Source organism: Streptomyces sp. JK94 (genome assembly GCF_053613315.1).
Genome location: NZ_JBSICH010000017.1, coordinates 57,672 through 113,242, shown reverse-complemented (window position 1 = coordinate 113,242; position 55,571 = coordinate 57,672). Strand labels below are relative to the sequence as shown.

Below are 55,571 nucleotides of genomic sequence, written 5' to 3'. Positions count from 1 at the left end.
GCAGGATCGACGCAGCGACGGGGACACCCGCCGACCACGGGCCGCGAACCTGAGGAGATGGCCATGCCCTTCAAGACCGACGCCGCGCAGACGAGTTCTGTCGCCGAGACCACCCGCGCCGTCGTCCAGGAGTTCCTCACCGCCCGGATCGCCGGGGACACCGCCCGGCTCGTCGACCTGTTCGCCGACGAAGTCGACTGGCTGCTGGCCGAGAACCCGGTCGTCCCGTGGATCCGCCCGCGGACCACCGCCGCCGAATGTGCCGCCCAGTTCACGGACCTGACGGCCCACACCGTGCCCGAGGACGCGCGCGCCCGCGTCGACCGCGTCCTCGTCGACGGCACCGACGCCGTACTGACGGGCCACGTGTCGGGGACCGTCCGCGCGACGGGCAAGTCCTTCGAGGGCCCGTTCGCGCTGTGCCTGACCGTGGAGGACGGCAGGATCACCCGGCACCACCTCTACGAGAACAGCCTGTCCATCGCGCAGGCCTGCACTCCGTGAACGCGCGGCGGCCGGCCGGCGCACTCCACGCACGGGGAGCGGGCACTCGGCCGGCCCCGGCACCCGTGGCCCGGCCGGCGCCGGGGCGCGGTCACCCGGGCGCGGACGTCCGGCCGAGGCGGCACGACGCGCTCCGACGGCGCCGGCCGTCCGGAGCGAGGCTGAGCGACGGCCGGGGGACCGGCCCCCCGCTGCGCCCATCCGACCGGTCACGGCGATCGGCGGCCGATCGGACACGGCGCGCGAGCAGCTGCCCCGGCCCTGACCGGGCCCCGAGGCTTAGCGGCGTGTGTCCCTGGAAACGACTACTCCCGAACGGTTGTCGCAACGGCAGTCGGACGACTCGGGGAGGGGTCTTGCGTGGACGTGCCCTTGTATCTGAGGCCGCGGGTGGATCCACCGCTCGCCTCACTGCTGGGCGCCGCACCGTTCCTGCACTCGCTCGTCGACGCGCTCGGGTCTCCGCTCAACGTACTGCTCCCCGAGACCATCGCGCGGAACGCGGAACGTTTCCGGTCGGTCTACCGGCGCCACCACCTTGCCGGGCGCGTCTACTTCGCGCACAAGGCCAACCGCTCCAGCGCCCTGGTGCGTCGACTGGCCGCCGAGGAACCGGCCGGCGTCGGTGTCGACGTCGCCTCGCTGGAGGAACTGCGGCACGCCCTCGGCTGCGGCTTCACCGGGGACCGCGTCATGGCCACCGGACCCAAGGACCCGGAGTTCCTGTGGCTGGCGGCCCGCGTGGGAGCGACGGTGAACCTGGACTCGATCCGTGAACTCGAACAACTGGCCGACCTGGTGCGCAGGTACGGACTCGGCCGGGTCGACGTCCTGGCCCGCCTGTCCGGATTCGAGTCGGCCGCCGACTCCGGGGGCGCGGGCACCCGGATGCTGTCCCGCCGCAGCCGCTTCGGCACCCCGGTGCGGGACGTGGAGGCCCTTCTGGCGGCGCTGGAACGGCACGCGGACGCCGTAACCCTCACCGGCCTCGCCTATCACCTGGACACCACCGGCCTGGCGGAGAAGGGCCGGGCCCTGGAGCGGTGCGTGCTGCTCATGGACGCGTGCCGGGCCCGCGGCCTGACACCGCGTGCCGTCGACATCGGTGGCGGATTCGGTGTCGGCTACGTCGCCGACGCCGAGGAGTGGGAGCGCTGGACGACCGCGCTCAGCGAGGCGGTCCTCGGCGGCCGTCCGCCGCTCACCTGGCGCGGGCACGGCTACGGCCTGCGCAACGAGGGCGGCACGGTGCGCGGCTCGGTCGCGCTGTACCCCGGCCACCGCCCCGACGCCGGCCCCGGCTACCTCGACGAGCTCCTCTCGCTCCCCACGCCGGTGCTGGGCCGAGCGCCGGGCACCCTGCTCCTGGAGCACCTGCACGACCTCCACATCGAACCCGGCCGTGCCCTGGCCGACCAGTGCGGACTGTCGCTGGCGCGGGTGCTGGACGTGCGGCGCACGGGGGAGGGGCCGGACCGGTACCTGGTGCGCCTGGGCATGAACGCGGGGGACGTGAGCCTGGAGGAGCACGGCGTCCTCGTGGACCCGGTTCTGCTGTCTCGCGGCGGGCCGGAGGGCGACGACGAGGGGCCGGTCGGAGTGCACCTCGTCGGCAACCTGTGCCTGGAGGCCGACCTGATCACACGTCGCCTGGTCTTCCTCCCCGGACTGCCACGCGTCGGCGACCTCCTCGCCTTCGTCAACACCGCCGGGTACGCGATGGACTTCCACGCCCACCAGGCGCAGCGGCAGCCCCTCGCACGGACGGTGGCGGTGGAGGAGGAGGGCGATTCCTGGCGCTGGTGCCTGGACGAGGACTACTGGCCGATCACACACCCGGGGGGAAAGCCCGTATGAGGTACGACAGCATCACGGAGGCCATCGGCAACACACCGCTGGTGCGCATCGACCCCGCCGTGCACGGGCTGCGCAACATCGACCTGTACGCGAAGCTGGAGATGCTCAACCCGTTCGGGTCCGTCAAGGACCGGCCCGCCTGGCACATGGCACGACCTCATCTGGAGGGTGCGGCCGAGGGGGGCGGGACGGTCGTGGAACTCTCCAGCGGCAACACCGCCAAGGCCCTCGCCCTGCTGGCCGGCATGCACGGGCTGCGGTTCAAGAGCGTCACCAACCGGATGCGCGTGCCGGAGATCAAGGAACTGCTCCTGCTCCTCGGCGCCGAGATCGAGGAACTGCCGGGGCGCAGCGAGTGCCTGGACCCGACCGACACGGACGATCCGCTGACCCACTTCCACCAGGCCCTCTCGGAGCCGGGCAGCGGCTACCTGCACACCGACCAGTACTTCAACCCGCGCAACGTGGAGGCACACGCGGAGGGCACCGGTCCCGAGATCGTCAAGGACCTGGACGGACGGGCGCCCGACTGGTTCGTCGCCTGTGTGGGCACGGCCGGTTCGTCGACCGGTGTCGCCAGGGTGCTGCGCGAGCACGACCCGGACGTGCGGGTACTCGGCCTGGTCGCCCACAAGTCCGACTTCATCCCCGGCATCCGCACCATCGACGAGGTGCATCAGGTGGGCCTGTTCGACCCGGCGACGTACGACACCATCGAGTCCGTCACCTCGGAGGAGGCGCTCGACGGGATGCTCACCCTCGTCCGCCGCTGCGGACTGCTGTCGGGACCGACCGGGGGAGCCGCCTACCAGGGCGCCGTACGGCACCTGCGGGACGCCGACGCGGCGCTGGAGGGGTCCGGGCGCCGGGAGAGCGCGGTGTTCATCGTGTGCGACCGGGCGGAGAGCTACCTGAGCTACGTGCGCGGGCGCCGCCCCGAACTGCTGGGCAGGACGGGCCGCGGGCACACCCTCGCGTCGCTCACCGAGGACGACGTGCGGACACCGGACCTGTCGACCGGCGTGGACGACGCCCGCCGCCGGATCGCGGAGGCGGACCCCCGCCCGCTCGTCGTCGACCTGCGCAGCCCGCACGCGTACGCCGCCCTGCACATCGAGGGCTCGGTCAACATCGTCGACGAGCTCTTCGAGGAACTCGTCCGCGGCGGCCTCCCCTTCAGCAAGCGGACACCGGTGCTGCTGGCCTGTCCCGTCGGCGAGAAGTCGCTCCGCTACGCCGCCCTGCTGACGCGCATGGGACACCCCGAGGTGCGGAGCCTGGCCGGCGGAATCGTCGCCTGGCGGGACGCGGGCGCACCGCTGGTGCGCGAATGAACGACCGGGCCCGCCCGCCCGCCGGGAAGCAGCGCGACCAGGCGGACCGGGAGGCCGCCTGGCAGCGGGAGCTGCGCGAACAGTTCCCCATCGTCACCGCCCACCCGGAGTCGGCGTACCTCGACAGCGCGGCGACGTCCCAGAAACCGCGAGCCGTACTGGACGCCGTCCAGACCTACCTCACGACGTCGAACGCCAACGCGGGCCGCGGCACCTACCCCTGGGCCAACCGGACCACCGACCTGGTGGAGGGGACCCGGGAGCGGGTCAAGGAGTTCCTCCGCGATCCGGAACCGGAGCGCTCCACCGTCCACTTCACCAGCGGCACCACCGAGGGCCTGCGCACGGTCGCCCGTGACTGGCTCGTGCCGTACCTCTCCGACGGCGACGAGATCCTCGTGCCGTTCGCCGACCACCGGGCCAATCTGGACCCCTGGCTCGAGGCCCGGCGGCTGCTGGCCGAACGCGGCATCGACGTGCGGGTACGCGCCCTGCCCCGCCAGGAGGTCTCCGGCGACTACGACCACCGCGCCCTCGCGGACCTCGTTGGCCCCCGGACCCGCTTCGTGGCCGCCACACACGTGCACCACGTCTACGGCGGTGACATGAACGTGCACCGCGTCCGCGCGGCGGTCGGCCCGGACGTGCCCATCTGTCTGGACGCCGCCCAGAGCGTCGGCCACCTGCCGGTGGAGCCGGCCGATCCCGCGCTCGACGTCGACTTCGTGGTCTTCTCGGGACACAAGTCGATGGCCCTGCCGGGCTCGGGAGCGGTCTGGGCCCGCAACGCCCGGGGCCCCGTGTTCCGGCCGGCCGGCTGGCAGGGCACTCCGAACACGGCGGGCATCGCGTCGCTGCGGGCCGCCCTCGACTGGCTCGACGCGGCCGGCCCCGGCCGGATCGCCCGCTGGACGGCCGGCCTCACGACCCGGCTCACCGACCGGCTGAGCCGTCTCGGCCCGTACGAGATCCTCGGCTGCCCGGTCAGTCTGGCCGCCGACTCCGTGCTCCCCGCCGACCAGCGCCGCCACGGCATCGTCACCTTCCGGCACCACGACATCCCGTCCGACGACCTCGGGTTCATCCTCTACAGCCACGGTTTCATGGTGCGGGCGGACAGCCTCTGCCAGGCCGGCACGGCCGCCGAGGAGGGGTCGGTCCGCGTCAGCCTGCACGTCTACAACACGGTGGAGGAGATCGACCGCCTGCTCGCCGTTCTCACCTCATTGACGTGAAGGACGCCCCGTAGGGCAAGTGATAACCGTTTCCACCTGTAGATTCGGTCCCATCCAGGACGGGTGAGACACGGAAGAGGTGGCGCGACCAGATGGGCATCAGCATGGCGGTGGCCAGGACGTGGGTGGAGCGCTGGGAGCGCCAGCAGCAGCGTTACGCCGTGGACCGCGAGGAGCGGTTCACGGTGATCACGGACGTCGTCGAGTACGTCACGGCCGGCCGCCCCCGGCCGCTCCTGCTCGACCTCGGCTGCGGGCCCGGCTCCCTGGCCGCCAGGCTCGCCGAACGCCTGCCGGACGCGGAGATCGTCGCCGCCGACATGGACCCCCTGCTCCTCGAACTGGGGCGGACCCACCACGCGAACGCCGCCCGGTACGTCGACACCGTGATCGGCGCCGACGGCTGGACCGACGCCCTCGGGCTGGGACGCCCGCTGGACGCCGCCGTCTCCACCACGGCCCTGCACTACCTTCCCGAGCCGGTACTGCTGGACACCTACCGCCGTCTCGCCGCGCTGCTGCGCCCCGGCGGCGTACTCGTCAACGGGGACCACTTCCCGCCCGCCGAGCCGTCGAGCGCGGGCATCACCGCGTACGTGGGCCGCCGCCGGGCCCAGCGGACGGGCGGCCACGACCACGAGGACTGGCAGGAGTGGTGGGCCGCGGCGGCCCGCGACCCCGAACTGGCCGACCTCGCCGCCGAGCGTGCGCAGCGCCACACCGCCCACGCGGGTGGCGGGGCAGGCGAGGACCTCGCGGCGAACCGCCACGCGGAGCTGCTGCGCCGGGCGGGCTTCTGCCGCGTCGTACCCGTCTGGCAGTTCGGCGACAGCGCCGTGCTGGTGGCCGTCAAGGACGGCTGAAGCGGCTGCCGGCCGGTGGTGGGCCCGCCGGGAAGGGCCGCCCGCCACCGGAGGCGCGGGTCAGAGGGCGAGACTCATCAGGATCTCGTCACGGTCGTCACCGGGGGCCACACGCAGTGCGCCCGGCCACCGGCCGACCTCGGTCCAGCCGACGCCGCGGTAGAAGTCCTCCAGACCCAGACCGGCCCGCGCGGCGAGCCGCAGCCGTTCCAGGCCCATCTCGTCGCGGGCGATTCCCGGGAGGCGGCGCATCAGGGCGGCCCCCACGCCCGTGCCCCGGTAACGGACGTGTGTCTGCAGGTGGTTCACCGTGCCGTAGTGCGCCTCGAGAGGGTGCTGTTCGCGACTCAGCAGCACCCAGCCGGCGAGCACGCCCTCGACGGTGGCCAGGAGGAGCCGGCTGCGCTGGGGAGCCAGGCGCTGGACGATCGCGTCCAGCGCCGGCCCGACCGCCGGCGAGGACACCGGAGGCGGGGGGCAGCCCAGGGGGACGACCGCGCCCCCGGCGTTGATCACCGCCGTCCAGCAGTCCGCGAGGTCCCGCCGTAGGGCCGGGGCAACGTCCTGGGGCCGGGTGATCTGTGCGAACGCGGGCGCGTGCACCGTCTCGTGGGCTGTCACGCCCGTCAGTCTGCCAGGCGCCACGGGTCCGGCCCCGCGACGGCGACACCGCCACCGGCCACCGTCACCGCCGGCGCGAGGACGTCGCCCTCATGGCCGGCCTCGGCCTCGGCGTCCGCCGCCTTTCCGTCGCCCGCCCCCGGCCCCGGGCCGGCGGAGTCCGGGGGCGGGCCCGTGCCCGGAGGACGCCGGTCAGCCGAACGGGTCGAGCGTGAGCCGGGCCTGTGCCGGGTTGCCGTCGTGCACCAGCGACTCGTGGTGGCCGACGTCGTCGAACGCGAAGGCGTACGCCTTGCCGTCGGCCATCCGGTCGTGGATGATCCGGGCGTAGTGGTTGGTCGTGGCGTCCCGGTAGAAGTTCGCCGCCGAGGTGTCGGGCTGGTTCGGGTTGCTCAGCAGCGTCGAGCGGTTGAAGCCGGCGCACAGCGTGCGGGAGATCGGTCCGCGTACCTGGTCGTTGGGGGCGTCCAGGAGCCTGTGACAGCCGAAGACGCTGGAGGCGTCGGGCTTCTGGAAGCGCGTGACCACCGCCCCCGCGCTGTCGGTGAAGTTCATGACGCCGCCGGACACCCGCCCGAAGTACCGGGTGCCCGGCCGGTCGGCGAAGGGGGTGACGGTCAGTGTGGCCGACGTGTACTTCTGCCAGACGCGGTTGACGTAGTCGTCCATGACCGACGCGGGCAGCGCACCGGTCTCCAGCCCGTACAGCGGGGACAGCGCCCTCAGTACGGTGCCGTCGGACCGGGTCTGGATCAGCCCGCCCCAGCCGGGCTGCGCCCGCAGGGCACCGAGGACCGCGCCGTAGCCGCCGGCCTTGAGCCGCCCGGCGCTGCTCACGGTGCCGTCGGCCCGCTGGACGCCGACGGTGTACGGCGCCGAGAACATGTCGACCTGGGTGCTGTTCAGCCACAGCCCGGAGTCGTTGAGGGTGTACTCGGACCAGTTGAACAGGATGTTGCGGTTGGGGTCGCTCGGGTTCTGCACGGCCGGTTGGACGAGGCCGCCGGTGGTCAGCCGGAAGTCGAGCTTCTGGCCGTACGAGAAGTAGATGCGCCCCGACAGTTTGGGGATCCGGATCGTCTTGGTCTGCCCGGCGGCCGGCCCGGGGATGGACGCGTCCGGTGCGGGGGTGGGGGGACTGCCGCCGGCGGGCCAGGCGTGGAAGGTGCCGTTCGCGTCGGCCCAGCCCTGCCGGCCCGTCGTCAGTGAGGTGCCCAGCGTGTAGAGATGGACCGGCTCGCCGCGGCTGGAGTTGTTGGTGATCGTCAGTGGAATGGTGGCGGGTACCGTCGCGTCGGCGCGCGGTGAGGCGCCGAACGTGAGCAGGGCGCCGGTCAGGCCTGTGGCCGTGGCCACGGCGAGCAGACGGTGCTTGAGGCGTGAAAACACTCTCCACCTCCGTGCGGTGGGGGGGAGGACATGGGTCCGTACCGATGCTGAGAGCGCTCTCAGAGTCCCGCTGCGACGCGTCCATGTCAATCCTGGGCCCGGGGGAATCGCGGTCGGCGGCGGTGCGGGTCCTCCACGGGGCGCCCGCTTGGCGGTGCGACGGGACGGTCCGCCCACCCGGGAGCCGTGCCGGATCGAGGACGGCGAGGCCCGCACCGGTGAGCCTGGGCGAGGCGGGACGGGCGCGTTCGGGCCGCTCGGCGGCGCCGGAGGCAGGGGACTTCACCCGGCCTTCCCACACCACTGCCGCGGACCGCGTCCGGTGGCCCCGACGGCCCGCACCCCCCCGGGCAGGTCCCGCCGAGCGGCCCCGACGGCGGGGCGGCCCCGGGCCGGAACCGCCCCACGGTCCCGATCGAGGACCGCGCGGTCGTCCGGCCGGGGCCGCCCCGGTGCGAGGTGGCGTGGTCCAAGGGCCCTGGACCACGCCACCTCAGAGCAGGTCCCGGGGCACCGCCTCGTTCCAGGTACGGGAGAACACCCGGCGACCACTCTCGTAACCGTCCAGCGTGGCGTCGACGAAGAAGCTGCTCTCGTCACAGGTGAGGCGGGTGTGCGTGACCACCCGCACGTCCCAGTCGTCGCGCCGGAAGCTCATGGTCCACGTGGACTCGCCGCTGACGGAGGTGAAGTCGTCGGCCACGGAGGCATAGCGTTCGTAGGCGCGGCGGCCGACGTCCAGACCGATGTCCTCGAAGCGCACCGTGCCCCGGTCCTTCACCGTCTCCAGCTCGGCGTTGTAGCCGACCAGGTCGCGCTTGACGTCCCAGCGCTCCTCCGGGGGTGTCAGTGTGGTGGTGGCGATGGGGGAGGTGCCCTCCGGCTCGGCGAACGGCGCGGCCTGCGTGTCGTCGGCCTTCTCCGGGGGGCGCACCGGCAGGGTGAGCGTGCTCGAACCGTCGCGGATGCCGACCGTCGCCGGCTTCGGCGGCGGCCAGGCCAGCGGCCAGTATGACGTGGACAGGGAGAGCCGGATGCGGTGGCCGGGCGGGAAACTCTGCGCCACCCCGTTGAGGTGCACGGTGGCGTGGTAGCGACGGCCCGGTTCCAGCGGTTCGGGCTGCTCCGCACTGTCCCGCCGGGTGAGGTTCAGCAGACCGTAGGTGACCCGGGTCGCCGCTCCGTCGGGACTGACGTCGGACAGGCGCGCGGCCACCATGGCGACCGGCTCGTCGGCCGACAGATCGAGGTCGACGGTCGGCGAACCGAGGATCTCCACCCGCTCGGTGAGGGGCTCGGTCTCGAAGACGAGTGAACCGCCGTCCTCTTCCCGCTGGTCGTAGGGCAGGTCGGGCGGCGCGTTGTACGAGGCCCACTTGCCCGCGAACTGCCCCACGGACAAGGGCGACCGCAGCGTCGACACCTGGCCCTCACCGTCCCGCGCGGCCCGGCCTCCCGCCGCGTCGGGCGGACCGATCCGGTGCCGGGTGAGCGGATGCGTGACCGGGTGGACGTGCGGAGAGGGCCAGCTCGGCTCCGCCACCCAGCGACCCGGCCGCTCCTCGTACGACGTCGACGGCGGGACACTGTCCTGCATCCACGTCTGCAGCATCGGGCCGTCCATGACGCCGTTGTCGACGCCCTTCAGCCAGTGGTCCCACCAGCGGACCACCTCCTGGAGGTAGCCGATGGCGGGGCCGGGCTCGCCGAGGTGGGGGAACTTGTGAGACCAGGGACCGATGAGGCCCTTGCGGGGCACGTCCAGGTGGGCGAGCAGCCGGGTGACGGCGTTGGAGTAGCCGTCCGCCCAGCCGCTGGACGCCAGCACCGGGCAGCGTACGTCCTGGTAGTTCTCGGCGACCGAGGCGTGCCGCCAGTAGTCGTCGAGGCGCTGGTGGCGCAGCCACTCCAGGACCCAGGGCCGGGAGTTCTCCAGACGTTCGTGCCACATGTCCCGCCAGCGGTCGCCGACCACGGCCGGGTCGGGCGGACAGGTGGCGTAGGCGAACATGGTGCCCGCCTCGGCCAGGTTGTCCGAGAGCATGGCTCCGCCCATGTAGTGCATGTCGTCGGCGTGCCGGTCGTCGGTGAAGGAGGCGATGGCGATGGCCTTGAGGCTCGGTGGCCGCCTGGCCGCCACCTGGAGGGCGGCGAACGCGCCCCAGGACAGGCCCATCATCCCGGTACTGCCGTCGCACCAGGGCTGCTCGGCGATCCAGGCCAGCACCTCCTCGGCGTCGCTCTGTTCCAGTTCGAGGTACTCGTCCCGCAGCACCCCCTCCGACTCGCCGGTGCCGCGCACGTCGACGCGGACACAGGCGTAGCCGTGCCCGGCGATGTACGGGTGGTGGACGGAGTCACGCACGGCGGTGAGGTCCCGCTTGCGGTAGGGGATGTACTCCAGCACCGCGGGCACCGGTTCCTGGTCCGACGACGTGGGACGCCAGATGCGCGCCGACAGGCGCACACCGTCGGACATGGGGATGACGACGTGTTCCTCTACCTTCGTCGCGAAGGGCAGGTTGGTCACATGGCGCATGGTCGGCCGCTCCTTGTCCTCAGGCTGCCCCGGGGGCCTCGTCGAAGGTGAGGCCCAGGGCGGCGACGCACTGGTCGTACTTCCTGCGCAGGTCCTCTTCGTCGTCGCCGCCGGTGAAGATGTGCGCCAGCTCGTAGCTGTAACTGTCCTGCTGGGAAAGTCCGGAGAGCCGCTGCCCCTGCTCGGGCAGGACCTCGATCCGCACGCCCGGTATCTCGTGCTCGATCCGGGCTATGTCCTCGGGGGACGGCACATGCCGCACGACACCGTCCGTGAACCACCGGTAGTACCACTTCGCCGCCATCGCGTACGGGCCCTGCCGGTGCGGCATCCGCGGGTCCTCACCGAGGGCGAGGGCGAGCATGCAGTGGTGGTTGGGCACGCCGTCCACGTACTGGAACAGTTCGGCGTGCGACTGCGAGTGGCGTGGGTTGATCTCCAGCAGGCTGATGTCCTGGCTTCCCGGGTCGTAGAAGTACTCCACGCTGAACGTCGCCGAGTCGAAGCCGATCTGGCGCATCACGCGCTCGGTGGTGTCGTGGAGCCGGGCGATGACCTGCGGGGGCAGCATGGAGGGGTACTGGTGGCGCAGGAAGCAGGGCGAGTTGGGGTAGTCGATGGAGTCCAGCGTGCCGTAGACGGTCACTTCGCCCTGGTGGACGTAACCCTCCACGGCGACCTGGACGCCCGACAGGGACTCCTCGGCGAGACACACCTGGCCGCCGACACCGTCCATCTCGGCCGGCAGCTCGACCTGGTCGAGGATGTGCTCGAAGGGGCGGCCGATGCGGGAGACGCCCTTGCGTATCTCGTCGACGGCCGTGTCGAACTCCTCCTGGCCGTCGACGCCGAAGGCCAGCTCCGAGGAGTAGGACAAGGCGGGCTTGAGCCACATCGGGAACCGCATGCCGTCCGGAAGACCCGGTGTGTCGGCCTCCAGGTCGACCCGGCCGAAGCGCGGGTGCCGGTCGGTGACCTTCTGCTGTTCGAGCCTGCTCCAGTACTTGTGCTCGCACTTGACCACCGACTCGAGGCTGGTGGTGCGGGTGCCGTAGCGGGCGCCGAGGATCGGCACCAGGGTGCTGACCGGGAAGTCCCAGTAGCCGACGATCGCGTCGATGCTGCCGTCGAAGTCGTCCAGTACCTTCTGCGCCTTCTCGATGACCGCCGGCAGCGACACCTCCCCGCCCTGGAGCTCCTCGACCGTCAGAAGACCGTGGAAGCGCAGCGAATCGGCGCCCGGCACGGACTCCAAGCTCGGGAGGTTGGCCTCGTCGAGACCGACCACGAAGACGTTCCTCACCTGTTCGTCGGACACGGCTCTCCTCTCTCTGAAGATCTCTGAAGATCGACGGGGTACCCGCGCGCACCTCCAGCAACCTTTGTGACCACACCGCGTTCGCGACGCGGGAGCGGAGAGCAGAGGGGAGACGGCGGGTGTGGAAGGTGTGGGCGTCGTCGGTGTGGAAGGACCGGACGGCGAGTTGATTGCGGGCCCCACCTGTCTCACTGCGGCGGGAAACCGTCGTCGGTGGCCGGTGGCCGGTGGCCGGTGGCGTCCCGTCACATGGCGCCCGGGTCTCCGTAGGGTCAGGAAGGAGCGGACGCGGGGACGGCCTCGAGAACCGCGGTGGCCGGCGCCACGGGGTCGCCGGACGCCCTGACGGGGTAACTGCCGCGCTGGTGGTTCCAGTCGTTCTCCAGCGCGAACCAGTCGACGGCGACCGGCGGACGGCCGGTGACCAGTGCGGTGTCCAGCGAGTCGAGGTACGTCGTCCAGCGCGGCGCGTAGAAGTCGCGGACCAGTCCGGACCATTCCCGGTTGGCGTAGTCCCGCAGACCGCCCGCGTCGCTGCCGGAGCGGTGTCCCCAGGTGGTGAGGATCGAGCGCGCGTCGAACTCGGCGGCGGCCCTCTCCGCCTCCGTACGGCCCCAGGACTTCGCGTCCTCCAGCCACGGGCCGAGGAGGAAGCGGGTGTCGGTGGCCAGCAGCCGGTCCAGCAGGGCCAGATCCCGCTTCCACTCGGCGGCCCGCTCACGGAAGCGGGGCAGGTCCTCGGCGTCGTAGGCGGCCTTGATCTCGGGAAGCAGGGTCCGGCTGCGGTTGGCCAGGACCTGACGGGCGACGTCGACCAGGTCGAAGCGGTAGGCGTCGGTGGCGCGCAGGGCCGGTGCGACCTGCAGCAGCTCGGCCAGTGCCCGGCGCACCGTGCTCGGGTCGTACCGCATGGCGTCGGGGCTCCAGCTCGCCGCGTTGGTGGCCGTCAGCCGTGGGCGGGCGGTGAACAGGCTGTCCTGGGACTCGCTCCAGCTCCCCGACGGTGTGCTGTAGGGACCACTGCGCAGCAGTTCCCACGCCCGCGCGGCATGCGGATCGGCGCCGCCGTAACGGCGTTTCGCGTACGCGGTGAACCACTCCCGCTGGTCCACCGGACGCGTGCGCCAGGCCAGCTCGGTGAACAGCTCGTAGGCGACCGGATTGCCGCCGGTGCCCTCCGGCAGATAGGCGATGCCCGCGAGTGAGCTGCCGGGGCCGGTGCGCCACCGGTCGAAACGCTCGGTCCAGACGGCGGTGTTGGCGCCCATCGTGGTGTGACCGCCGAAGTTCGGGATCGTGCCGAAGGCGTAGGGCGCGCCGTGCCAGGTGGTCTCGCGGTCGAGGCCGTCGTAGCGGTCGGACAGGCCGTCGACGATGAGCAGTCTGCGCTTGTCGACGGCGTCGACGATCTGCGGCGAGGGGTTGCTCTGCCAGCCGATCAGGGTCCAGACGGCACCGGGGCGGGCGGTCTGCAGCGCGTTCATCACGGCTTGTGCGGCGTCCCGGACGGGAACGTTCCCCGGCCGCCCGCCCTCGTGCAGCAGATCCATCTTGTACATCGTGGAATCACCGAACAGCGCCCGCTGGTGGCGGTAGAACGACGCGGCGACCCTGGGGAACACCTCGCTGCGGGGGTCGAGCCAGTCGGGCCGCTCGAACCCGACCCAGTCGCCTTGCGGGACGACGGGGCCGGCGGGGTTCCGCCGGGTGAAACCCGGTGGCACGGTGCCGTAGTAGCCGGGCAGTACGGGGGTCATGCCGAGCCGGCGGAGCCGGTCCGCGATCCGGCGGCCGAGTTCCGCACGGTCCTCGAGGAGGCGCTCGGAGACGGGGCCGCCGAAGCCGGACATGTTCTGCATCAGCCACCAGGGCTGGTGGGCGGGGCCGGGGATCCAGGACCGGAGTTCCTGCTCCGTGTAGCCGAACTCCTGGAGCGTCTCGTAGTAGACGGCGTCGGCCCCCATCGGGACGAAGACCTCGTTCACGCCGTGCAGGGCGAGGAGGTCGATCTGCTTCTCGTAGGACGCCCAGTCGCGGTAGGCACCGGAGTAGCCGTCGTCGGTGTCGTTGAGTGCGAAGCGGTGCGGGACCGAAGCGTGTTTGCGGACCGTGCCGGCGGGCGCGGGCAGGGTGCGGGGCAGCCGTGCCGTGCTCCGGCCCGGCCATCCGACGTCCACCTCGGCCGTGTACTTGAGGTACCAGTTGACGCCGCTGAGGATCACGGCGGGGCTGGTGCCCTGAACGCGTACACGGCCGGCGCGGCCGGAGACGCTGAAGTGGTCGCCGGACTCCGGACGGCTCACCGGGACGAGGGCGAACTGGGAGACGTGGTGCGGCAGCAGTCGGGCGAGTGCCGCCCTGGCGGGCTGGGGGTCGAAGGCGGGCCTGCCCGGTGCGGCGGCCGGCGTGGGGGAGGAGACGGGCAGCAGGGCCGCGGTGACAAGGGCGAGAGCGAGGGCCGTGCACAGGACGGTCCAGGGCCTGAGGCTTCTCACTGGTCACCTCTGTGCGGGTTGTTGACGGGGCGTTCGTGAATATGGAGGGTGCCGGGGCACCAGTCAAGGCCGCACAATCGGCCCCCTTGGTGCGGGCGGCCCGTCACCCGACCGCCGCCGATCGCGTGCCACACCCCGGGTCTCGCCCGGGCCTCAGCCGGGCCGCGGCCGGACCGCGGCGGTCTTCGAGTAGCGCCGAGGGCCGTCGTCGTCGGGCTTCGGCCGGTGGTTCCCGCTCTCCGCGCGGCCTCACCGGTCGTCCTCCGGTCTCGGCGAGTCGTTGATCACGAATTGACTTCGCGTTCGTCCGGCTGTTGTCTGCCTCTTGCACAGTCCGTGTGACCTGGGGGTCGTTCCGTATGCGCCACATCCGTCGCATCGTTGTGTCCGGTCTCGTCGCGGGCGGTCTCGTCCTCGGCCTCGGTGCCTGCTCCGACGTCGCCGAGGAGGCGGCCGAGCGGGTGGAGAACGAGGTGGTCGAGGAAGTAGACCGGCAGATCGACGAAGAGTACGAGGTCACCTACGAGGTGACCGGGGACAAGGCCGACTCCATCGACTTCAACGCGGGCGGCGGCGACGCCACCGACCCGAAGCTCGAGACGGTGACCGGTCCGGAGTTGCCGTGGAGCAGGACGGTGAAGCTGCGTGGCATCGAGGCGCCCACGGTCATGCCGATGAGCGTGGACGTGGACGGAGGCTCCGGCGAGCTCTCCTGCAAGATCGTGTACAAGGGCAAGACCCTGGTCGAGAAGTCCGGCTCGGGCGCGGTCTCGATGGCCGGCTGCGTCGCCATCTCGCCGATCATCGGCTGATCCGGTCACGTACGGGAGCGGCGGCACCTGCGACGGGACCTCCCGTCGCAGGCGGCGCCGCAGGCCGGCACGTCCTAGCGGCCGAGGTGGTCACCGGACGCCACGCCGAACAGCCGGATGAAGCACGGGTGGGCGTCGGCCCGGCTCTCGACCTGCGCGGTTTTCCGCCGGTCGCACTCCGGGCCGCCGTTGACGACCCGGGTGGCCTTTCCCGGGTCGGGGGTCGGGAACCGGCCCCCGACCCGCTCCGCCGTTTCCGTCAGCCGCCGACGTTGACGTCGATGCACGCGTAGAACGCGTTGTCGGTGTCGGCCACGTTCCACACGGCGAGGACCTTCTGCCGGCCGTCGAGGCCGCCGAAGTCCACCTGGTGGTTCACCACTGCGCCGGGTTTGGCGCCGCCGTCGTCGAACAGGGCGATCCGCCGGCCGTCGGCGTAGTACTCCCAAGTGCCGGTGGAGTGCTGGGCGGTGAGCTTCCACGAGAACGTCGTGTTCCTCGCCACCGGTGTGACGGCCCAGCCCTTGCCGTCGTCGTCCAGTTCCGCGAAGCGGCTGTTGCCGCCGCTGCAACTGGTCAGGCCCTTGGGGCCTTCGACGCTCTGGGGTTCGTAGGTGATGTCCCCGCAGGACACCGTGCCCGCCGCGCACTGGGCCTGACGGCTGGGCGGGTCCGAGAGGTAACCGTGGGCGCTCGCCGAAGCGGCGGGGAGGCCGACGGCGATGACGGGGGCGACGGCCGCGCCGATCAGTACGGCCGTCTTCCTGCTCGCATGCATGTGCAGCTCCTTCAGCTCAGGCCGGTCCCGGGGCGCGCGCGGTCGTGTGTGGGGGTGCCGCGCACGTCGGTACGGCCTCTCTTCAGTGGGGGTCGAGAGACGCGAAGGTGGGGCTCATTCGCCGTTCCGCAGGGGAGCGCGGTCCCTGGGCGGGACCAACTCTCCAAGCGGAACGGCGAGTTCTGTTGGACTAGACCATACAAGTGATCGACGTGACCGTGTCAAGGGCGTGACGGGGCGGGGTCGGTGGGGCGTGTCGGCGCCGGCGGGTTGGCCCTGTGTCGCCCCCGGGTGGGGGAGGGGGGGCAGTGCCCCGGGTTGGTTCGGGTGGGTTTGGCTGAGTGCGGGGAGGTTCGGGTGGGCCCGGGTGGCTCCGAGGGGGGAGTATCCCGACTTGATAGGCAAGTGAGAACTTGCCTATTCTGGAGGTGTGGCCGACGACCTGTTCAAAGCCCTGGCCGACCCGACGCGCCGGATCATCATCGACGAGCTCGTGGAGAGATCCGGACAGACGCTGTTCGAGATCTGCTCACGACTGAGCATGAAGCACCACCTGGGCATCTCGCGGCAGGCGGTCTCCCAGCACCTTGCGGTGCTGGAGGCCGCCGGGCTCGTGGAGACCAGGCGCGAGGGCCGCTACAAGTTCCACGACCTGAACACAGCCCCGCTGCGGCAGATCACCGAGCGGTGGCCCACGCCCGACGGACCGGAGGAGAGCACCCCATGAGAATCCACCTGACCAGCGTTTTCGTCGACGACCAGGCCGAGGCCCTGCGGTTCTACACGGAGGTTCTCGGCTTCGTGAAGAAGCACGACGTCCCGTTGGGCGAGACGGACCGGTGGCTGACCGTCGTCTCGCCCGAGGAGCCCGACGGCACCGAACTCCTCCTCGAGCCCGCGGGCCACCCGGCGGCCCGGACCTACCGCGACGCGCTGGTCAGGGACGGCATCCCACTGGCCCAGTTCGCCGTCGGTGACGTCAAGGCGGAGTACGAGCGTCTGCGCGGCCACGGAGTCCGCTTCACCCAGGAGCCGCTGGAGATGGGTCCCGTCACCACCGCCGTCTTCGACGACACCTGCGGCAACCTGATCCAGATCGCGGCACAGCCGCGGTAGACGGCTCGTACGCTCCGTCCGGCCCCGTGGCGGTGCCGCCCTCCTGGCCGCAGGGCGGCCTGCCACCCACAGCCGGTGGTCGCTCCGAGGGGGCCGGCCCTGAGCGACGAGGGTGTGACGAGAGGCCGTACTCCATCGGAGGCTGCTGCCTCCCGCCGCCGCAGCGACCCGCCTCGGCGTGCCCCTTCCGGCGGCGAATGAGAGACTTGCACTGTTCGAGGTGCGTGAGCGGTGCCCTCGGGGAGGGGAAACCGGACGCGCTCGGGCCTCCGTGACGAGAGTGTGCCGGAGGGCTGGTCACCGGGCCGCTGCGACCACACGGTGACGCCCGTACGGAGACGGTCCGGCCCGGGAGTGGTGGATGTTCCGCAAGCGTCCCGCACCTGACGGCGAAGAGCTCCTGGACAGGCTGGCCTCGCTGACCACCCGGACGCGGGAGCTGGCCGAGCTGCGACGCTCCCAGGTCGAGCTGGCGATCGCACTGCAGCGCGACATGCTCCCCGCGGACCTGCCCGAGATTCCCGGCATCCACCTGGCAGCCCGCTACGCGCCCGCGTACGCCGGACTCAACGTGGGCGGCGACTGGTACGACGCCTTCGTGCTTCCCGACGGCCGCATCGGCCTCTCCGTGGGAGACGTCCAGGGCCACGCCATCGACGCCGCGGCCTACATGGGTCAGGTCCGCGTCGGCCTGCGGGCGCTCGCCTCCGTCACCAGTGAGCCGGGCGACCTGCTGGCCCGGACGAACGACCTCCTCCTCTCCCTGGACAAGGACCTCTTCGCCACCTGCACGTTCATGCGCTTCGACCCGGCCACCGGTGTCGTGGAGAGCGCGCGTGCCGGGCACGTTCCCTGTGTCTGGGCCACGGCGGACGGAAAGGCCGAGGTCTCCGAGGACGAAGGGGGTCCGCCGCTGGGCGTCCTGAAGGGAACCGAATACCCCGTCACCCGGTATCAGCTCGCCACGGGCGGGGTCTTCGTTCTGCTCACGGACGGCGTGGTGGAGGGCCCGTCCCTGAGCGTCGACGAAGGGCTCGCGAGGGTGGTGCGACTGGCGGGCATCGCCGCCGTCGCGGGGACGGACGCGCACGCGCTCGCGGCGGCCGTACTCAAGAACGCCGAACTGGTGGGTCACGAGGACGACGCCGCCGTGCTCGTCGTCGGCCACGACGGGCCCGCTGCCGCGCCGTAGGGCGGGACCGGCACGTCCCGGATCGCCGACCCGGCCGCTTCGGTGTCTGATGGCTGCTGTGGTGGGTATCCGTGCTTGGCCGCGACCGGTCGTCCTCGCCTGCGAGACACTGCTCGTCGCCGTCTGCTACTACGTGGCGGGGCGAGCGGGGCTCTCGCAGCAGTTGGTCGCGGACGGAGCGGTCGTCACCCCCATCTGGCCACCCACCGGTGTCGCGGTCGGCTGTCTGCTGCTCTTCGGTTTCCGGTGCGTGCCGGGCATCGCCCTCGGCGCCCTGCTGGTCGTCGCCTCCCTCACGGCTCCCCGGCTGTCGGCCGCCGGGGTCGTGCTCGGCAACACCGTGGCGCCGGTGTGTGCGTGCCTGATGTTGCGCGCGGTCGGGTTCCGCGTGAGTCTGAGCCGCCTGCGTGACGGACTGGCGCTCGTGTTCCTGGGCGCGATGACCGCCATGCTGATCAGCTCGGGCGCGGGCGCCGGTGTGCTCGTCCTCACGGACAAACTCGCTCCCGACGACTTCTGGCTCATCTGGCTCGCATGGTGGGTGGGCGACGCCATGGGTGTCCTTCTCATCACCCCCCTGCTGCTCCTGCTGCACCGGGCCCGCCGGTCATCCCCGTCCGGCCGGTGGGTCGAGGCGGCGGGCCTCTCCCTCGCCGTGTGCGTCCTGGTACCCCTGGTCACGTACAGCTCGATCAGTCTCCTGTTCCTCATATACCCGATCCTCATCTGGGCCGCGCTGCGCTTTCAGCTGGCGGGGGGCATGCCGTGCGCGCTCTTCGCCTCCGTGACGGTCACCGTCGCGGCCAGGCAGGGGGCCGGCTCCTTCGGCGGGCTCACCGAGGTCGAGACGATGATGGAACTCCACGCGTTCAACGGAACCCTGGGACTGACCGCGCTCCTGCTCTCCGCCGTGATCAGCGAACAGCTCAACACCAGGCGATCGGTGGAACGGGCCTGTCACGAGCTGGTCGAGGCGTTGCAGCATCTGAACACCGGGGGTCCCGGGAACACGGGGCCGCCCGGCCGGGAGACCCGGTGAGCGAGGCGGGGCGGTCGTCCGGGTGCGGGGCCGGGGCCGCGCCGGACGACGCGGCCACGCCCGGCGTGGCGTCGCGTGGCGAGTGGCGGACGCCTCGGTGTTTCCCGGCGCGCGCTCGGAGCCGCGTCACGGCGGAGTGGGTCGACGGCCGTCCGGGCAGGGCGCAGCGGTCCGGCGGCCCCCACCGGGCGGCCGTACGTCCCGTGACCCTGGACGCCCTCCTGGCCCAGGACCCGTCGGGCGGCCTCTCCCTCAGCCGCCGGCGGTGACGACGCGTCGAGGACGGCCGATCGAATCCACGGCGGGCGCTCGACACGGCCTCCGGCCGCTCTCATGGGCGCGATCGTCTGCCGGGTGGCACCTGCGGGGCGTACTGCCGAGGCCGGCGGGGGAGAGGCGTGGAGCAGAATGACGGCATGACCTCGACTCCCGGGACCCGCCCCGACGCCGACGCCGACGGCGCTGCGATCCGCGTGCGTGGGGCGGCCGCGGTCGCCGCCTTGGTGATCGTCGGTGCCGGGCTGGGGCTCAGGGCCGTGGCGACGGGAGAGGTGGCCAAATACGGAGGGGACGCCCTGTACACCCTGCTGGTGTTCGCCCTCGTCGTCCTGGCCGCTCCCGGGACCTCCCCGTTGAAGGCCGGCGGTGTCGCCCTGGCCGTGAGCTGGTGTGTCGAGTTCCTGCAGCTCAGTGACCTCCCGGCGGAGCTGTCCCGGCAGAGCACGGCGGCCCGCCTGGTCCTCGGTTCCACCTTCAACGCACCGGATCTGTTCTGGTACGCGGTCGGCGCGGCGACCGGCTGGCTCGCCGCACGTCTGCTGCGCCGTGGTGCCGGTGGACACGGGCCGGGGTAGCGCCGTCGCCTCCGGGGAGGCGCCCGGCTGGCGGCTGGCGGCTGGCGGCTGGCGGCTGGCGGGAGGTGGGAGGTGGGGCGGGGGAGACGGCAGGCGGCTGGCGGGAGGTGGGAGGTGGGGCGGGGGAGACGGCAGGCGGCTGTCCGCACCGGTTCGCCGGCCATGCCGTCGGTGGGGTCAGCGGGCGTCGCTGGGCACGGACGGCGGGCGGAAACAGGCGATGACCGTCTTGCCGTCGGGGCAGGGGTGGGCCTCCCAGCTGTCGGCCAGCGCGTCGACGAGGAACATGCCTCGCCCGCCGAGGCGTTCGTCACTCGGGGGCCGCGCCCTCGGCAGGGCGCTGGAGGCGTCGTGAACGGCGACGTGCAGGCAGCGGCCGTCCCAGGTCATCACCAGCTGAGCGCCGGACTTCGCGTGCACGTGCGCGTTCGTGACCAGCTCGGACACGGTGAGCAGCACGGCGTCCACCGTCTCGGGAGAGTCCGCCGTCCAGTCGAGGGTCTCGAGGTGCCTCTGCGCCCAGTCGCGTGCCGTCTTGGGAGTGGTCTGCATCGGCAGCGACCGCGCCCACCCCACTGCTCGTAGCGACGAATCATCCACTGCGGCCCCCATCCCGGATCGATTCCACTGCGTCGCGATTACCCCCGGTGTGCCGATTGAAGCGGTGCTTTCCACGGCCCGGTGCGGTGACCTCCCCGGGCAACCACCCTCCCGGAGGGCGCGGACTCGGCGTTCCCGCTGGCAGGAAGCGCCTTGCCACCCCGTGTGGCCGCCCTTGACGCAGCGGATACGGAGGCCCCCACCGTTTCGGCTCCTCACCCACGTGACCGACGGCGGCCGGCCGGAGTGGGCCCCGCTCCCGGCGTCGAGCAGCCCAAGGCGTGGCCCTCCGGATGCCCGCGCCGCGGGCATCGCGCACGACGGGGCCACGCTGCGGGAATGCACCGCCGCCGCGAGCGAGAGCCGGCCTTCGGCCGTCAGCTCCTCTTCAGCTCCTGGGCGAGCATCACCAGGATGCCGCTGGGACCGCGGAGGTACGTGAGCTTGTAGACGTCCCCGTAGGTCGCGACACCGCGAAGCGGACGGCATCCGTGCTTCGCGGCTGCCTCCAGGGCCGCGTCGATGTCGTCGACGGAGAAGGCGACGCGATGCATGCCGATCTCGTGGGGGCGCGTGGGCTCCGACTCGACCGCCTCGGGGTGGATGTACTCGAAGAGTTCGATGCGGCCCTCGCCGTCCGGCGTCTGGAGCATCGCGATACGGGCGTGGTTGCCGTCGAGGCCGACGGCGGTGTCGGTCCACTCACCACTGACCGTGTCACGGCCGACGACCGTGAGACCGAGGTCGGTGAAGAAGGAGATCGATGCTTCGAGGTCACGAACGGTGATGCCGACGTTCTCAAGTCTGATGGCCATGCGCCGGATGCTACCGAGCCGTGATCGGGGAACTGCGCGGGTCGCGCGGACCGGTGCGGAGTGTGCTCAGGCGGACCGGTCCGTGCGCTCGGCGAGTGCCCCGAGGAGCCGGGCAGCCGGTGCGGGGTCGACCAGCCACCTCAGGTGGCTGCCTTCGAGGGTGCGGACGTCGTACGGATTGTCCGGCGTCAGCTCGTCGCCCTCGCGGATCAGCCGGTCCTGCAGGGCGGTCGGCATGCTCGCGTCGTCCGCCAGACGGACGTAGGTCTTCGGGACCCGGCCCCAGGTCGCCGCCTGTGCCCGGTCGGCGGAGCTGCCGACGTCGAGGTTCTCGTCGGGCTGGAAGGTGTTCAGGAAGGTCAGGAACTCCGCCTCGGTGCCGTCGGCGAGGAAGGCGGCCTTGAGCGCCGCGAGGGCGGCACGGTCCGCGGTGCGGAAGTTGATGCGCAGCAGGCCCAGTTCTGCCGGGTTCCCGGCCATCGCCAGCCCGACCGAAGCGGCGTCGACCGAGGCCATCTCCGGCTCGGCGTAGTAGTCGCCCACATCCAGGCGGACCGGGCACCAGGCGGCGACGTAGACGATGCGGTCGATGAGGTCCGGGCGGGCGTTGGCCGCGGCGGTGGCCGTGATGCCGCCACGGCTGTGCGAGACCAGGATGACCGGTCCGTTCTCCTTGGCCCGCTCCAGGACGCCGATCAGGTGCGCGACGTTGTCGGCGAGCGTGACGCCCTTGACGGAGCCCGGCGCGGTGGCGAGACCCTCGGCATCCTGAGGTGCCTGATAAGCGTGCAGGTAGGTCGCCGCGAAGCCGTGTCCGGGCAGGTCGACCGCCACGGAGCGGTGTCCGAGCAGACCCAGCTCGGCCTGAAGGGGCGCGAAGGAGAAGGAGTTCGCGAAGGCTCCGTGTACGAGGACGAACGTCGGCTGCACGGCTCTACCCACTCTCCGGCCGGGGCGGCGAACAGCTGCCCGATGGATCTCTGGACCCTACGCAGCCGAAGATCACCGGTGCAACCGGTTCGCAACCCTCCGTTTGTGCAACTTGTCCCGGCCACGCGCGGCGCGTGCGGCGCGGCCGACGGGCAGACTCCGGCCCCGGTGCTCAGCCTGCGGGAACCCCGGAGTTCGCCTGCCCCTGAGGCGCAATGCCGCCGACGTCCCGCGCCCCGTCCGGGCAGCGTGCTCATGGTGGCTGTTGAACGCCCCATGCCGGGGCGCTGCAAGAGGAGGTGGCAACCGTCAGAGCGGGTACGGCAACCCAGATTCTGGGGAGCAGGGGCGGCCCTGATTCTGATCAGCCGGAACTTGCGCTTCCCCTCGCTCCTGGCTGTCGGTGTCGGCCTCATCGCGATCGGGCATGCAGTGAAGTCCCCGCGATGACGCGGGCCGACCCCCACGACGAGTAACCGGACGGTCAAGTCAGAACACCACGCTGGGCGGCCGTCGGGCCGCTCGACGAGGGCGCCGAGGGGAAGGTCTTCGGTGGTGCGGCACCGGTCGCCGCCACCCAGGAGGTGTCAGCCGTGGTCGTCGCCTACGCGGCCGGTGCCGTCGTCGGCAACGTAGTCACACCCGTACACGAGTGACCGGCTACCGACGGGTGACGGTCGCGAGAGCCTCCGTATGCCACCCCGGCCACGGCCCGTGGACTGTCCGAGAACGACCCCGGGTTCACCGCCGCGGGGGCCGCCCCGGGTCGCCGCCACGCCGGTGGTCGCGGTGGCGGCCTGCGGCGCCGGCGTCGCGCTCGGCGTGGCCGTCACCCAGGCGGCTTGCCGCACCGGCCGCGTCGTACGTCACCGGAGAGGTACTCCCCGTCGACGGCGGAGCGGTCGTGGCGTGTACGCGAGGTCGCCAGCGCCTCGACGGCTACGGCCTGCCGGCGCGTGGTCGCCGGCACGGCAGGGGGCGGGCTCGCTGCACTCCTGCGACGAGTCGTCCCGGCGGCCCGGCGAGCCGCACCGCCGGGGTCCGGGGAGTGGCAGGCCCGTACTCGGGTAAGCGTATGACGGAACAGTCGAAAGTGGAAAAAATCGGTAAGGGCGACGGGGGCTTGTGTGCGGCCCGTTCCGTCGGGGTCAGCGGGAGGCAGTCGGGATGAGCGTCGGCGACATCGCGCCGTTGTACTACGGCGAAGCTTGGGGGCAGGGCACGGCCTGTGCCGCGAACGCCCGACGGGCTCTGCGGGCCTTTCTCGGCCATGCCCCGGGAACGGGTGGCGCGGCGGTGCCGGCCGCGGTGGCGATGGACGCCGAACTCGCCGCCAGTGAGCTGGTCACCAACGCCGTCCGGCACGCCCCGGGACCCTGCGGCATGACCCTGCACCTGTCCGGTGAGGCGTTGTCGATCACCGTGTGGGACAGTTCCTCCGAGACGTCGGCTCCGCGCAAGGCCGACCCGGCCCGCATCGGCGGACACGGACTGCACCTCGTGCACACCGTCAGCTCCAGGGTCGCCGTCGCCCTCCGCTCCACGGGGAAACTCATCACCGCTCAGCTGTCCCTTGCGCCGAACCGGAGCACCGGCGGGACGACCGTTCCCGCCGCTTCGTCCTAGCAGGCGTCCGCGAAGGAGGCCGACGGCACTGCCTCACGGTCGTCGGCGCCGCCCGCCGGGCCCTCGGCCCGACCCTGGAGCGCACCCGGCGCCGCACCGTCACCGGCGGCCTCCCCCGCCTCACCCGTGCCGCTACCGCGCGCGGCCGGTGCCGGCCAGACGGGACGGCCGGCTGCGTGGATGCTGCACGCGGTCGGTTTCGTCCTGGACGAGCAGGGAGAGGAGCGAGGCCACCGTCAGGCCCGCTTCCGCCGGATGACGGAGCACCTTGTCCGGCTGGATGCGGTAGGTGTTGGTGCGGCCGTCGCGGGTGTGGGAGAGGTAGCCGTCCTGCTCGAGGTCGGAGATGATCCGCTGGACCGCGCGCTCGGTGAGCCGACAGTGGGCGGCGATGTCGCGGATCCGGACGTTCGGGTTGTCGGCGATGACCGCCAGTACGCGTGCGTGGTTGGTGACGAACGTCCATCCGCTGTGAGATCCAGGCACTTCAACCATGCACAGCATTCTACGGACCGTCTTTGCCTGACACTGGATACATGACATACTTTTCGCGCAATAGAAGACGTGAACCATTGGGGGAGACCCAGGAGGACCCGAGAGTGTCTTTGGACGAAGCGGTCACCGGACGCTCGGGCGGCACCGCCGACGCGGGCCGGCAGCAGGTTCTGGACCGGTCCGCGGTGGAGCAGTACGAATGTCGCGGCGCCTGGGTCGTCGGCGCGCGGGGTTCCTTCGACATGTCCTCGATCACGTCTCTGGCGGACGCGCTGGACACGGCCGGCAAGGACACGCGAAGGTGGTCCTGGATGCCTCCGGCATCACCTTCGCGGACTCGGTGCTGCTGAACCTGCTGATCCTCACGCATCAGGCGGCCGATCTTCGGGTGGCCGCGCCCACCCGGCAGTTGCGGCGGCTTCTGCGACTCACCGCGGTCGACTCGGTACTGAAGGTACGGGCGACGGTGGAGGAGGCCGTGACCTGCTAGGGCGTGTACGGAGTCGTGGTCGCGGTGCTGGGAGGAGATCAGGACCGCCCGACGCGACCGGCACAACCCCACCGCCGGCTGGAGCGGCGCACACGCCATCACCGAGAGCATCGTCCACGCCTTGGACTGAACAACCTCTCGTTGACATGCAACCCAGTTGTCCCAGATCAGCAACCTGAACACGACTGACTTCGCTGTCGAAGGACACGGACTCGTCCGCCGTCACTCAACCCAGGCTTTCGATGGTGAACCGAGCCGTGCACGTCGAGCAGGCCAGGACAGCTCGGAGCAAGAGCTGCGGCCTCCGAACGGCGTTGGTCTTGCCGCTGGCATCCTCCTTCCCCGCGGAGTCGAAGAGAGTGAAGGGCGCCCCGGAGAGGACGTCGCCGCCGGGGTCCCTTTTCGGGATGGCCACGCTGCCGGACTCCATCCCGGCCGCGCTCTTCGGAGTCGAGGACGCGGAAGTGGACGGCGTGGGGTCGGGGCTCTGGGCCGAGGCGGTCGGCGCCCAGGACAGGCTCATCACCCCGCCGACAGACACCCTGCGCAGCGCTCCGCTCGCCGAATGGGTGGCCGTCCCGCAGTGGACCGTCACATACACCTCACCCGACACTGGCGGCTACGACCCGGCCAACTCGCAGATCGTCGCCGGCCGGATCACCCTGGCCATGACTATCACCCGTCGATGATTCCGTGGGCTCGGGCGGCGGTCAGATCGTGGGTGGCTCCGGGCAGCGCGGGCGAGGCCCACAACAGCCGCCCGAAAGGGTCGGTCAGGACCTGCACGTTCATGCCGTGCCGCTTGTGCTTACCGGAGTAGTACGGGGTGTCGGCTGCGATCCGGTCGATCGTCAGCAGGGTGCCGTCCAGGATGACGAATGCCTTCGCCCGGATCACCTTCATGGCCTCGTCCAGGGTCGGCGCGAGGGCGGCCAACGCCTCGACAGCCTCGTGTATGTAGCGGAACACGGTTGCGACTCCATGCCGAACCCCGCGGCGAGCTGGGCATACGTATCGCCGCACCGCAGGTGGGCCAGGACCAGCAGAGCTTGGCGGCCGGCCGACAGCCGGCGCCACCGTGTCCCGATCTCTCGCCGACGAGCGGCGAGTTGCCTGCTCAGGTATCTCAGGGTGCGGCTGGACAGATCGATCGAGGACGGGCGGACAAGCGCGCGAAGCTCCTGGCGGACACGGGTGACCTTGGTCGAGAACCCGTCTACCAGGAGCTTCGTCGTTCCGTACAGCCCTCACCCGTCAACACCCGCACGCAGACGACAGGTGGAAAGGCTCACTGTCAGAGCAGGATGGTGAGGACCTCACTGGCGTTCTGCTCGTCGATGCTTGAGGTGAGGCAGCCCAGAACGTCGAGGTCGATGGTCACCTTTTCGCGTACCACGACCGAGCCCTGCGCGTAGCCGGCGGTGACAGTGCCCGTCGCAGTCACGATGGTCTGGTTGGCGACGTGGGCGACGGTGGTGAGGGTGTAGGTGATAGTGCTGTTCTGGCCGTTGCTCCAGTGATACGTGATCACGTCAGCCGGAGGAATCGTGTCTGCGAGCGGTGGGATCAGGCAGCTGGCCTGCTGACTGAAGGTTGCGGCGGCGACGCCGGTGAGAAACGGGCCACCCAGACACGTCAGTTCTTCGGTGATGTCCACGTTGGTGGTCCGCGGCAGCGGGCCGAGCGGGGGCGAATAGCGTGTGGAATCCCCACCGGTGCAGACCACCGTGGCGGCGGCCTTCGCCGGTGCGGCATGGGCCGAACCGGCGGGAACGGCGGCCGCTGCGGTGAGAGCGGCCAGGGAGAAGGAGAGGGTGAGAAGTCTTCGGAGACGTAACATGCTCTGGCCTTTCATCACGGTGTCCTCCTGGGGCGAGTGACCGACTGCTGTGAAAAGCGCGCCGCTTGAGGGCGGGACCTCGCAGGGATGATCAGAGCGTGGCCGGTCCGGTGTGCGCGGAGTCGGCTCTTGTGAAGCCATGCGGCACTTCTCACGTTGCCACACGGCAGCAGACGCGTATATGGCCCCCATGGGGGGTGTGCACCCCGCTTGGGGGGGCGTGCACACCCCCCCCCGAGCGGGCACGCACTCTCGGCTTGTGCAGGTCCCAACCCTCTGTTCACCTTCGGAAGCTCCGCAAGGCGGGCCGCTCAGGCGGCACCGGGGAGGCCGTGGCCGGCTCCCGCCCTTGCGCGGAAGGCTCGCGCGTCCCGTGGAGCTCGGCTTCCGAGTTGGGCAAGGCTCAGTAAGTTCGAATATGATCGTGCGGTTGATGTAGTTCTTGGAGACGCGCTTTGCCCGGTGGGCGAACAGGAACTGCACGCGCTCACCGGTCTTGCCGTCGAGCATCACCGGCTGCTCGGGGCGGATTGCCTGCCAGACCTCGACGGCCTGTCCGAGTAGCGGGTCGACCGGCTTGGTGAAACTCGTGCCGGTCTTGTGGGTCGGGACGTCCGGCAGGCAGACGGCGTCGCGGGCGAAGATGTCGGCGGCGTCCGGGTTGACGGTGGTGCCCTCGTGCTGCCAGCGGACGCAGCCGGTGCGCAGGCGGCGGATCTCGTCGCTGCGTTGGCCGCTGAACAACCAGGTCAGCGCCAAGGCCCGGGAAAATTGCAGGGGATAGCGCGGGCCGCTGCTGGTCGTGGGTAGGTCCTCGGAGGTGAGGTTGATGCCGGTCCACAGCAGCTTGGCCCATACCTCGTCGGCGATGACGCGGGGACTGCGACGGCAGGACCCCGGTCGCCGCCGAGTACGGCACGACCCGCTCCCGGCGGCTCCCGGTGGTCTCCGCCCGCACTCGCACATTCCTCCACCGCCCAGCGGCTGCCGGCGACGCGGGCCAGCTCCTCCAAAGTGGTGCCGGCGGGGCAGTAGGCGATGTAGTAGGAGATCTCGTCGGGCCGGCTGACGCTGCGGCGGGCCGGCACCCAGAGCCGACGGCCCTCGCGGTGCCAGGGCCGCACCTCGACGCGGGCCCAGTCGTGGATCCGCCGGCCGAGGGCTCCCTCGCCGCAGGAACGGCGTCTCCACTTCTGCCGTGGTAGGCCGGGGAACAGGTCGTGCACGGGGTGGTCGATCGCCCAGCGGGTGACGACGGTGCCGTGGCGGGTGGTGGCCATGACGTGGAAGGCATCGGCCCGCTCCGCCGCCAGCGTCCAGCCGTTCTTTCGCTCCGGCGGAGCAACCAGCCCCCGCATGTAGGCAAGCGCTGACTGACGCGGCTCCTCCCGGTTGAACCGGTGCACGAACCGCTCATGCACCGCATCGAGTTCGTTTGCCCACGACCTGACCTCAGCAAAGCCCCCACCCAGAACCTCACCAACGACCGAACTGGCCACCCGTCACGGCAAGCACCGTTGCAGTAGCAGGTCTCGCGCGCCCCGGGTGTCGCTGCGCCGTGGCGTAGATCTTCCCGTACGGGGCATTCGGGGTTCTGATCGCGCTGCCCGGTCCCGGACCGCGGCAGTCGGATGCCATGGACACAGTCACTTCCGTGCGGTGCGGCCCACCGTGCTGCGGAGGGCTTGCGAGGGGAGAGGTATCACCATGATCCTTCCGGCGGAGAAGGAATTGCGTGCGGCACTGGCCCGGTTCGCTCAGGCGCGCATCGCACACGATGTGTGTCCTACCGGTCACACCAGCAGGGTGCTCGAGGACACCACGTACACGCTGTGCGTGATGACCGGCGCCCGCACCGCCGAGCAGGCTCTGCACACGGCGGACACCCTGCTCGAGCAGTACGCCGCCCGCACGAACGTCTCCCGCGAGGACGAGACGCTGGCCGCGTAGGCCGGCGCCGGGCCCGCACGAGTGCGCCACGGAGAAGGGTGCAAGGACGGGATGCTGCGTCTGCCTCCGATCACGCCGGCCGGCCGGAGCGACGAGATGGTCCACTTCATCGACCGGCCGGCGCCACGCAGCCGGTCCTTCCGCCGGGCGCCGCCCGCACCCCCGGGGACGACGGCGTCCGGTGCGACCCGGCCCGCGATGACGTGCGGGACCGTGCCGGTCCCCTGACTGCCGAGGTGCGGTCCCGCGATTCGCCTTCCTTCCGTCGCGGCGGGAGGATGGGGCCATGACCGAGATCCGCACCCCTCGTCTCGTCCTGCGCCGATGGCTGGACGACGACCTCGTTCCCCTGTCCGAGATCCACGCCGATCCGGCGGTGATGCAGGGCATCGGCGACGGCAGGCCGCGTTCCCCGGAGCAGACGGCCGAGGACATCGAGGCGTGGGAGGAGGAGTGGGACGAGGAGGGGTTCGGCATGTTCGCGGTCGAGTTCCTGGGCTCCGGTGAGGTGGCGGGCGCCGTTGGCCTGTCCGTCGCCGACGCTCCTGCCCAGGTGGCCGGCCAGGTGGCGATCAGCTGGCGGCTCGGGCGGGTGTTCTGGGGGCAGGGGTACGCCTCCGAAGCGGCGCACGCCACACTGGAGTTCGCCCTGCAGGATCGCGGCCTCGAACGTGTGGTCGCCGTATGCCGGGCGGGCGACGGCGCCTCCGTGAACGTCCTCGAAAAGCTCGGCATGCAGGCCGAAGGCACCGCGGAGCACCCGGTTCACGGCCACGACCTCGCGGTGTTCGGCATCGACCTGACGCAGTACCAGGCCTGAGGCCCGTACGACCGGCGGGTGTCGAGGGTGGGGTACGCGACCGCCACGGAGACCTCCGCTGGAAGTCCGGTCACGGCACGGCCCTGGACCTGACACGTCCAGGGACCGCGCCCGCATACGGCGCGAAGGTGGTATCGGTGCTGCTCATCCTGTGCTCTCCTCTGCCGGCCGGAGTCCTTCCCGCTTCGTCCTCACCGTCCTGGCCCGTGGGTCGACCATCCGCGTAGGGTCCCCGGCCCGCCGGGCTGAGCGAGCCGGGCGCCCGGGCCGCGACCCGGTCGTGCTCACGCTGATGGTGCTCAGGCGGTTTCGCCGTGCGGATAGGCTCTTCGCCATGAACCGATGGGAGCAGCTGACCGGCGGTGTGTCGGGCGAGCAGTACGCCGCCCGTTTCGCGGAACTCGCCGAACGCGGCCAGGATGTGCACGGCGAGGCACGCTTGTGCGCCACGCTGGCGCGCCCGGGGGCACGCGTGCTGGACGCCGGCTGCGGCACCGGGCGGGTCCTGATCCAGCTCGCCGCACTGGGGTACGACGGTGTGGGCGTGGACCAGGACGCCTCCATGCTGGCCGTGGCGCGTCGGCAGGCCCCAGGGCTGACGTGGGTGCAGGCCGACCTGTCGGACTTCGACCCGGCCGCTGCCGGGGTCGCGTCCGCTTTCGACCTCGTCGTCGCCGCAGGCAACGTCTTCCCCCTCCTCGCGCCGGGCACCGAGGCGGCCGTCGCCGCCGCGCTGGCCCGGGCCCTGCGCCCGGGCGGCCTGCTCGTCGCCGGTTTCGGCCTGGACCGGGAGCACCTTCCCGTACCGCCCGGCCTCACCCTGCCGGAGTACGACGCCTGCTGCACGACGGCCGGTCTCACCCTCACCGACCGCTTCGCCACCTGGGACGCCGATCCGTACGAGGGCGGCGGCTACGCGGTCAGCGTCCATCGCCGCTGACTCCCCGCGCGGTGCTGTGAGGGGACCCACTCCTTCTCGGTGAGAGCGTGCGAACGGCGGGAGGCGCCGAGTGAGCAGCGTCTCATCGGGACGCGCCGACTTGTCTGTGCAACAAGTTGCATAGAAAGATCGGACACATGGCGCTCGAACACGCGATCCTCGTCTCGCTGCTGGAGAGGCCGGGCTCGGGCTACGAACTCGCGCGCCGGTCCGAACGGTCCATCGGACACCTCTTGACCGCCACCCACCAGCAGATCTACCGCGTACTGCGACGCATGGCGGACGACGGCCGGCTGGACGCGCGGGACGTGGCGCAGCGGGGGAGACCGGACAAGAAGGAGTACTCCGTCGCGCGGGCGGGCCGCGCGGCACTCGCCGTGTGGCTGCGTGAGCCGGTCGAAGCGGAGAGCATCCGGCACGAACTGGCCGTCGGGATCAGGGGCGCGGCCTTCGACGACCCGGCCGCACTGATCCCCGAGGTCGAACGCCACCGCGAGGCACACGACGACCGGCTCCGGCGCCACCTCACCGGCGCACAGCACGACTTCACCGGTCCCGGAGCCCCCGGCCGCTCGACGCCGGCCAGGAACTCCGGCACGTCGTGCTGCGCGGAGGCATCGCCTTCGAGCGGATGACCATCGCCTGGCTCGACGACGTCCTCGACACCCTCCACAGGCTCCGCGCCGCGCGGCCCGCCGGCCGAGGCCGACTCCTCGCCCCGTCCGTCCGCACCCGTTCACACCCGTCCGACCCCATCCCTGGAAGGCACCCCTCATGGCCGATCCGCTTCTGTTCCATCCGCGCACGTACGACCCGGCGCACTTCGACCCGGAAACCCGCAGACTGCTGCGCGCCACGGTCGACTGGTTCGAGGCACGCGGCAAGCGGCGGCTCATCGAGGACTACCGCTCGCGCGTGTGGCCGGAGGCCTTCCTCGCCTTCGCCGCCGAGGAAGGCCTCTTCGCCACCTTCCTGACCCCGGCGGCGGACGGCGACCGGCCGGACCAGCGGTGGGACACCGCCCGTATCGCCGCCCTCAACGAGATCCTCGGGTTCTACGGCCTCGACTACTGGTATGCCTGGCAGGTCACCATCCTCGGGCTCGGCCCCGTCTGGCAGAGCGACAACGCGGCCGCACGTGCCCGGGCGACCGAACTGCTCGACCGGGGCGAGGTGTTCGCGTTCGGCCTGTCCGAGAAGAGCCACGGCGCCGACATCTACTCCACCGACATGCTGCTGGAGCCCGACGGGCAGGGCGGTTTCCGGGCGACCGGTTCCAAGTACTACATCGGCAACGGCAACGCGGCCGGGCTCGTCTCGGTGTTCGGCCGCCGCACCGACGTGGAGGGGCCGGAGGGTTACGTCTTCTTCGCCGCCGACAGCCGTCACCCCGCCTACCACCTGGTCAAGAACGTCGTCGACTCCTCCAAGTACGTCAGCGAGTTCCGGCTCGACGACTACCCGGTCGGCCCGCAGGACGTCCTGCACACCGGGCGCGCCGCTTTCGACGCCGCTCTGAACACCGTCAACGTCGGCAAGTTCAACCTGTGCACCGCCTCGATCGGCATCTGCGAGCACGCCCTGTACGAGGCCGTCACCCACGCGCACAACCGCATCCTGTACGGCCGGCCCGTGACCGCCTTCCCGCACGTCCGACGCGAGCTGATCGACGCCTACGTGCGCCTGGTCGGCATGAGGCTGTTCAGCGACCGCGCCGTCGACTACTTCCGTTCCGCGAGCCCGGACGACCGCCGCTACCTGCTCTTCAACCCGATGACCAAGATGAAGGTCACCACCGAGGGCGAGAAGGTCATCGACCTGATGTGGGACGTCATCGCCGCCAAGGGGTTCGAGAAGGACAACTACTTCGCCCAGGCCGCGGTCGAGATACGCAGCCTGCCGAAGCTCGAGGGCACGGTGCACGTCAACCTGGCGCTGATCCTGAAGTTCCTGCGCAACCATCTGCTGGACCCGGTCGACCGCCCTCGGGTGCCGGCCCGTCTCGACGCGGCCGACGACACCTTCCTCTTCCGGCAGGGTCCGGCCCGCGGGCTCGGCTCCATCCGGTTCCACGACTGGCGCGCCGCCTTCGACGCCTACGCGGGCGTGCCGAACGTGGCCCGGTTCCGGGAACAGGCCGACGCCCTGTGCACGTTCGTGACCACCGCGGCGCCCGACGAGCGGCAGAGCCGCGACCTGGACCTGCTGCTCGCCGTCGGGCAGCTGTTCGCCCTCGTCGTACACGGTCAACTGATCCTCGAACAGGCCGAGTCGACCGGTCTGGACGAGGACGTGCTCGACGAGCTGTTCTCCGTCCTCGTGCGCGACTTCTCGCAGCACGCCGTCGACCTCCACGGCAAGGACTCCGCCACGGAACTCCAGCAGTGCTGGGCCCTCGACGCCGTTCGTCGTCCCGTCGTCGACGAGGCCCGCTCGGCGCGCGTCTGGGAGCGTGTCGAGGCGCTCTCCGGTGCCTACGAGATGGCCCCGTAGCAGGAGCGGTCGCAGGCGCCACCCCGGTGCCGGTGAGGGCCCGTTGGCGTGTTCGTCGGCGTGTCCGTCGGCGGGCGGACGGGGCCACGGGGCTCAGCGGAACCGCCCGAGCACGGCCCGTACGCGCTGTGCGTCGCGCAGACGCTGCTCGTAGGTGGCGCCCAGCGCGAGCAGCACCAGACCGGCCAGTGCGGGAGGGGCCCACCGGGGGAGCACGCCGACGACCTGGGCGACGTACGGCGCGAGTTCGTGCAGGGCCACCAGCACGAGCACGACGCCGCCGAGGGCCAGCGGTGCCTGGAGCCGGCCGCGGGCTCCCACCAGGGTGACTGCCAGTGCCGCCGTACCCAGCAGCAGGGGCCGCAGCCAGTGCGGGTCGCCCCACGCCGCGAGCAGGCTCGGCGCCAGTGTGACGGCCAGGCCGGCACCGTACGCCGCCCAGGAGGAGAGGGCCGGGTCGCGGCGGCGCCCGATCCAGCCGACGACCAGGGCGGGCACGGTCACCGGGAGGGTGTAGGCCTCCGGTGTGGTGACGTCCCAGGCCGCCCACCGCACCCAGGTGGCCAGCACGAAGAGCACGGCGGCCGCATGGGCGGCCGGCCGCCGCTTCGGGCGGAGCGCGGTCGCGGCCAGCAGGACCCCGCAGAGGGAGAGCACCAGAGCGAGCATCGGCGGATCGGTCGCGGCCAGCGCGAGGGCGAGCAACCCCGCGACCGCGCCCGCCCCTTCGACGGGCACCGTCACGGGTGAGCCGCCCGGTCGCGCCGCCACGAAGGCCGCGACGGCGGGCACGACCAGGACCAGCAGCGCGGTGTGCTGCGGCGGCCAGCCCCCGGAGGCGCCGATCGCACCGGCCAGAGCCGTGGCGTGCACGAGGGCGGCGGGCGCCGTGAACGGGCCGATCCCCGGACGCGGGCCGGCCGCGCCGAACAGCAGGGTCAACGCCACGAGCACGCCGATCGTCACCGGCTCGGACGCCAGCGAGACCAGGACGAGGCAGACGGAGGTGACGACGGCCAGCACGACAGCCGTCAGGACCAGCGGTGACGTTCCGCCCGCCGTACGGCGGGCCCGCTCCGCGCAGCCCAGGGCGGCCACGACCACGGCGCCCTGCACGATCAGACCGGCGCCGTAGGGCAGTTCGAGCACGAGCGGCGAGACGAGTGCCGCCGCCCAGCCCAGGACGAGTGCTCCCACGGCGGCGGTCGGCCGCCGGTCCTCGCCGCGCCGGGCCACCACCGCCAGCACGCCGGCGACGACGGCGAGCACGAGCGGCACGGTGGTCGCGTACGGAGGCCAGGGCACGTCCGTGAACACGGCGGCCCGGAAGTCCCGCGGCACCCCGGACCAGGGCCGCTCCAGTGCGGCCACCGGGCCGAGCAGGGCCCCGGCGACCAGCGGTACCGACCACAGCACCGCGAGGCCCTGCACGGTCAGGGAAGCGAGCACCAGCCCCCGGCGCGACGTCCGGGGGAGTGGCGTCCCGGCCGCCGCCAGCAGGGCGACACCGCAGGCCAGGCACCCCGGGACGGTCCACGCTCCGGGCACCGACGCCCTGACCACCGCGCCCGCCCCGGCGACCGCGCACAGGCCCGACGCCAGCGCCGCGCCCACCGCGACGTCCGGCTTCGGGACGAACCGGGCCACCACCAGGGCGATCGCCGCGGCGAGACCCAGAAGCGCCGCCGACCGCACGGCGGTGCCCGCATCGGGAGCGCCCCAGCCGAGCCGGACGGCCCAGACGACCCCGGCGGTACCCGTGCCGAGCGAGCCGACGACGGCGACGACCCGTACCGGCACCGCCGGTGCGCGCAGGGCGACGGTGGCGCCGGCCGCCGCCGTCACCAGCAGTACGGCCGTGAGCGTGTGCGGACCCGCACCGACGGCGAGAGTCCACAGAAGCAGGGGGAGGTGCGCGGTCGCCGTGGCCACGGGGAGCGGAAGCCGGAGCACGGGCCGCGCCGCCCTCCGGTCCGCGCCCTCGGTGCTCGGAGCGCCCGGCCCGGCCATCGCGCCCACGGCCAGGCCGTAGACGGCCCACGCTCCCGCCAACAGGGCCGACGCGGCGGCCGTGTACGCGAGCGCACCCGTGGCGGCGAACCCCACCTCGTGCAGCGCGTACGCGTCGAGCACGGTCAACGCGAGTCCCAGACCGGCGACAGCCTCGGCCGTGGACGCCAGCCCGCGCCGGACCAGCGCCACCGGCGCACCCAGCGTCCCCACCGTCACCGCGCCGAGCACCAGCGATCGTCCGACGATTCCCATCTGGCCCCAGCCGACCAGGGTGAACGCGACAGCGGCGACCGTCAGCAGGATCCCGCCGAGGACGAGAAGCACGTTCTGCACACCGGGGGCGGTGGCCTCCGGGCGGTGGGCGGCACAGGCGTCCCGGTCCGGCGGCACCGACGGCACGGTCCCGGCGTCCCGGCCGCCCCGGGACGCGGGTGCCGCGCGCAACGTGTGGAGGAGCCAGGCGCGGCGCCGCAGCAGTTCGGCCCGACGGGCGTCCAGGTGCCACAACTCGGCGTCGAGGAGCCGCAGCTCCTCGGCCGGGGGCGGTAGGTTCGTCATGTCTCGGAGTGTGCTGCGCGTCATCCCACCGGGCATGAGCGCGCGTACTCATCTCCTACTCGGGTACGGCCCCGTCCCGGAACACGGCCGCACCGGCGTCACCTCGCGACCCCACCTGTGGCGGAGGTGATCCGTCCCCTAACCTCGTACGTGGAGACGGCGGATGCTCCGCGTCGACACCGGGGAGGCGATGGTGCCCGCAAGAGGCACACGGTGGTTCGTGGGTGCCCTGGCCGTGCTCTGCGTGGCCCTCATCGGCTCCAGCGCCCCCGGCGGCCGTCACTCCGGCAGGACAGCGCCCGTGGAGCCCGCCCGCGACGTGGTGCCGAACCGTGTCATGACCTGGAACCTCTGCAACCCCTGCAAGGAGAGCAACGTCCACCGGGCCGCCGAGATCGCCGCCCTCGCTCCCCAGGTCGTCGGCGTACAGGAAGCGTGCGTACGCGACGTCGAGGCGATCAGGGAGCACTTGGAGAACCTCCACGGGCTCGTCTACCGCGTCGAGTACGGGATGGTCCTGCACAAGCGGAGCCGCTGCGGGGGAGTGCCGTGGAACCCGGGGGAGTTCGGCCAGGCCATCCTCTCGGCGGCGCCCATGACCGACCACGTCAGTGTGGAGTACCCCGAGGGCGGCTCCGAGGACCGCGGCTACATGGCGGTCACCACCGAGGTGGGCGGCCGGGACGTCCGGGTCTTCAACACCCACCTCGCCCAGCGCCGGCAGGAATCCGTCCGGGCGAAGCAGGCCGGCGTACTCGCCACCGAGGTCACCCGGCACGACCGCGCCGTCGTCCTCGGCGACTTCAACGCCGTACCGGACGCTCCCGAACTCTCGCCCGTCTGGGCACTGGCCGTCGACGCCGACCCCCAGTGCCGTCCCGCGCGCGGCACCGCCGGCACCTGCCGGGCGACCACCGACTGGCAGAGCAAGTTCGACTACGTCTTCCTGCGCGGCGTCACCCCCGCCGAGCACCGCGTGCGGCCCTCCCGGTACTCCGACCACCACCTGCTCTGTGCCGACCTGGACCCCGTCTGATCGGAGGGGCCGTGCTCCTCGCCCCGGCCCCTCCACAGGGCCGGAACTCCCTCGGCCTCCCCGTGCCGGCCGACGCGGCCGTCGGCCGGCACGGGGAGGCCGAGCCGACGACGGGCAGGCGCGCCTCGGCCTGAACGGCGACGACCGACCCGCCTCCGTGTCCGTGGCCGGGCGGCGACGGTGCGGAGACGGGCCGGTCGTGACGGGGGACGCGGTCCTCCCGCGCCAGGCCCTACGCCGCCCTCTGCTTGGAGCGGCGTCCGCGGCGAGGGCGCCGCTGTCCCGTGGCGCGCTCCAGCCGGCGCGGTGCCTCTTCGGGGGCGTCCTGCTCGTGCCCCTCCCACGGCGGCGCCAGGAACAGGTTCTGCCACTGCGGGGCGGGCGCGTCGGACACCGGCCGCTCCCGTGTCTCGACTTGCTCCCACAGGCGCGGATTTCGCATAGCACTCACCATTTTCCTCATGCGCTTCGCGGTCGGTCGCTGTCACGGCACGTCGAGCGCATCCGACGCGACGTCCAGGTGGCTCCCTCCTCGACCGGGGGGGGGAGCAGAGGGGGCGGAGCAGCTCGACACTTCCGGGAGCCGCACCCGCAGCACGCCCTGCACCCCTCCTGCCCCGGACGGCGGTGTGCATGCCACGATCCGCGCGGGTGCGTGCCGGGGCGTGGGTCAGGCGTGTGAGGTGGGGGCCGAGCGGGGACGGCCCCTCCCGGCTCCGTGCCGTCGACCGTGGAGCCGGCCGGTCCGATGCCAGAGGGATGACCCTACTCTGCCTGGTTCTTCGCTTCCTTGTTCTTCTTCTGCTGGGCCTTCCCGGGCAGCTCTTCCTTCTTCGCCAGGCCGGGCGGGAGGTCCGAGGCGCCGGCCGTCGCGCCGCCCCGCGGCGCAGTGGCCGACTGCTGGGTGGCGCCGGGAGAGGCGGACGTCGCCTGCACCGCGGATTCCTGCACGGTGGCGCCGGTGCCTTGGGTGCTGCCGGGTCCTTGGGAGGCGGGGCGGGCGCCCGGCCCGGGAGCGTGGTCGGACACCGTGCCGACGGCGGACGCGCGGTCGGACGGTGTGCCGACGGAGGAGCTGTGCTCGGCGGACGGCGTCGCGGGCGCGGTGGACGTGCCCTTCCGGGCTTCCCCGCCCGGAGGGTCCGACGTCGCGCCCTCCCGGGCCTCCCCGCCCGGCGGATCCGGTGCCGCGTCGGGGGCCGAGGACGCACTGCTCGCGCTGCGGTCGCTGTCGTGCGACGCGGAGTCGTCGGTGGTGACGAGGGCGGTCGACAGGGCCGCGGCGAGGGCGACGGCCGCACCCGCGACGAGGGCATGGCGCCGGCCGGACGTCCTGCGGGGTGCGCTCTCGTCGTCGGGCGGCGGCTGCGGCGCCACGTCGTCCGCTGGGACGCCCTCTCTCTGGTGGGTGCGGTCGGCCGCGGGTGACACCGCGTGGCCGGCGACCGGGCCGGTGGGGTCCGCCGAAAGGACGATGCACGCGGTGTCCGGCAGGGACGTGTCGGCCAGCGCCGTCAGTCTGTCGGCGCAGACCCGGGCCGGCGGGCGGTCCTGTTCGTCGAGGGCGGTCATGTCCCGCAGCAGGTCGGCCAGTCGGCGGGGCAGGGAGTCGGGCAGGAAGGGTGGGCGGTGCAGTCGCGCGATGGCGGCCTCGAGGGGGCCGCCCTCGTATTCGACCCTTCCGGTGAGGCATTCGAGGAGGACCAGGCCGAGGGCGTAGACGTCGGCGGGCCGGCCGACGGGCCGTCCGAGGACCTGCTCGGGGGAGAGGTAGGCGGCCGTGCCGACGAGTGTGCCGGTGGCGGTGCAGGTGGTGGCGTCCAGCTGCCGGGAGATGCCGAAGTCGGTCAGGTACGGATGGTGGGCGGCGTCCAGAAGGATGTTGGACGGTTTGACGTCTCGGTGGATGATTCCCGCCGCGTGCGCGTGACTCAGCGCCCCGGCGAGGCCGGCACCGATTGCGGCGGTCGCGCGAGGGGCCAGCGGGCCCTCGACGATGAGGCTTTTGAGGGTGGGCCCTTCGACGAGTTGCATGACCAGGAACGCACGCCCGTCGTGCTCTCCGGCGTCGTAGGCGGTGACGAGTCCGGGATGCTGCAGTCGGGCCAGGATCACTGCTTCGCCGTGCAGGTCCTCCGTCATGTCGAAGCCGGTGCCGGGGCGGAAGACCTTGAGTGCCACCGGCCGCTTCAACCGCAGGTCGAAACCCCGGTGGACGTCCGCGGCACCGCCCGAGCCGAGGCGGTCGTCCAGACGGTACCGGCCACTCAGCACCTCGGTGGAGCACCGGGCCATCATGGCCTGAGCCGACTCGCGAAGCCTCATTTCCTCTCCCACTGCATCGGGGGCGCCGGGCCCTCGGCGAGCTGCGTCCGACACGCCGCCGGACCCGCGGGTCGCAGGTACCCGCTCGAACGCCCGGTACCCCTGCCGCGTCCTCGGGGCGACGGGTACGGCGGGGGTGTGACCGGTGTCCCCGGGCCTCCCGCGACCCACCGGGAAGCGCGCGGAACCCGCAAGACCCGGTGGGGCCCCACGCCCGGTGGCGTCGGCACGGCTGCCGGTGATCTTCTGCGCGAATGGCTGCAAACAGCCCCTCTGCGGCGTACAACCACCGAACGGGCACAAAGGTCTTCATGAGTGGCTTCAGCAACACCAGGGGGAGGCCGCTCACTTCAGGGATCGAGGTGTCATGAAGCGTTCCACGCACGCCGTGGGGGCGTCGTTCATCGCCGTCGCGGCCGTCGGGGCGGGGCTGCTGGCGACGGCTCCCGCCGCCGGCGCGGCGACCAACGGTGCGACCGCGACGTACAACGGGGTATGCGGCTCCGGCTACCAGGTGGTCAACTCCATGCCGATCGGCGGGGCCGGCACGGTGTACCTCACCTACAACTCGTCAACGGGCAGGAACTGCACGGTGACCATCCGCAACAGCGCGGGTGTGCCGACGTACATGGTGGCCTACGTGCGCAACGTCGACAGCAGCGAGGATCAGTACGACGCGGGTGAGTACCGCTCGTACGCGGGGCCGGTGTACGCGTTCGCGCGCGGTGCCTGTGTGGAGTGGGGCGGCGTCATCGACAACCTGCAGGCCTGGAACCACGGTTCCAACTGCGGTGCGCTCGCGGCCAAGACGCCGCAGAGGGACTGGTTCGCCGGCGACCGGTGAGAATGCGCCGACGGACGGCAAGGGGGCCCCGCCGTCAGGCGGAGCCCCCGTACGACGGTTGGCTCAGTCCTCTGGGTCACGCGTGCCGGTGAGAGCGTCGGTTGCCGACGACGAGCCGGTAGAGGGCGAGCAGGATGAGAGAGCCGACGATCGCGGCGATCCAGGTGGAGAGGTGGAAGAAGCCGTCGATGGAGTCGACGCCGAAGACGACCTTCCCGAGCCAGCCACCGAGCAGACCACCGGCGATGCCGATGAGCATCGTGATGATGATGCCGCCGGGGTCCTTGCCGGGCATCAGTGCCTTGGCGATGGCGCCGGCGAGCAGGCCGATGATGATCCACGCGATGATGCCCATGATGCATCTCCGTTCCGTCGTGTGAAAGTCGTGTCAGCTCATCGTCTGCACCGTCTCGGCCCGAACAAACATCTTGGTGCGCCGCCGCTCGGCCCCCTGCCGGGTCGGCGACGCGCAGCGGCGTCCGACGGCCCGGTGCATGGCGGCGCCGCCATGCACCGGGGCGGGCGCCGGCGACGCTGGAAGGCATCCGCGACCGGGTACGGCGTGAAGAGGCGGGGCGGGTGACGGCTGCCGGGGCGTGGTGCCGGGGTTGAGCGCCCGTGCGCCCCGCGGACTCCCTCCCCGGCGCGGGGCGGTGCGGCGCACGGTCGGACGCATGGGGCTGATCGGTGAAGCGTGCGTGGGACGCGGGGACGGCACGGACTGCCCGAACGGGGAGGACGCCGTCGTGGACGGGCCGCGGTGTGAGGAGTGCCGGCACCACTGGGAGCTGGACCAGACCGAGCCCGGCCGGCGCGCGGCCCCGGACGACGGGCCGACCCGGCCGACGGGGGAGCCGGGCGAGACCGGGAGGGAGGACGCCGCGTGAGTGCGGCGTGCGGCCCGTGCCGCCGGCTCCCGGGGGCGGTCGGCGTCGCCGCGAGGCGTGGTCGAGAAGGTGACGGGTCCGGCACGCACCTTCGCCCCGTGGGCGCGGGAGAACGCGGCAGCGTCCCGCCGGGCCCGGTCCCCTTCCGTCCCTCCTCCGGCGCCGCCGGGCCGCCGACCGGGGAGCCGCGGGACCGGGCGGCACCGGGCCGTGGACCCGAGGGCCGGGAGAACCGGCGCGCGGAAGGGCCGCGCCGGTGTCCGCACCCGCGGGGCCGCTCCTACTGCCCGGCGTCGCGGGAGAGCAGGTGCAGCGCGCGCAGCGAGGCCTCCAGGGCGAAGCGGTGGTCGGGGTCGGCGAGGCGGTCGCCCAGCAGGGCGTCCAGGTTCCGCAGGCGGTAGCGGACGGTTTGGGCGTGCACGCCCAGCATTTCGCCGACCTGCTCCGCCGGTGCCCGCGAGGAGACGTGCACCCGCAGCGTCTCCACGAGCCGGTCGCGACGGCTGGCCGGCAGATGGTCGATCGGGGCCAGCTCCCCGGCCGCGAGATGGGTCACGAGAGCCGGGTCGGACAGCAGCCACAGCGTCACCAGGTGGTCCTCGCAGCGGACCACCGGGGCGTCGGCCACGACACCGTCGTCGATCAGCTGGAGCACCCGGCGCGCCCAGCGGATGGAGTCGGCCGCCTGGGCCGGCGGCACGGTCAGCCCCACCACCGCGTGCGAGCCCGCCAGGGCCGCGTCGAGCATCGCCAGACGCTCCGGGGTGAGGGCTCCGGGCACCAGCAGGTGGGGCTGCGGGATGTCCAGGTCGAACAGGACGTCCTCGGCCAGCCCCGCCTCCAGGTGCTCGGGGACCGGCGAGCGCAGGGCGACCATCGTGACGTCGGCGGGCAGGTGCCAGGCGGCGGCCTCGCAGAGGCCGGGGAGCGCCTGGGGCAGCGGGGGTGCGGCCAGGATGAGGTGCAGCAGGCGTCTGCGCTGCGCAGGCACCTCGGAGAAGGCCCGCGACTGCACCTCGACGTAGCCCTCGCGGGAGACCCGCTCCAGCTCCTCGACGTAGGCGAACAGGGCGTCGGCGAAGGCGAGGATCAGCGCGGGGGAGAGCCGGTGCTGCCGGCCCAGGGCCTTGGCGCGGCGCAGCGCGATGCGGGCGCCGAGCCGGTACGCCCCCTGGAGGGTGTCCAGCTCGCGGCCCTCGTAGGCCTCCACGCGGCCGAACTTGCGCAGGAGTTCGTCGCGGAGCGTGGCGTTCTTGCCGGGGTCGGCGACGCGGTCCACGAAGGCGTACAGGGCCTGTTCGACGCCCTGCCGGATGGCCCCGGCGTTGGGACCGTTGAGCAGCCGCCCGTACACGGGGTAGGCCCGGGTGACCTCGGCGCCGATCTCCTTCATGAGGCCGGGTAACTCCGGCCGCATGAAGGCGGCGAACTCCTTGGGGAGTGGTTCTAGCGGTTCACCGACTTCCGGCGGCCGCGTGGTTGAAGGCATGAGTGCCGTCCCTTGCTCTCCGGTGCCCACGGTGCGCCGGTCGTGCGCCCCGGTCCTTCACAGGGGAGGCACACGACCGGACGTGCGATGACGCGTGTCTGGGCTGTTGAAGCTAAATCAAGTTCGGTGGGACGTACACAGTCTGTGCACACTTCGGTGCGGAGGGACGCGACTGTACTGCCGGGACGGCTGAGAATCGCCCCTGTACGGCCATTAGTTGACGGCGGAGTGCCAGTTCTGCGCGAGGCGCTTGCCCGCGTCGGGGGCGAAGGTGCCGGGGGCGTTCAGGCCGGCGAGGTACGTCTGGGTGTTGTTGAGCGTCAGGCTGTTCTGCCCGGCGGCGGAGGGCAGACCGGTCTTGGCGTTGACCGCCGCGTCGATCAGGCCGAACAGGCCCAGCCCGCAGCCGCTCGCACCGGGCACGGCGAAGGTGCTGTCGTTCTGCGTGGCACCCGTGAGGTTGATGCGGCTCATCTCACCGTCGTCGGCGACCGTGCCGTCACCCTGGAAGAACGACATGCCGAACTCGGGGAACTGCAGGTTCGCCGGGCGCAGCACGACCGGGTTGGCGGCGGTGCCGATGTAGCACCTGCTGCCGAGGAACGGGTTCTCCAGGTGGATGCGGACCGGCAGGGCGACGATCGGCTGGTCGGTGAGGATGCCGGCGGTCTGGTCGAAGGCGTACGGCGTGCCGACGGACTCCACCGTCGCCGTGATCTTGTTGAGAGAACTGTTGCTGAGCTGCTCGCAGATGGCCGTGATCGCGGGCAGGTTGCTGGGGCACATCAGCCCCAGCAGTCCGCCGGGGACGGTCGCGGAGTCGGCGACGAGGGCGCCGCCGGCCGGGGCCACCACGGAGCTGGTTCCGTCGGAGTTCTGGACGACCCCGATCTGGAGGTTGGTCCTGCCCGTGGTCACGGTGGTCTTGCCCAGCTTGATGGAGCCGTTCGGCGAGGTGGAGACCACGCACTGCGGGGTGCGGGCCAGGCCGTCGGCGGCCAGCATCGCCGGCGCGTCCACGGGACAGCGGGTGAAGGGAGCCCACTCGCCGCTCGGTGCGGCGGCCGCCGCCGTCGCGGTGCCCATGGAGGCGAAGGCGCCGAGCGCGGTGCCGAGGGCGGTGGCGGTGGTGGCGACTCTGGCGCCGAGGGAGAACCGCATGATGTGCCTTCCGGGTCAGGGGGTGGAAGAAGGAGGGAGCGGGGGAGGATCAGCGTTCGGCTACGGGGATCTTGCGGGGCCGGCCGTCCTCGGTGCACTCGTCCGGGTTGAGCTCGTCGGCCGAGACGAAGCAGGCCTGGCCCTGGATCTGCTTGACGTAGTTGCCGGGGCCGGAGACCGAGGCCGTGAGCAGGCGGTCGAGGTTCTCGCCGTCGGCCGTGCCGCAGCCCGTGAACGCGGGGATGGTGACCTCGCCGGTGAGCGGGCCGCCGGACAGCAGCAGGTAGCCGGTGGCGGTCTCGCCGGTGACCTGCTCGCCCCTGCCGTGCAGGACCAGGTGGTCGCCGGGGTACTTCTCCGGCTCCGGGTCCGGGGAGGCGAGGGACGCCTTCGTCCGGCACGCCGTCCCCACGTCCAGGGGAGTTCCGTTGACCTTCAGGGAGGTGACCCGGAGCACGACCGGGGCCCGGACGTAGGTGTCCGTGCTGGTGAACGCGAAGTCGGTGGCGCCGTGCGAGTCGATGGTCATCGGACCCGTCTGCTCCAGCACCATCGTGGCCGTCGTCGGGGTGAAGTCGAAGGTCAGGAAGGTCGCCTCGAAGGGCGGGGTCTGCCTGCGCTGCTGGTGGTAGAGGTCGGCGGTGGAGTGCTGGGTGATGGTGGCGCCGCTGAAGTCCGGGAAGAACTCGAACTGCGGCTCGCCCTGGGTGATCAGCGTGCAGAACGGCGGGATCAGTGCGGCGCCGTCGAGCTTGTTCACGTTGGAGTAGCCGGTGATGTAGGCGTTCAGCGACATCGGTCCGGCCGGGTACTGCTCGTCGTACTTGCAGTTCGGCGCGGTCCGCTCGGCTGCGGCACCGCCCGGTGCGGGCTCCTCCACCTTCGGGGCGCGCTCGCCCTGCCGGTCCGCCGGGTCCCTTTCGGGGCCCGCCCCGGGCTGCCCCGGCGTGCCGGAGGCGGAGGACGGGCCGGACGGCTCCCCGCTCGGGGCGTCCGTGCCGCCTCCCTCGTCCGTGCCGACCTGGACGGTGGCCAGCCGGCCCCCGTCCGGGGCACCCTCGCCGAGGGTGCAGTCGACGGTCACCGCGGCGGGGTCGGTGGCGCCGCCGTCCGCGGTGCCCAGGGTCAGGTCCAGGGCGAAGCCGTCGGCGCGCAGGGTCAGTTCGCCCGCGCTTCGCCCGGTCACCGAGGGGACCTCTCCGGTGGCGGTCAGCGTCAGCGGTCCGCCCGCGGGCAGGGCCGTGGACTCCGTGTCGCCGCGCCAGGTGGCGTCGGCGGTGGCCTCGCCCTGGGTGACGCCGACTCCGAGGCGGGTCGCCGCCCGGACATCGGCCGCGCCCAGCGCCGCGAGGTCCGCCACCGCCGGCTCCGGCAGCTCGACGGTCGTGGTGACGTCCGCGGGCTCGATCGGTTCACCCGCCGCCACCCGCTGCGGGAAGGACGCCGCGATCCGCACCGTCGCGGCCTGCTCCCCGGAGGGGAACGGGCACACGTAGGGCAGCGCGGTGTCGACCTCCTGCGTACCGGCCGCCCCGGCCGCCGCGGGCACGGTGGCGGCCAGCACGACGAACGCGGCGATCGTCGCGCTCCGGGCGCGGCTGCGGGCCGTCCGTCGGACGGCGGTACGGGGGTCCCTCATCTGTCACTCCGCTCGGGTCGTGCCACGGTCTTGACGGCCGTCGGCGGCCACCGTCTGCGGGAGGCCCGCACGTCCGGCCGGGATCACCGGCCGGACGGCGGCGAGCCGTGCCCCGGTTACGGGTTGGACCCGACGATCTTCGGGATGGTGCTGGTGCCCGTGACCTTGACCGCGTACTTGCCCTTGAAGGTGGGCTTGGTGGCGGTGGTGACCACGGTGCCGCAGCCGGAGGCCGAGGTGACGGCCAGATCGCCGCTGAGGCTGGCGACCTCGAGGATGCCGCTGGAGTTGGTGTAGGTGGCGGTGGCCTTGCCCTGCACGTTGAACACGCAGGCGCCGGCGGTCACCTTCGCCTTGACGTTGCCGACGTGGCCCTTGGTCAAACCGGTCGAGGCGGTGTAGTCCTGGGCGACGACGGTCCAGGGGGTGGTCGCGATGGTCGTGACGTTGCCCAGGACGCTGGTGCACGGCGAGGCGCTGGTGCCGAAGTTGATGGCGTTGATGCCGGCCACCGTCGCGGGGTTGCCGGTGGCGCTGGCCATCGTGCCCGAGGCGCTCGACGTCGTACACGTCATCGGGATGTTGGCGGTCAGCACGATGTTCCCGCTGTTGGTCGCCGAGAAGTTGGCCGGCGACGGGGTGACGGTCCAGACCGTGGAGGGAACCGCCGAGGCGGGGGCGACGGTCATGGCGAACGCGGCGGCGCCCGCGCCCGCCACGAGGGCGATTCTTGTCAGAGGCTTCTTCATGATGGGGGACTCCCTAGTGGATTGACCGGCAGAGAGGGTTCACGCCCGCACCCGTGGAGCGGGGGACCGGGCGGTCCGCGGCCCGGAAATCCTCGACCGCGAGCCACGACGTTACTTGCGGGAAACTTAGGCGAACAATGGCGCCGACCATGATTCTTTGGAGAAGTGGAAATACCTGTTCCCCAGGTGAGCAGTCCGGAGTCCGGCTTAGTCACCCGCTGCTAAGGAAGGCGGCTCGGCGGGGACCGGCGCGGGCCTGCCCCGGCAAGGGCGCGGGGGGTGTTCCCCGGACCCCGTGCGGCCCGTATTGCTCACCGAGTGACAAGAAGCGGGCAGGTATGTGTTGCCGCGCTGACAAAAACGCGGTGGCCGAACCAAAACCTTGCGGAAAGGTCGTATCCCTCTCTTGCCCCCTCAGGTTACCCGGCCGTAGCGTGCCGGGCACGGCGCTGATCTCCTGGTGGGTGCCTCCCATACCGAGGAGGCACGACGGGTGAATTCCGGCCTTGCCCTCCTTCAGGGGCGGACATCCGCCGGCAGGGCCGCGCGGAGCCCTCCCCCCGGGAGCCGCGCGGCCCTGCCCCGCACCCAGCAGACAAAGTCCGCGACGTGCTTTGTCTGCGCGGTGACAAAGAACGGGGAATCCGGCGGAGTCCGGCTCCCCCTCTATTGTCAGTGAACCGTGCACCGGCTTAACGTGCGCTGCGCGGTGCACACCGGCCTCACCCTCTTTGGAGGTGATATGGGAATCGAAGTGGTGGTCGAGGGCCTCACCAAGTCCTTCGGCAGGCAGCGGATCTGGCAGGACGTGAGCCTCACCCTGCCGGCCGGTGAGGTCAGCGTGATGCTCGGTCCGTCCGGCACCGGAAAGACCGTGTTCCTCAAGTCGCTCATCGGACTGCTGAAACCGGAGCGCGGCCGTGTCCTCATCGACGGCGTCGACATGGTGAACAGCCCTGAGCGGGATATCTACGAGACCCGGAAGAAATTCGGGCTCATGTTCCAGGACGGCGCCCTTTTCGGTTCCATGTCCCTCTTCGACAACATCGCCTTTCCGCTGCGCGAGCACACCCGGAAGAAGGAGTCCGAGATCCGCCGCATCGTCATGGAGCGGATCGAGGTCGTCGGACTGCTGGGCGCCGAGGGCAAACTGCCGGGGGAGATCAGCGGCGGTATGCGCAAGCGGGCCGGACTCGCCCGCGCGCTCGTGCTCGACCCGCAGATCATCCTGTGCGACGAACCCGACTCGGGGCTCGACCCCGTCCGCACCGCCTACCTCTCCCAGTTGCTCATCGACCTCAACGCGCAGATCGACGCGACGATGCTGATCGTCACCCACAACCTCGACATCGCCGCCACGGTCCCGGACAACATGGGCATGCTCTTCCGGCGCGAACTGGTCACCTTCGGCCCGCGCGAGGTGCTCCTCACCAGCGAGGAGCCGGTCGTGGCGCAGTTCCTGGCCGGCCGCCGCGAGGGCCCGATCGGCATGTCGGAGGAGAAGGACGCCGCCACGCTCGCGGCCGAGGCCGCCGGACCGCGCGGCCCGGACGGTCCCCGGGAGATCGTCCCCCAGCTGGAGCCGTCCCCCGGACTTCCGCCGCGCCGCGCGGTCACCCGGCGCCGGGAGCGGGTCCTGGGCATGCTCGACCGGCTGCCGCCCGCCGCCCGCGCCGCCATCGAGCGCACCTACGCCGCCCGCCCGGCCGACGGCGCGTCCGGTGTTCCCGGCACACCCGGTACGCACGGCACCGCCGCCGCGACGCTCCCGTTGCCGGCCCGCGGGAGCGGCGCATGATCACCGGCTCCCTGCGGCAGACCGGCCGGCTCTTCGCGCTCGCCGCCGAGGTGGCCCGCGCGATCTTCCGACGGCCCTTCCAGTTCCGCGAGTTCGTGGAGCAGTTCTGGTTCATCGCAAGCGTCACCATCCTGCCCGCGGCCCTGGTCTCGATCCCGTTCGGCGCCGTGATCGCCCTCCAGGTCGGCTCCCTCACCCAGCAGCTCGGCGCCCAGTCCTTCACCGGCGGCGCCAGTGTCCTGGCCGTCGTGCAGCAGGCCAGCCCGCTGATCGTCGCCCTGCTGATCGCCGGTGCGGCCGGCTCCGCGATCTGCGCCGACCTCGGCTCGCGCACCATCCGCGAGGAACTGGACGCCATGGAGGTCATGGGCGTCTCACCCGTGCAACGCCTCGTCGTGCCCCGCGTGCTGGCCACCATGGGCGTCGCGGTCCTGCTGAATGGCCTGGTCTCCGCGGTCGGCATCCTCGGCGGCTACGCCTTCAACGTCTTCCTCCAGGACGGCACGCCCGGTGCCTACCTCTCCAGCTTCTCCGCCCTCGCCCAGCTCCCCGACCTCTACGTCAGCGAACTCAAGGCCCTCGTCTTCGGGTTCATCGCCGGCATCGTCGCCTCCTACCGGGGCCTGAACCCGCGCGGCGGCCCCAAGGGCGTCGGCGACGCCGTCAACCAGTCCGTCGTCATCACCTTCCTGCTGCTCTTCTTCGTCAACATGGTGATGACGGCCGTCTACCTCCAACTCGTCCCGCCGAAGGGAGGCTGAGGTCCGTGGCGTCCCCGCTCGTCTGGCTCGACCGCTCCGGCGACCAGCTCCTCTTCTACGTGCGCTCCCTGCTCTGGATCCCGCGCACCCTGCACCGCTACCTCAAGGAGGTGCAGCGGCTGCTGGCCGAGGTCGCCTTCGGCACCGGCGGTCTCGGGGTCGTCGGCGGCACCATCGGCGTGATGATCGCGATGACCCTGTTCACCGGGACCGTCGTGGGACTCCAGGGGTACGCGGCCCTCGACCAGATCGGCACCGCCGCCTTCACCGGGTTCGTCTCCGCGTACTTCAACACCCGCGAGATCGCCCCGCTGGTCGCCGGACTCGCCCTCTCCGCGACCGTCGGTGCCGGCTTCACCGCCCAGCTCGGCGCCATGCGCATCAACGAGGAGGTCGACGCCCTAGAAGGCATGGGCATCCGCTCCCTGCCCTACCTGGTCACCACCCGCATCATCGCCGGCGTCGTCGCCATCATCCCGCTCTACGCGATCGGGCTGCTCTCCTCCTACCTGGCCTCCCGCTACGTCACCGTCCTCTTCAACGGCCAGTCCCGGGGCACGTACGACCACTACTTCAACCTCTTCCTCTCACCCACGGACGTGCTGCTCTCCGTCCTGAAGGTGCTGATCTTCAGCGTGATGGTGATCGTCGCCCACTGCTACTACGGCTACCGGGCCTCCGGCGGCCCGGCCGGGGTCGGCGTCGCCGTCGGCCGGTCGGTGCGCAACGCCATCGTGCTGATCAGCGTCACCGACTTCTTCCTGTCGCTGGCCCTGTGGGGCGCCACCACGACCGTGAAGGTGGCGGGGTGACATGAGCGGTGCACGAGGCGCGACCGTACGCCGCCGGCTCGCCGGAGTGGTCTTCCTGGTGGTCCCCGCCCTGCTGGTGTGGCTCGCGGTCGCCGTCTACGACAAACGGTTCACCGACTCCGACCCGGTGGTCGTGGAGACCGGCAGCGTCGGCAACGAGATGCACCTGGGCGCGGAGGTGAAGCTGCGCGGCGTCGTCGTCGGCGAGGTCCGCGAGATCGACGCCACCCACGACGGCGCCCGGCTCACCCTCGCCCTGCGGCCCGGCGCCCGCGCCGACATCCCGGCCGACGTGCGGGCCCAGATGCTGCCCACCACCCTGTTCGGCGAGCGCTTCGTCGCCCTGGTCCCGCCGGCCTCGTCGTCCGCGCAGCCGCTGGCCGCCGGCGCCGTCATCCCGCAGGACCGCTCCGCCAGCGCCGTCGAACTGCAGGAAGTGCTGGACAACGTGCTGCCCATGCTCACCGCCGTCCAGCCGCAGAAGCTCTCCGCCACCCTCTCCGCCGTCTCCCAGGCCCTGGAGGGGCGCGGTGACCGTCTCGGCGACACGCTCACCCTCCTCGACTCCCACCTGCGCGAGTTCAACCCCCAACTGCCCACGCTCAACCGCGACCTGAGGGAACTCGTGAAGGTCAGCCACGTCTACGCCGACAGCGCCCCCGAGATCCTCACGGCCCTCACCGACTTCACCACCACCAGCGGCACCCTGGCGGAGAAGAAGAGCGAGTTGGCCGGCACCCTCGGCGCCACCACCCGGACGGCCGAGGACATGACCGCCTTCCTGCGGCAGAACGAGGACACCATCATCCGGCTCTCCGCCTCCTCCCGGCCCACCCTGGAACTGCTCGCCGAGTACTCCGCGGCCTTCCCCTGCACCCTGCGCACCCTCGCCGACTTCGTGCCGGCCATGGACGAGGCCCTCGGCAAGGGCACCGACCGGCCCGGTCTGCGCGTCGACGTCACCACCGTGCCGTCCCGAGGCGCCTACCGCCCCGGCAGCGACACCCCCTCCTACGGTGCCGGCGGCGGCCCCCGCTGCTACCCCGTGCCCTACCTCGGCGTCTCCGCGAAACCGGCCGTACAGGTGCCCGCGGCGGCCGGGCAGGACCTCGGGCCCGCCAACTCCCCGCAGGAGAACGACCTCGTCAACGAACTCCTCGCACCCGCCACCGGCAAGGACCCCACCGACCTCCCCGAGTGGAGCAGCCTCCTGGCGGGCCCGGCGCTGCGCGGCACGGAGGTGACTCTGCGATGACGTCCCGGCGCGCCGCCCACACCCGGCGCCGTCCGCTGACCGGACCGGTGCTCAAGTCCCTCGCCTTCCTGGTGGTCACCGCGCTGGCCACGACCGTCCTCGGGCTGAGCGTCTCCGGCACCGGCGTCGGTGACGACAGCCTCTCCTACAAGGCGTTGTTCACCGACGTCACCGGAGTCACCGACGGCGACAGCGTGCGGATCTCGGGGGTCGAGGTCGGCGAGGTCACCGACGTCCGTGTCGTCGACCGGCGCACCGCCCAGGTCACCTTCACCGTCCGCGACGACCGCACCCTGCCCGCGTCGACCACCGCCGCGGTGAAGTACCTCAACATGGTCGGACAGCGCTACATCGCCCTGGAACGCGGCAGCGGCGACCTCACCGGCGCCCTCGACGCCGGCGACACCATCCCGCTCGACCGGACCGCCCCCGCGCTCGACCTGACCCTGCTCTTCAACGGCTTCAAGCCGCTCTTCGAAGGCCTCTCCCCGAAGGACGTCAACGAACTCGCCGGCTCCATCGTCCAGGTCCTCCAGGGCGAGGGCGGCACCGTCGACAGCCTCGTCCGGCACATCGGCTCCGTGAGCACGACGGTCGCCGCCAAGGACGAGGTCATCGGCGAGGTGGTGGAGAACCTCAACACGGTCCTGACCACCCTCAACGACCGCGAGAGCGACTTCGACAACCTCGTGGACACCCTCCAGAAGCTCGTCACCGGCTTCAACGACGACCGCGAGCCCCTGGGCAAGGCCGTCGTGGCCATGGGCGACCTGACCACCGTGACCGCCGACCTCCTCGAAGAAGGACGCGCGCCCCTGAAGCAGGACATCCGCGAGCTGGGCCGGCTCTCGGACAACCTCGGCGACGCCACCCCGCAGATCGAGGACTTCCTCGCCCGCACCCCCGCCAAGCTGACCGCCCTGGGCCGCCTGTCCTCCTACGGCTCCTGGTTCAACCTCTACCTCTGCGAGGCCCGCGTGGACGGCGTCACCACCTCCACCGGCGCGAAGCCGCCGACCGGCATCGCGGTCACCGAAGCGAGGTGCGGGGCATGAGCCTGCTGCTGCGGCCCGAACGCCGCGCCACCCCCGCGCCCCGCCGCTCCCGCCCGCCGCGCCTGAAGCCGGTCAAGGACCGCAACCCGGTCGCCGTGGCCCTGGTCGGCCTGCTCCTGCTGGCCCTGCTCACCGTCCTCGCCTACCACGCCGACCGGTTCTCCCTCACCGGCGGCGGCACCACCTACAGCGCCGACTTCTCCGAGGCGGCGGGACTGGACGAGGGCGACGAGGTGCGCGTCGCCGGCGTCAAGGTCGGTGAGGTCACCGCGGTCGCCCTCGACGGCGACCGGGTCAAGGTCACCTTCGAGGTCGAGGGCGCCTGGATCGGGGACCGGACCACCGCGGCCATCGCCATCAAGACCCTGCTCGGCGACAAGTACCTGGCCCTCGACCCGCTCGGCACCGCCGAACAGGACCCCGGCAACCGCATCCCGCGGTCCCGGACCACGTCGCCGTACGACGTCACCCAGGCGTTCCAGGATCTCGGCTCCACCGTCGACGCCATCGACACCCAGCGACTCGCCGAGAGCTTCGAGACGATCACGGAGACCTTCGAGAACTCCCCGCCGCACGTCCGCAAGGCCGCCACCGGGCTGTCCGACCTGTCGCGCTCCGTCTCCAAGCGGGACCGCGAACTGTCGGAGCTGCTCAAGGGCAGTGCCCGGTTCACCCGGACGCTGAAGGACAAGAAGTCCAGCTTCGAGACCCTCATCGAGGACGCCGGGCCGCTGCTCGGCGAACTCCAGGACCGGCGGGACGCCATCACCGCCCTGCTGGAGGGCAGCCGCGACCTGGGCACCGAACTGACCGGCGTGGTGGGCGACAACGAGAAGCAGCTCGGTCCCACCCTGAAGGCCCTCGGCCGCGTCACCACCGTCCTGGAGGAGAACAGCGGCCAGCTGGACCGCATGCTCGCCCTGGTCGGCCCCTACTACCGCCTGGTCGGCAATACCCTCGGCAGCGGCCGCTGGTTCGACAGCTACCTCTGCGGGGTGGTGCCCCGCGACTACCTGCCCGCGCAGTCCCGACCCGAGACGTCCTGCATGCCGCCCAAGCAGCCGGCGGCGGCCCGGGGGAGCGGTGAGTGATGAGCAAACGCAGAAGACTCCTCGCGACCGCGGTCGCCCTCGCCGTGGTCGCCGCCGGACTCGCCGCGGTGCGCGCCCTGGACTCCTCCGGCACCCGCATCACCGCCTACTTCGACCGCGCCGTCGGCATCTACGCCGGCTCGGACCTGCGCGTCCTCGGCGTCCGGGTGGGCGAGGTGGAGTCGGTCCACCCCCAGGGCACGCGGGTACGGGTCGACCTGGCCCTGGACGAGGGCGTACGCGTACCGAAGTCGGCGCGCGCCCTGGTGGTCGCGCCCAGCGTCGTCGCCGACCGCTACGTCCAGCTCACCCCCGCCTACCGCTCCGGAGCCGCCCTCGCCGACGGCGCCGTGCTGCCCGCCTCCCGCAACCGCACCCCGGTCGAGATCGACCAGCTCTACGCCTCGATCACCGAACTCGGCGAGGCACTCGGGCCGGACGGGGCCAACTCCTCCGGAGCCCTGTCCGACCTGCTGAGGACCGGCGCCGCCAATCTCGACGGCAACGGTGAGGCCATCGGCGAGGGCATCGAGGAGTTCGGGAAGGCCATCAGGACCCTGGACGGCTCCAGCGACGACCTGTTCGCGACCCTCGGCAGCCTGCAGACCTTCACCACCATGCTCAAGGACAAGGACACCGACGTACGCACCGCCCAGGAGCGGCTGGACACCGTCGTCGGCTACTTCGCCGACAACAAGGACGACCTCGCGGGCGCGCTGGAGGAACTCGGCACCGCCCTCGGCCAGGTGAAGACCTTCATCGAGGACAACCGGGGCGAGCTGAAGGAGAACGTGGAACGGCTCGTTCCGATCACCGAGACCCTGGTCCGCCGGCGCGCCTCACTGGCCGAGGCGCTGGACGTCTCACCCCTGGCCGCGGACAACCTCGTCGGCGCCTACGACGTGGACACCGGCAGGATCGACGGCCGCGCCAACCTCAACGAGATCAGCATGGGCGGCCCGCTGCTGCCCCTGCCGGCGACCGGCGGCTCCGCGGCCTCGGCACCGGCCTCGAGGGAGGGGGAGCGGTGAAGCGCGTGGTGGGGCGCCGGGGAAGGCCGTCCGACCCGGTGGACGCGACGGTGGCGGACCAGGTGGAGACCGCCGAGGCGGACCGCGTCGAGGCCCCGCACGGCACGGTACGGCGGCGTGCGCTGACCACCGGCGCCGTCACCGGCGTGGGGATCGGCGGACTCCTCGCCCTCGGCCTCGGCTTCGCGCTCGCCCTCGGCGCGTTCTCCGTCACCGCCCCGCGCTTCCACGGCATCGAGGACCTGCCCCTGCCGGGCGGCGCCGACCTCGGCTCCCACCCGTACACCGTCACCGCCGAACTGGACGACGCCCTCAGCCTGGTGCCGCAGGCCGCGGTCAAGGTCAACGACGTCGCCGTCGGCCGGGTCACCGCCATCCGCCTCGACGGCGACGCGTGGTCGGCCCGCGTCACCATGGAGATCAACGGCGACGTCCGGCTGCCCCGTGACGCCGGCGCCCGCCTGGAACAGTCCAGCCTGCTCGGCGAGAAGTACATCCAGCTCGTCGCGCCCGCCGGGCGGGCAGACGGGGAGCGCCTCGGGGACGGCGGGGTCATCCCGCTCTCCCGCACGGGCCGCAACACCGAGGTCGAGGAGGTGTTCGGAGCGCTGTCCCTGCTGCTGAACGGCGGTGGCGTCAACCAGCTCAAGACCATCACGCAGGAACTCAACAAGGCCCTCGGCGGACGCGAACCCGAGGTCCGTTCGATGCTGAAGCGGGTCGAGGAACTCGTGGCGAACCTCGACGACCACCGCGGTGACATCACCGACGCCCTCGACGGCGTCAACCGGCTCGCCGCGACCCTCGCCGGCCGCAAGGACGACGTCCGCACCGTCCTGACCGACCTGTCGCCCGGCATGAAGACCCTGCACGAACAGCGTGGCTCCCTGCTGACCATGCTGCGCTCCCTGGACACGCTGTCCGGCGTCGCCGTCTCCACCGTCGAAGCGAGCAAGGACGACATGGTCGCCGACCTCAAAGCCATCGCCCCCACCCTGAAGGCCCTCGCCGACGCGGGGACCGACCTGCCGGACTCCCTCCAGGTGCTGCTCACCTACCCCTTCACCGACGAGGTGCTCAACGGCGTCAAGGGCGACTACCTCAACGTGTACCTGAACATGGCCGCCGCCCCGGGCACGCAGGTGATCCCGCCCCTGGTGCCGCAGGCCACCCCCTCGCCCACCGCCACGGTGCAGAGCGAGCCGAACACCGCACGCGGGAAGCGTTCGGGCAGCGGCGCCGGCGCCACGGCCTCCCCGTCGGCACCGCTGCCCCTGCCCTCCGTACCGACACCCGCCGGCCACTCCGGGGACGGAGGCGCACAGGGATGATCACCCTCGCCGTACGCCTGAAGAACCTCGCCTTCCTCGTCATCGCCGTCCTCGTCCTCGGCTTCCTCGGCATCCGCTACGCGGACCTCGGCCGGTACGTCGGCGTCGCCGACTACTACACGGTGAAGGTCGAACTCCCGCACACCGGAGGACTGTTCACCCACTCCGACGTCACCTACCGAGGCGTTTCGGTGGGCCGGGTCGGCCCGATCGAACTCACCGCGGACGGAGTGGTGGCGCAGCTGCGCATCAAGAAGTCCGCCCCCCGCATCCCCGCCGACACGCGGGCCGTGGTGGCCGGGCTCTCCGCGGTCGGCGAGCAGTACATCGACCTGCGGCCCGAGAGCGACGCGGGTCCCCACCTCGCCGACGGCAACCGGATCGAGCTGCCCGACACCGAGGTGCCCGCGCCCGTCACCGACGTCCTCACCAGCGTGAACGACCTCACCCGGTCGGTGCCGCTGGAGGACCTGCGCACGGTCGTCGACGAGTTCGGCATGGCCTTCGAGGGCCACGGCGACGACCTGCAGGTGCTGCTGGACAACGGCAGCGCCTTCATCGAGGCCGCCGACCGCAACCTGCCCACCACCACCCGTCTGCTCACCGACGGCGAGACCGTGCTGCGCACCCAGGCCGAGGAGGCGCAGGCCATCCGGGGCTTCGCCGAGGGTGCCACGGAACTCGCCGCCGCCCTCAAGGGCTCCGATGCCGACCTGCGGCGGCTCCTGACCGTGACGCCGGACGCCGCCACCCAGGTCAGCGGGCTGCTGCGGGACCTCGACCCCAGCCTG

General features: G+C 71.9%; 50 protein-coding genes and 2 pseudogenes (1 of these 52 only partly in view). 31 read left to right on the top strand and 21 right to left on the bottom strand.

Annotated elements, in window-relative coordinates; genetic code table 11:
- Nucleotides 1-63 precede the first annotated feature (63 nt).
- The 5 genes from ACVV2G_RS17430 (at nt 64) to ACVV2G_RS17410 (ending at nt 5,793) form a co-directional block, all read left to right on the top strand.
- Nucleotides 64-504: a nuclear transport factor 2 family protein gene (locus ACVV2G_RS17430; RefSeq protein ID WP_453843619.1), complete on the top strand. Its 441-nt coding sequence runs from the start codon at nt 64-66 to the stop codon at nt 502-504.
- Nucleotides 505-864: 360 nt separating this feature from the next.
- Nucleotides 865-2,361, top strand: a complete 1,497-nt coding sequence (locus tag ACVV2G_RS17425; RefSeq protein ID WP_453843618.1) for a Y4yA family PLP-dependent enzyme — start codon at nt 865-867, stop codon at nt 2,359-2,361.
- Nucleotides 2,358-3,695 (top strand): pyridoxal-phosphate dependent enzyme, encoded by a 1,338-nt coding sequence (locus ACVV2G_RS17420; protein ID WP_453843617.1) that lies wholly within the window; start codon nt 2,358-2,360, stop codon nt 3,693-3,695. Before ACVV2G_RS17425 ends, ACVV2G_RS17420 begins: the two co-directional genes overlap by 4 nt.
- Nucleotides 3,692-4,930: an aminotransferase class V-fold PLP-dependent enzyme gene (locus tag ACVV2G_RS17415; protein ID WP_453843616.1), complete on the top strand. Its 1,239-nt coding sequence runs from the start codon at nt 3,692-3,694 to the stop codon at nt 4,928-4,930. Before ACVV2G_RS17420 ends, ACVV2G_RS17415 begins: the two co-directional genes overlap by 4 nt.
- Nucleotides 4,931-5,022: 92 nt before the next feature.
- Nucleotides 5,023-5,793, top strand: a complete 771-nt coding sequence (locus ACVV2G_RS17410; RefSeq protein WP_453843615.1) for a class I SAM-dependent methyltransferase — start codon at nt 5,023-5,025, stop codon at nt 5,791-5,793.
- Between the two features lie 60 nt (nt 5,794-5,853).
- On the opposite strand, the gene ACVV2G_RS17405 is transcribed toward ACVV2G_RS17410, so the two are convergent.
- From ACVV2G_RS17405 to ACVV2G_RS17385, 5 genes are all read right to left on the bottom strand, one after another.
- A complete protein-coding gene (locus ACVV2G_RS17405; RefSeq protein ID WP_453843614.1) occupies nt 5,854-6,414 on the bottom strand; it encodes a GNAT family N-acetyltransferase in 561 nt (186 codons plus the stop codon).
- 192 nt (nt 6,415-6,606) lie between these two features.
- A complete protein-coding gene (locus tag ACVV2G_RS17400) occupies nt 6,607-7,803 on the bottom strand; it encodes a glycoside hydrolase family 64 protein (protein ID WP_453843613.1) in 1,197 nt (398 codons plus the stop codon).
- 493 nt (nt 7,804-8,296) lie between these two features.
- Nucleotides 8,297-10,342, bottom strand: a complete 2,046-nt coding sequence (locus ACVV2G_RS17395) for a CocE/NonD family hydrolase (RefSeq protein ID WP_453843612.1) — start codon at nt 10,340-10,342, stop codon at nt 8,297-8,299.
- A 19-nt stretch (nt 10,343-10,361) separates the two neighbouring features.
- On the bottom strand, nt 10,362-11,660 hold the full coding sequence (locus ACVV2G_RS17390; protein WP_453843611.1) for an ATP-grasp domain-containing protein: 1,299 nt from the start codon (nt 11,658-11,660) through the stop codon (nt 10,362-10,364).
- A 272-nt stretch (nt 11,661-11,932) separates the two neighbouring features.
- On the bottom strand, nt 11,933-14,155 hold the full coding sequence (locus ACVV2G_RS17385) for an alpha-N-acetylglucosaminidase (RefSeq protein ID WP_453843610.1): 2,223 nt from the start codon (nt 14,153-14,155) through the stop codon (nt 11,933-11,935).
- A 359-nt stretch (nt 14,156-14,514) separates the two neighbouring features.
- Here ACVV2G_RS17385 and ACVV2G_RS17380 point away from each other — a divergent pair, with 359 nt between their 5' ends.
- Nucleotides 14,515-14,967, top strand: a complete 453-nt coding sequence (locus ACVV2G_RS17380; RefSeq protein ID WP_453843609.1) for an MmpS family transport accessory protein — start codon at nt 14,515-14,517, stop codon at nt 14,965-14,967.
- A gap of 259 nt (nt 14,968-15,226) precedes the next feature.
- Here the strand turns inward: ACVV2G_RS17380 and ACVV2G_RS17375 are convergent, their stop codons facing one another.
- Nucleotides 15,227-15,745 (bottom strand): lytic polysaccharide monooxygenase auxiliary activity family 9 protein, encoded by a 519-nt coding sequence (locus ACVV2G_RS17375; protein WP_453843608.1) that lies wholly within the window; start codon nt 15,743-15,745, stop codon nt 15,227-15,229.
- Nucleotides 15,746-16,175: 430 nt separating this feature from the next.
- On the opposite strand from ACVV2G_RS17375, the gene ACVV2G_RS17370 reads away from it, so the two are divergent.
- The 5 genes from ACVV2G_RS17370 to ACVV2G_RS17350 all read left to right on the top strand — a co-directional run bounded on the left by ACVV2G_RS17370 (nt 16,176) and on the right by ACVV2G_RS17350 (nt 19,946).
- Nucleotides 16,176-16,472, top strand: coding sequence for an ArsR/SmtB family transcription factor (locus tag ACVV2G_RS17370; protein ID WP_453843607.1), 297 nt, complete (start codon nt 16,176-16,178; stop codon nt 16,470-16,472).
- On the top strand, nt 16,469-16,861 hold the full coding sequence (locus ACVV2G_RS17365; protein ID WP_453843606.1) for a VOC family protein: 393 nt from the start codon (nt 16,469-16,471) through the stop codon (nt 16,859-16,861). Before ACVV2G_RS17370 ends, ACVV2G_RS17365 begins: the two co-directional genes overlap by 4 nt.
- Nucleotides 16,862-17,222: 361 nt before the next feature.
- Complete coding sequence (locus ACVV2G_RS17360) at nt 17,223-18,053, top strand: PP2C family protein-serine/threonine phosphatase (RefSeq protein ID WP_453843605.1); 831 nt, start codon at nt 17,223-17,225, stop codon at nt 18,051-18,053.
- A gap of 49 nt (nt 18,054-18,102) precedes the next feature.
- Entirely contained in the window at nt 18,103-19,092 is a 990-nt protein-coding gene (locus ACVV2G_RS17355) for an MASE1 domain-containing protein (RefSeq protein ID WP_453843604.1), read from the top strand.
- A gap of 416 nt (nt 19,093-19,508) precedes the next feature.
- Nucleotides 19,509-19,946: a ribosomal maturation YjgA family protein gene (locus tag ACVV2G_RS17350; protein WP_453843603.1), complete on the top strand. Its 438-nt coding sequence runs from the start codon at nt 19,509-19,511 to the stop codon at nt 19,944-19,946.
- A gap of 177 nt (nt 19,947-20,123) precedes the next feature.
- On the opposite strand, the gene ACVV2G_RS17345 is transcribed toward ACVV2G_RS17350, so the two are convergent.
- The 3 genes from ACVV2G_RS17345 to ACVV2G_RS17335 form a co-directional block, all read right to left on the bottom strand.
- Entirely contained in the window at nt 20,124-20,498 is a 375-nt protein-coding gene (locus tag ACVV2G_RS17345) for an ATP-binding protein (protein WP_453843602.1), read from the bottom strand.
- Between the two features lie 425 nt (nt 20,499-20,923).
- On the bottom strand, nt 20,924-21,361 hold the full coding sequence (locus tag ACVV2G_RS17340; protein ID WP_453843601.1) for a VOC family protein: 438 nt from the start codon (nt 21,359-21,361) through the stop codon (nt 20,924-20,926).
- Between the two features lie 66 nt (nt 21,362-21,427).
- Nucleotides 21,428-22,291, bottom strand: coding sequence for an alpha/beta fold hydrolase (locus ACVV2G_RS17335; protein ID WP_453843600.1), 864 nt, complete (start codon nt 22,289-22,291; stop codon nt 21,428-21,430).
- A 1,167-nt stretch (nt 22,292-23,458) separates the two neighbouring features.
- On the opposite strand from ACVV2G_RS17335, the gene ACVV2G_RS17330 reads away from it, so the two are divergent.
- Nucleotides 23,459-23,917, top strand: a complete 459-nt coding sequence (locus tag ACVV2G_RS17330; protein ID WP_453843599.1) for an ATP-binding protein — start codon at nt 23,459-23,461, stop codon at nt 23,915-23,917.
- A gap of 132 nt (nt 23,918-24,049) precedes the next feature.
- Here ACVV2G_RS17330 and ACVV2G_RS17325 read toward each other — a convergent pair whose 3' ends face one another.
- Nucleotides 24,050-24,412 carry a helix-turn-helix transcriptional regulator gene (locus ACVV2G_RS17325; RefSeq protein WP_453843598.1) on the bottom strand — a complete coding sequence of 121 codons (363 nt, stop codon included), beginning with the start codon at nt 24,410-24,412 and terminating at the stop codon, nt 24,050-24,052.
- Nucleotides 24,413-24,611: 199 nt separating this feature from the next.
- Here ACVV2G_RS17325 and ACVV2G_RS17320 point away from each other — a divergent pair, with 199 nt between their 5' ends.
- The gene (locus ACVV2G_RS17320) at nt 24,612-24,902 is read left to right on the top strand and encodes an STAS domain-containing protein (protein WP_453843597.1); all 291 of its coding nucleotides are present in this window, start codon (nt 24,612-24,614) and stop codon (nt 24,900-24,902) included.
- 407 nt (nt 24,903-25,309) lie between these two features.
- The gene (locus ACVV2G_RS17315; RefSeq protein ID WP_453843596.1) at nt 25,310-25,591 is read left to right on the top strand and encodes a hypothetical protein; all 282 of its coding nucleotides are present in this window, start codon (nt 25,310-25,312) and stop codon (nt 25,589-25,591) included.
- Here ACVV2G_RS17315 and ACVV2G_RS17310 read toward each other — a convergent pair.
- The 3 genes and pseudogenes from ACVV2G_RS17310 to ACVV2G_RS17300 all read right to left on the bottom strand — a co-directional run.
- Nucleotides 25,584-26,053 (bottom strand): annotated as a pseudogene (locus ACVV2G_RS17310) (transposase family protein); the annotation flags it as partial. The gene ACVV2G_RS17315 and the pseudogene ACVV2G_RS17310 sit on opposite strands and share 8 nt — an antisense overlap.
- A gap of 143 nt (nt 26,054-26,196) precedes the next feature.
- Nucleotides 26,197-26,760, bottom strand: coding sequence for a hypothetical protein (locus tag ACVV2G_RS17305; RefSeq protein WP_453843595.1), 564 nt, complete (start codon nt 26,758-26,760; stop codon nt 26,197-26,199).
- A gap of 731 nt (nt 26,761-27,491) precedes the next feature.
- The gene (locus ACVV2G_RS17300) at nt 27,492-28,214 is read right to left on the bottom strand and encodes a hypothetical protein (protein WP_453843721.1); all 723 of its coding nucleotides are present in this window, start codon (nt 28,212-28,214) and stop codon (nt 27,492-27,494) included.
- 235 nt (nt 28,215-28,449) lie between these two features.
- On the opposite strand from ACVV2G_RS17300, the gene ACVV2G_RS17295 reads away from it, so the two are divergent.
- The 5 genes and pseudogenes from ACVV2G_RS17295 (at nt 28,450) to ACVV2G_RS17275 (ending at nt 32,945) form a co-directional block, all read left to right on the top strand.
- Nucleotides 28,450-28,692: a DUF5133 domain-containing protein gene (locus ACVV2G_RS17295; protein ID WP_453843594.1), complete on the top strand. Its 243-nt coding sequence runs from the start codon at nt 28,450-28,452 to the stop codon at nt 28,690-28,692.
- 286 nt (nt 28,693-28,978) lie between these two features.
- Nucleotides 28,979-29,512, top strand: a complete 534-nt coding sequence (locus ACVV2G_RS17290) for a GNAT family N-acetyltransferase (RefSeq protein WP_453843593.1) — start codon at nt 28,979-28,981, stop codon at nt 29,510-29,512.
- Nucleotides 29,513-29,846: 334 nt separating this feature from the next.
- Entirely contained in the window at nt 29,847-30,452 is a 606-nt protein-coding gene (locus ACVV2G_RS17285) for a class I SAM-dependent methyltransferase (protein ID WP_453843592.1), read from the top strand.
- Nucleotides 30,453-30,589: 137 nt separating this feature from the next.
- Nucleotides 30,590-31,146, top strand: a pseudogene (locus ACVV2G_RS17280) (PadR family transcriptional regulator); the annotation flags it as partial.
- 80 nt (nt 31,147-31,226) lie between these two features.
- Nucleotides 31,227-32,945 carry an acyl-CoA dehydrogenase family protein gene (locus ACVV2G_RS17275; RefSeq protein ID WP_453843591.1) on the top strand — a complete coding sequence of 573 codons (1,719 nt, stop codon included), beginning with the start codon at nt 31,227-31,229 and terminating at the stop codon, nt 32,943-32,945.
- A gap of 93 nt (nt 32,946-33,038) precedes the next feature.
- Here ACVV2G_RS17275 and ACVV2G_RS17270 read toward each other — a convergent pair whose 3' ends face one another.
- Entirely contained in the window at nt 33,039-35,516 is a 2,478-nt protein-coding gene (locus tag ACVV2G_RS17270; RefSeq protein ID WP_453843590.1) for an SCO7613 C-terminal domain-containing membrane protein, read from the bottom strand.
- A 190-nt stretch (nt 35,517-35,706) separates the two neighbouring features.
- On the opposite strand from ACVV2G_RS17270, the gene ACVV2G_RS17265 reads away from it, so the two are divergent.
- Nucleotides 35,707-36,552, top strand: a complete 846-nt coding sequence (locus ACVV2G_RS17265) for an endonuclease/exonuclease/phosphatase family protein (RefSeq protein WP_453843720.1) — start codon at nt 35,707-35,709, stop codon at nt 36,550-36,552.
- Nucleotides 36,553-36,784: 232 nt separating this feature from the next.
- Here the strand turns inward: ACVV2G_RS17265 and ACVV2G_RS17260 are convergent, their stop codons facing one another.
- Both ACVV2G_RS17260 and ACVV2G_RS17255 read right to left on the bottom strand, forming a co-directional pair.
- A complete protein-coding gene (locus tag ACVV2G_RS17260; RefSeq protein WP_453843589.1) occupies nt 36,785-36,994 on the bottom strand; it encodes a hypothetical protein in 210 nt (69 codons plus the stop codon).
- Between the two features lie 323 nt (nt 36,995-37,317).
- A complete protein-coding gene (locus ACVV2G_RS17255; RefSeq protein WP_453843588.1) occupies nt 37,318-38,877 on the bottom strand; it encodes a serine/threonine-protein kinase in 1,560 nt (519 codons plus the stop codon).
- Nucleotides 38,878-39,244: 367 nt separating this feature from the next.
- On the opposite strand from ACVV2G_RS17255, the gene ACVV2G_RS17250 reads away from it, so the two are divergent.
- Nucleotides 39,245-39,721, top strand: coding sequence for a spore-associated protein A (locus ACVV2G_RS17250; RefSeq protein WP_453843587.1), 477 nt, complete (start codon nt 39,245-39,247; stop codon nt 39,719-39,721).
- Between the two features lie 76 nt (nt 39,722-39,797).
- On the opposite strand, the gene ACVV2G_RS17245 is transcribed toward ACVV2G_RS17250, so the two are convergent.
- On the bottom strand, nt 39,798-40,076 hold the full coding sequence (locus ACVV2G_RS17245; RefSeq protein ID WP_453843586.1) for a GlsB/YeaQ/YmgE family stress response membrane protein: 279 nt from the start codon (nt 40,074-40,076) through the stop codon (nt 39,798-39,800).
- A 319-nt stretch (nt 40,077-40,395) separates the two neighbouring features.
- Here ACVV2G_RS17245 and ACVV2G_RS17240 point away from each other — a divergent pair, with 319 nt between their 5' ends.
- Nucleotides 40,396-40,608, top strand: coding sequence for a hypothetical protein (locus tag ACVV2G_RS17240; RefSeq protein WP_453843585.1), 213 nt, complete (start codon nt 40,396-40,398; stop codon nt 40,606-40,608).
- A gap of 280 nt (nt 40,609-40,888) precedes the next feature.
- On the opposite strand, the gene ACVV2G_RS17235 is transcribed toward ACVV2G_RS17240, so the two are convergent.
- From ACVV2G_RS17235 to ACVV2G_RS17220, 4 genes are all read right to left on the bottom strand, one after another.
- Nucleotides 40,889-42,097 carry a PucR family transcriptional regulator gene (locus tag ACVV2G_RS17235; protein ID WP_453843584.1) on the bottom strand — a complete coding sequence of 403 codons (1,209 nt, stop codon included), beginning with the start codon at nt 42,095-42,097 and terminating at the stop codon, nt 40,889-40,891.
- Between the two features lie 213 nt (nt 42,098-42,310).
- Nucleotides 42,311-43,258 (bottom strand): hypothetical protein, encoded by a 948-nt coding sequence (locus ACVV2G_RS17230; RefSeq protein ID WP_453843583.1) that lies wholly within the window; start codon nt 43,256-43,258, stop codon nt 42,311-42,313.
- A 49-nt stretch (nt 43,259-43,307) separates the two neighbouring features.
- Nucleotides 43,308-44,897 (bottom strand): DUF6801 domain-containing protein, encoded by a 1,590-nt coding sequence (locus ACVV2G_RS17225; protein WP_453843582.1) that lies wholly within the window; start codon nt 44,895-44,897, stop codon nt 43,308-43,310.
- A gap of 116 nt (nt 44,898-45,013) precedes the next feature.
- A complete protein-coding gene (locus tag ACVV2G_RS17220) occupies nt 45,014-45,646 on the bottom strand; it encodes a hypothetical protein (protein WP_453843581.1) in 633 nt (210 codons plus the stop codon).
- Nucleotides 45,647-46,388: 742 nt separating this feature from the next.
- Here ACVV2G_RS17220 and ACVV2G_RS17215 point away from each other — a divergent pair.
- From ACVV2G_RS17215 to ACVV2G_RS17175, 9 genes are all read left to right on the top strand, one after another.
- Nucleotides 46,389-47,444 (top strand): ABC transporter ATP-binding protein, encoded by a 1,056-nt coding sequence (locus tag ACVV2G_RS17215; protein ID WP_453843580.1) that lies wholly within the window; start codon nt 46,389-46,391, stop codon nt 47,442-47,444.
- Nucleotides 47,441-48,205 (top strand): MlaE family ABC transporter permease, encoded by a 765-nt coding sequence (locus ACVV2G_RS17210; RefSeq protein ID WP_453843579.1) that lies wholly within the window; start codon nt 47,441-47,443, stop codon nt 48,203-48,205. The genes ACVV2G_RS17215 and ACVV2G_RS17210 overlap by 4 nt, the downstream gene beginning before the upstream one ends.
- A gap of 5 nt (nt 48,206-48,210) precedes the next feature.
- Nucleotides 48,211-49,017 (top strand): MlaE family ABC transporter permease, encoded by an 807-nt coding sequence (locus ACVV2G_RS17205; protein ID WP_453843578.1) that lies wholly within the window; start codon nt 48,211-48,213, stop codon nt 49,015-49,017.
- Between the two features lies 1 nt (nt 49,018).
- Nucleotides 49,019-50,272, top strand: a complete 1,254-nt coding sequence (locus ACVV2G_RS17200; protein ID WP_453843577.1) for an MCE family protein — start codon at nt 49,019-49,021, stop codon at nt 50,270-50,272.
- Nucleotides 50,269-51,327, top strand: coding sequence for an MCE family protein (locus ACVV2G_RS17195; protein ID WP_453843576.1), 1,059 nt, complete (start codon nt 50,269-50,271; stop codon nt 51,325-51,327). The genes ACVV2G_RS17200 and ACVV2G_RS17195 overlap by 4 nt, the downstream gene beginning before the upstream one ends.
- On the top strand, nt 51,324-52,418 hold the full coding sequence (locus ACVV2G_RS17190; protein WP_453843575.1) for an MCE family protein: 1,095 nt from the start codon (nt 51,324-51,326) through the stop codon (nt 52,416-52,418). The genes ACVV2G_RS17195 and ACVV2G_RS17190 overlap by 4 nt, the downstream gene beginning before the upstream one ends.
- Nucleotides 52,418-53,449 (top strand): MCE family protein, encoded by a 1,032-nt coding sequence (locus ACVV2G_RS17185; RefSeq protein WP_453843574.1) that lies wholly within the window; start codon nt 52,418-52,420, stop codon nt 53,447-53,449. Before ACVV2G_RS17190 ends, ACVV2G_RS17185 begins: the two co-directional genes overlap by 1 nt.
- Nucleotides 53,450-53,571: 122 nt before the next feature.
- Nucleotides 53,572-54,780, top strand: coding sequence for an MCE family protein (locus ACVV2G_RS17180; RefSeq protein WP_453843719.1), 1,209 nt, complete (start codon nt 53,572-53,574; stop codon nt 54,778-54,780).
- Nucleotides 54,777-55,571, top strand: the 5' portion of a protein-coding gene (locus ACVV2G_RS17175) for an MCE family protein (protein WP_453843572.1). It continues 504 nt past the right edge of the window; 795 of the gene's 1,299 nt are visible here — the first part of the coding sequence; it begins with the start codon at nt 54,777-54,779; its stop codon lies beyond the right edge, outside the window. The genes ACVV2G_RS17180 and ACVV2G_RS17175 overlap by 4 nt, the downstream gene beginning before the upstream one ends.

Bases quoted from the DNA above. Each gene is read 5' to 3' on its own strand.
- ACVV2G_RS17270 (WP_453843590.1), bottom strand. From the start codon at position 35,516: ATGACGAACCTACCGCCCCCGGCCGAGGAGCTGCGGCTCCTCGACGCC.
- ACVV2G_RS17345 (WP_453843602.1), bottom strand. From the start codon at position 20,498: ATGCAGACCACTCCCAAGACGGCACGCGACTGGGCGCAGAGGCACCTC.
- ACVV2G_RS17210 (WP_453843579.1), top strand. From the start codon at position 47,441: ATGATCACCGGCTCCCTGCGGCAGACCGGCCGGCTCTTCGCGCTCGCC.
- ACVV2G_RS17240 (WP_453843585.1), top strand. From the start codon at position 40,396: ATGGGGCTGATCGGTGAAGCGTGCGTGGGACGCGGGGACGGCACGGAC.
- ACVV2G_RS17185 (WP_453843574.1), top strand. From the start codon at position 52,418: ATGAGCAAACGCAGAAGACTCCTCGCGACCGCGGTCGCCCTCGCCGTG.
- ACVV2G_RS17220 (WP_453843581.1), bottom strand. From the start codon at position 45,646: ATGAAGAAGCCTCTGACAAGAATCGCCCTCGTGGCGGGCGCGGGCGCC.
- ACVV2G_RS17295 (WP_453843594.1), top strand. From the start codon at position 28,450: ATGATCCTTCCGGCGGAGAAGGAATTGCGTGCGGCACTGGCCCGGTTC.
- ACVV2G_RS17360 (WP_453843605.1), top strand. From the start codon at position 17,223: ATGTTCCGCAAGCGTCCCGCACCTGACGGCGAAGAGCTCCTGGACAGG.
- ACVV2G_RS17200 (WP_453843577.1), top strand. From the start codon at position 49,019: ATGAGCGGTGCACGAGGCGCGACCGTACGCCGCCGGCTCGCCGGAGTG.
- ACVV2G_RS17355 (WP_453843604.1), top strand. From the start codon at position 18,103: ATGGCTGCTGTGGTGGGTATCCGTGCTTGGCCGCGACCGGTCGTCCTC.
- ACVV2G_RS17330 (WP_453843599.1), top strand. From the start codon at position 23,459: ATGAGCGTCGGCGACATCGCGCCGTTGTACTACGGCGAAGCTTGGGGG.
- ACVV2G_RS17245 (WP_453843586.1), bottom strand. From the start codon at position 40,076: ATGGGCATCATCGCGTGGATCATCATCGGCCTGCTCGCCGGCGCCATC.
- ACVV2G_RS17415 (WP_453843616.1), top strand. From the start codon at position 3,692: ATGAACGACCGGGCCCGCCCGCCCGCCGGGAAGCAGCGCGACCAGGCG.
- ACVV2G_RS17290 (WP_453843593.1), top strand. From the start codon at position 28,979: ATGACCGAGATCCGCACCCCTCGTCTCGTCCTGCGCCGATGGCTGGAC.
- ACVV2G_RS17230 (WP_453843583.1), bottom strand. From the start codon at position 43,258: ATGCGGTTCTCCCTCGGCGCCAGAGTCGCCACCACCGCCACCGCCCTC.
- ACVV2G_RS17380 (WP_453843609.1), top strand. From the start codon at position 14,515: ATGCGCCACATCCGTCGCATCGTTGTGTCCGGTCTCGTCGCGGGCGGT.
- ACVV2G_RS17430 (WP_453843619.1), top strand. From the start codon at position 64: ATGCCCTTCAAGACCGACGCCGCGCAGACGAGTTCTGTCGCCGAGACC.
- ACVV2G_RS17420 (WP_453843617.1), top strand. From the start codon at position 2,358: ATGAGGTACGACAGCATCACGGAGGCCATCGGCAACACACCGCTGGTG.
- ACVV2G_RS17350 (WP_453843603.1), top strand. From the start codon at position 19,509: ATGACCTCGACTCCCGGGACCCGCCCCGACGCCGACGCCGACGGCGCT.
- ACVV2G_RS17285 (WP_453843592.1), top strand. From the start codon at position 29,847: ATGAACCGATGGGAGCAGCTGACCGGCGGTGTGTCGGGCGAGCAGTAC.
- ACVV2G_RS17315 (WP_453843596.1), top strand. From the start codon at position 25,310: ATGGCCACGCTGCCGGACTCCATCCCGGCCGCGCTCTTCGGAGTCGAG.
- ACVV2G_RS17395 (WP_453843612.1), bottom strand. From the start codon at position 10,342: ATGCGCCATGTGACCAACCTGCCCTTCGCGACGAAGGTAGAGGAACAC.
- ACVV2G_RS17365 (WP_453843606.1), top strand. From the start codon at position 16,469: ATGAGAATCCACCTGACCAGCGTTTTCGTCGACGACCAGGCCGAGGCC.
- ACVV2G_RS17375 (WP_453843608.1), bottom strand. From the start codon at position 15,745: ATGCATGCGAGCAGGAAGACGGCCGTACTGATCGGCGCGGCCGTCGCC.
- ACVV2G_RS17340 (WP_453843601.1), bottom strand. From the start codon at position 21,361: ATGGCCATCAGACTTGAGAACGTCGGCATCACCGTTCGTGACCTCGAA.
- ACVV2G_RS17325 (WP_453843598.1), bottom strand. From the start codon at position 24,412: ATGGTTGAAGTGCCTGGATCTCACAGCGGATGGACGTTCGTCACCAAC.
- ACVV2G_RS17265 (WP_453843720.1), top strand. From the start codon at position 35,707: ATGGTGCCCGCAAGAGGCACACGGTGGTTCGTGGGTGCCCTGGCCGTG.
- ACVV2G_RS17260 (WP_453843589.1), bottom strand. From the start codon at position 36,994: ATGCGAAATCCGCGCCTGTGGGAGCAAGTCGAGACACGGGAGCGGCCG.
- ACVV2G_RS17275 (WP_453843591.1), top strand. From the start codon at position 31,227: ATGGCCGATCCGCTTCTGTTCCATCCGCGCACGTACGACCCGGCGCAC.
- ACVV2G_RS17410 (WP_453843615.1), top strand. From the start codon at position 5,023: ATGGGCATCAGCATGGCGGTGGCCAGGACGTGGGTGGAGCGCTGGGAG.
- ACVV2G_RS17195 (WP_453843576.1), top strand. From the start codon at position 50,269: ATGACGTCCCGGCGCGCCGCCCACACCCGGCGCCGTCCGCTGACCGGA.
- ACVV2G_RS17235 (WP_453843584.1), bottom strand. From the start codon at position 42,097: ATGCCTTCAACCACGCGGCCGCCGGAAGTCGGTGAACCGCTAGAACCA.
- ACVV2G_RS17255 (WP_453843588.1), bottom strand. From the start codon at position 38,877: ATGAGGCTTCGCGAGTCGGCTCAGGCCATGATGGCCCGGTGCTCCACC.
- ACVV2G_RS17320 (WP_453843597.1), top strand. From the start codon at position 24,612: ATGTCGCGGCGCCTGGGTCGTCGGCGCGCGGGGTTCCTTCGACATGTC.
- ACVV2G_RS17225 (WP_453843582.1), bottom strand. From the start codon at position 44,897: ATGAGGGACCCCCGTACCGCCGTCCGACGGACGGCCCGCAGCCGCGCC.
- ACVV2G_RS17250 (WP_453843587.1), top strand. From the start codon at position 39,245: ATGAAGCGTTCCACGCACGCCGTGGGGGCGTCGTTCATCGCCGTCGCG.
- ACVV2G_RS17215 (WP_453843580.1), top strand. From the start codon at position 46,389: ATGGGAATCGAAGTGGTGGTCGAGGGCCTCACCAAGTCCTTCGGCAGG.
- ACVV2G_RS17190 (WP_453843575.1), top strand. From the start codon at position 51,324: ATGAGCCTGCTGCTGCGGCCCGAACGCCGCGCCACCCCCGCGCCCCGC.